Below are 47,240 nucleotides of genomic sequence, written 5' to 3'. Positions count from 1 at the left end.
ACGCCTCTAGTATATCGAGGTTTTTTATTAACAGAAAGCGTTTGCATTCTAAAATTGGATACAAAGCTCCTGTTACATTTGAAAATGAATTTCATGCCTATTCGTGAGTATATTTTTACTTAGGAACTTCAGTTGTACTCGCAGTGGGTGATGTAACACCAGCACAACTCTATGCATTTGAACAATCAAGTGGTACTGTCCCTGTGGGATGGAATGTATCCTTAACAACTGGCAATGCTTATACGGTAAAATTCCATCAAGATAAAATCATCATAGGCGGGGGATTCACTCAGGTCAATGGAGTTACGATGAATCGACTTGCCGTCTTAAACAACACCAATGGTGCGATCATAAATGGTTTTTCAGATCTCAATGCTAGTGATGAAATTGACTCTTCTATCATTGTGAATAATCAACTGATCTTCTTCGGAAAGTTCACCGTTGTCTCTGGTAGGGAAAGGAATTTTGCGGCCGCTATCGACTTAGACAACTATTCTCTTACTGATTTTAATCCCAATTTCAGTCAGGAAGGGAGTGTTGATACCAATAAATCTTGTTTGACTTCTGACAATCGTTTGGTTGTACCTGGGTATTTTACCTCCGCCAATGGAGTGAAACGACAAAATTTAGCAGAAATTAGTCGAATCACAGGAAAGGTGACTGATTGGAACCCCAAAGTTGATTTTGCGATCTTAAAAATTAAATCCTTTGGTTCCAAAATTTATATCACAGGATCTTTTACTACGTATAATGATGAACCAAAAACACAAGGGGTTGTCTCTATCAACCAAACTGACTTGAGTTTGTCGAGTGATCGATTTGATATGACACCAAACCCATATATCGAAGACCTTTATGTAGGTGAATCCAAGGTTTTTATGGGTGGATCGTTTGATTTTGCGCAAGGTGTTTCCCGTTACAATATGGTGGCATTTGATAAGGAGTCTGGATCTGTAGATACTGGTTGGAATGCATCCGTGACAAGTGGATCGGTAAGTTCGATTTTGGAAAACAATGGATTTTTGTATGTAGGAGGAGGGTTTGGTACGATCGGTGGTGCCGCTTCCAATTACATCCATCGAATCAATGCTTCCAATGGTCAATCCTCAGGTGTTTATTACCCAAGTTTACCTGATAACTCGGTTTCCACACAAGCACTCTGGAACAATCGATTGTACTTTGGTGGAACCTTTACCAATTTTGGACCTTATTTCGCTAGTTATGACCTAACATCTCCCACTCTTGAAACGACAGCACTCACATTCAATGCAGCAGTGCAAGATATGTTGATTATGGAAAACGGAAAAGCCTTTGTTCGTGGAACCTTTACGACAATCTCAGGAACACCTCGAAACCAATTTGCCGTTTTGGATTTGGTAAATGAAACAATCACGGGATTTGAACCCTTACGAAATGGCAACATCAATGGGTTTTCAAAAAATGGGAATGACGTCATTTTGTTTGGAGAATTCTCTCAATTGAATCGAAGGGTCAGAGGTGGGTTTGAAATTTTCTCCGATTCTCTTTTTTGATTCCACTTAGTTTTGAATTGCAAAAAATCTGAATGGATTCACAATCATACCCTTTGGGTTAGGTAAATCTTTATGGACAAAGTTTTTGCAACATGGGCCGAAATACTCGATTGGGTCATTTTTATTGGAACTTCTATTGCACTTGTTTTTTGGATTTTTGGTTTTCCTCTTTTTTACCAATCGGAGGGTCCGGTTCTATCCATCTTTACTGCCATCTCACTCTTAACGATCGTTAGTTTGCGAATTGCCACAAAACATTTCCACCTTTGGCCATTCACAGCCAATTTGGCTTTCCTTATGATAGTGGGTGGAGGGAATATTTCTTCGATACTGATGTTACTTTCTGCACCTGCCGTCCACATCAACCCCAAGTCAACACTTGTGATGACATCGATTTTTACTTCCATTGGACTTATCTTGTTTAGTTTTTATGAAATCCTTTTGTATTTGAGACGGACTCCGGATCGTTTTTGGATATTAGACGATATTTTGATCCACCTAGCGCTTGTTCCAGGAGGACTTAGCTTATTCGGTCATTTATTCCAAAATCCAAGTTATTTGAGTATGTCGATTGATCCAAGAGTAGGTGTCTCTCTTATAGAAATGTTTTTTATGGTTTTACTTTTTTTATCCACTATCCTTGGAAATCCCAACCTTTTCCTTTGGAAATTCCTAAAAGGTGGATTCTCCAACCAATTGGCTTTTGGAGTTCTCTTCACAAATCAATACATTGCTCCGATCGCATATCTTATGTTTGTCGGAAGTGGTGGGAAACTAAATACTTTTGGGCCAGAATTATATATATTTTTTGGTGGTGTGATCGCAACTTTGGGATTTTTATTATTCCAAGCCAAAATACAGGAAAACAAAATCTAAATCAATTGAATCGAACCGATTTTATAAATGGATGGATTTGGATCCAATCGGAGAGTTTTCAAAAACTCGTTTCAGTCCAAACAAAAACAAAAACATAAACATCCACGCGACTGCTCCAGTTACAAGCCTGTCTCCACCGAAAAACCAGTGTAAGTCGTGAGGAATCGGATCGACAAACATTTTTTGCATTTTGACTACATATACCCAACCTGCATGGATTCCAATTGGTAAGTACAGTGACCGAGTGTAAATCCAAGCATAGGATAAAGCATACCCAACAAAAAATAAACCAATCATTTCAGGTAATAATACGAATAAGTCCGTGATGGGACGAATGAAATGTGTGAGTGAAAAAAATAAACTGGTGATGATGGCAGCTTTTTTTTCGCCCCATTCTGAAACAAAGGATTGTAAAAGATACCCTCTGAAAAAAAAGTTCTTCGACAAAACCAATAAAAAATACAACTAACAAAAAATAAGCGCTAAAAAACCAATCATTGTTTGTGAATTCTTTTGGTGCCCAAGTGGAAACTCCAAAAATTACTTTTGTTGTGACGACGAGTGATAAAGAGATAATGCCGACTAAAAATCCTATCAACAATTCATTACGTCTTTTTCCAAATTGTTCCAAACCAAGAGAGGATATTGATTTTTTGTCTATTTTTTTACGAAACCAAATCAAGGAAAAAAAGAGGATGATGGTCGCGGTTCGAGAAAGGATTTTTGTGAAAGTGAATGGTTTTAATTCTACATTTGGATTTTGTGTTTGGAGGTAGTTTTGGAGATTGAACAATAATATGCTAATTGCTAAACTAACGCTGATTATGATGGCAAAAAAAATGGAAAATTTTTTAGATAGAGTCATAGGAACCAATCGTTATCTATTGGGAAAGATGGATTTTCGTATAGCATTGTTTTGTTCTCCAAACAAATTCAGATAAAAAAAAGGGATGTTTTCGATCCACATCTTCTAAAAATCTCTATGAATGGAGTTCAGAATTGTAAGACTAGACATTCGTTGGGATTTCGAATCTGTCAGAACCATCATTTTATGAAATTATTTCCTGTCGTAACCATTCCCTGGATCGTTTCGTTTCTCAGTTTACTTTCTTTTTTCCCAATTTTAATCGCACAAGTGAATCCAGTTGGAGTGGAAGAACATGATTCAGGTAAGGAAATTACAATTGCTGTTGCCGCCAATTTCAAAAACCCATTGGAAGAAATGAAAGTTTTGTTTCAAAAAAAATTCCCACATTGGAAAATCATCACTTTGTATGGTTCCTCTGGTCATTTAACAAACCAAATACGAAATGGTGCGAACGTAAATATTTTTTTATCAGCAGATTTAGACTTTCCGAATTCTTTATACGACGATGGGTTTTCTGATTCTCCACCAGAGGTGTATGCAGAAGGCATTTTGGTTTTGGTGTCCAACAATAGTTTAACTTCCTTCCAAAACATCGAACAAATTCTCGTATCGCCTAATACAAAATACATTGCCATCGCAAATCCAAGAACAGCCCCTTATGGAAAAGTTACTGTAGAATACTTGAAACATCTAGGAATCTTACAATCGATCGAAGCTAAATTGGTGTATGGAGAAAGTGTGACCCAGGTGAATCAATTTGTGTTCGCTTCTGCTGCTGACGTGGGTTTTACTTCTTATTCTTCGGTGAAAGCGAATGAAATGGATTGGAAAGATTGGAAACCATTGGATCCAAAAAAGGTCCCAAGCTTAAGACAAGGGAAACTACTTCTCAAACCACAAGGACCCATCACTGACGAAAAAAAATTGATCATGAAACAACTCTATGAGTTGATTGGTTCCAAAGAATTGGATCCAATACTAAAAAAGTATGGATATAAAATCCCAAATCGAAATTCAAAACGAAAAGATACTGGATCTAAAAGAGGTAAATCATTTTGATTGATACCTTACCCATTTGGTTGACGCTTCAATTGGCTGTTTTGACTACTTTGATTTTGGTTTTCATCACGATTCCTATCGCTTACGGACTTACCTATTCAGATTTTCGATTTCGAACCGTTTTGGAAACGGTTTTGAATTTACCTTTAGTCCTTCCGCCCACAGTAATTGGATTTTATTTGCTCATCCTGTTTAGCCCAAAGCATTTGTTAGGTGAATGGTTGGATGAATTTTTTCAGATACGATTGACCTTTAGTTTTTTGGGAATCCTTTTGGGTTCCATTATATTCAATCTTCCTTTTATGTTACAATCAATCCAGGTTGGATTTTTATCAGTTCCAAAAGCAATGATTGAAACAGGAATTGCGCTGGGAAAATCTAAGTGGACCATACTCTACCGGATCATTTTACCAAATTGTAAATTTTCTATTTTTACAGGGATGGTTCTCAGTTTTACACACACGATAGGTGAATTTGGTGTGGTGTTACTGATTGGAGGAAGCATTCCCGGGAAAACAAAGGTGGCTTCGATTGCTATTTTTGAAGAGGTGGAGGCTATGAATTATTCAAATGCCCACCTCTATTCTTTTATTTTACTCTGTATAAGTTTTATATCGTTATTCATTTTATTCCTATGGAAACGGAATGGATTGTTGTTTTCCCTTGATAGGTCTTCTTAATCCCCACTTGTCATGATCGATATACAAATAGAAAAAACTTTCCCATCGAAAGGAGTTCCACCTGTTCAACTCTCTTTTCAATGTAAAATTCCATTGAAAGAAATAAGTGCTTTTTTTGGAGAATCGGGAGTTGGAAAAAGTTCTCTTTTCAAAATGTTGGCGGGACTCCTCCTTCCGGATCGTGGGAAAATCATTGTTTCAGACGAAGTATGGTTTGATTCAGAAAAACAAATCAACCTTCCCATTGCAAAACGATCCCTCTCGGTCATGTTTCCCGATCACAGTTTGTTTCCTAATATGAATGTAATGGATAACCTTCAATTTTCGATTCCCAATGGAAAAGTTGATGAAACCCTTTTTTTAGAATTGGTAACCATCGCAGAGATCCATTCCATTTTACAAAAATCGATCACAGAACTTTCCAGTGGACAAAAACAGAGAGTGGCAATTGTACGGAGTATTTTACAAAAACCAAGTTTACTCTTGTTAGATGAACCTTTTTCATCTTTGGATGGAAGGCTTCGTGAGAAACTTCTTTTCTTTGTTCGAGACCTTCAAAAAAAATGGGGAATGACTGTACTTTTCATTAGCCATGAAATTCCAGAATTGATCCAAATCGCAAAACAAGTATTTGTTTTAGAAAATGGACAGGTCAATCGTTTTGGAAATCCAATTCAGATCTTTTCCACGAATGGTAAAGGGGAAATAAAGGGAGAAGTAATAGCAATTGATTTGGTGGATAAAGGAAATTCTATTTGGATCCCTAACCAGTTGGTTCACCTTCCTTTCTCTATAAAACAACCAAAAGGAAAAAAGACCCAAATAAATCAAAACCAAGTTGGGGAAATCGTAAAAGGCCAATTCAAACTGGATCAGTAATCGAATTATGGCATTTAACTAGCGTTAGGGACAGGGAGGGCTTGGTCCCTTGGGACGGGAGCGTTAGCGAACCCCGGACTGGCCCGACCCAGATTTGGAAATTTTTTTATGTGAATTTAAATCGGGAACGCCCTATGGATCATGGGATGGGACTAGTTGTTTCGTTTTAATAATTTGAATCCAATGTCTCTTCCTTGTTTTTGAAACATGGCGAGGTTGATCCAAAACAATGCAAACTCTTCCATCAGAAAAAAGCGATCATTGCCACCAACATCATAACATTCAGCAAAACCTAAATCGAGTGCCAATTGTTTTGCGATCGTTTTCCCTCGGGTAGAATCGCCAGCTACAAATAAATCGATAACTTGGTCACCAAACACTGGGTTTGTTAAATGGTTGGCCCCTGTTGTATTAAAACACTTAACAACATCCTTTGTATTTGTATGTTTTAAGATGATTTCGGTTGTGGATTGTTCACTTTGGTTTGGAGATCTTTGTATGGTGTTCATGGTGTCGATGATGACCTTACCTGTTGTATCACCAAGTGACTTTGTGACATGGATGACTTCTTTTGCGGGAGTTGAAAGGACAATCACTTCTGCAAGTTTTGTTGCATCTGCAATTGGATGGACTGTAACAGAAGGTAGTTGTAATAATTCTTTTCCTTTGAATTGGTTTGGATCTCGAACACCGAGCAGTATCTCATGACCTTGTTTTGACCAACCCTCCGCCAAAGCTCCGCCAACATTTCCAGTACCAATGATTGCAATTTTCATGATTTTCCACCTTTCTGATTGATAACTATTTTCATAATCAGTTGAAATCCATTTTGCAATTCCTAAAATTTTCAATTTCAAAAATTTTGATTGATACCATCGTTTTTGGTAATATACTTACGATTAAGTAAGCAGAGAGGGAAAAATGCCAGAATTTAAATACAAAGGGAAATTATACTACAATCCAGTTGAATTCGTTTTGGATTGGATTGGTGGTGCTTGGAAAATGCCCATTCTTTGGCGACTTCGTGAAAAAACACTGCGGTATAGTGAAATCAAGAAAACATTGAGTCATATTTCGGATAAGATGCTTGCGCAATCACTACGTGAGTTAGAAGAAAATGGACTGGTGAATCGGAAAGTTTTTGCAGTGGTGCCACCACACACTGAGTATTCTTTAACGGATTTAGGTAAAAAGACAATCCCCATCATACTTTCGTTACGTGAACTTGGTATCAGTTTTATGAAAACATCTGGAGCTTATACCGAAGATTTGGAATTCTTCCCGAATGCAAAATCAATAAAAAAGAAATGAGAAAACCCACCTCTCTTAAAATTGAAAGAGATGGGCATTTGAATCATAACGATTACTTGTTAAGAGTTTGGACCAAAAGTTTTGCTGCGGCTTCGCCTGAGTTTTGCTGTTGTCCTGTGATCAGGTATCCATCTCTTATTGCATAAGAAGAAAAGGGTTCCGCCACTTTGAATGTTGTGTTTTGCAGTTTTTTTGCTTCCGTTTCAATTCGGTAAGGTTGGATTTTTTGACCCACTGCTTTGTCTGCAAAATCTTCTTCCGCATCGGCAAATCCAGTCCAGGTTTTTCCAGTCACTAATAGTTCTCCATTCGACTTTTTTGTTTCTAAGAGTATGGTTGTAGAATGGCAAACGGCAGCCGCTGGTTTATTGTTTTCATAAAAAGAAACAAATAATTTTTGTAAGCTGTCATTGCCTTTGTAAGTATACATAGGGCCTTGGCCACCTACTAAAAATATCGCATCGTACTCATTTTCCTTTACATCACTTAATTTTTTTGTATTTAGCAAAGATTGCATGAATTCTTTTTTTTGCAAATAACCAAGGGAGATGACATCGTGGGAAGAATATCCACTTGGATCAGTAGGATTGGAATAAGAATCCATTTCTACTTTTCCACCTTGTGTTGATGCCAAATCAATCGAATAACCTGCTTCTTGGAACACTCTCATGGGATGGGTGAGTTCTGCTGCCCAAAATCCAATGGGCCATCCAGTTTGTTTGGATATGCTTGGGCTACTCAAAACCATAAGGATTTTCCCTTTGTTTGGTGCTCCATGGAAATGTACGTATGACTTGGTTTCAACCGGTGAATGGTTTCCTATGCAAAAGGCAAAAGAAAACAAAATCAAAACAAATAATGTGTGTAAGATTAACTTCATTGCAATACTCCTAAAAATCTTTTTTTGCAGAATTCATTTTATCTAAGATTCTGGAGAGACACGTCAATCAAACAAAGATGAATTTTTGATTGTTTGGGAAGTACTGTGTCATATGAAAGTTACTAACGTAAAAGTAATCAAATATAAATATGCGCATATTTTTTTAAGTTTGAATGTGATTTAACTGAATCGAAGGTCAAATCAGTATCGATTTTGTTTTAGTGAATTTCTCAAATTGTTATGTGGTAAAAAAAGAATCATAAGTTTCTCTTAGGTTGACATAAATCGTTAACTGATATTTTAATGGTAATACAATGCATAAAATTTATACATTGATTTCGATCTTTCTTTTGTATTTTTCTTGCCGTAGTTCCGATTTAGAAAATGCATGTGATCCATTTTCAAATTCTTTTTTGAATACAATTGTAGCGAAACTCTTGACGGGAGACAAAAGCCCACACTGCGGTATCGGTTTTGGATTTGGTTCTCCTGATTATTGGATTACTGATTCACAGGTTACTTCAATTCACATAGCACATAACAGAATCTATATTGGTGGCACATTCCAACATGTTGGTCCTAATACTGGGTCCGCTGCAGTCATTGATTCATCTACACAAAAACTTGTATCTAAAAATCTCTGTCCATATCTAGAAGTTGATGGATCTGTATATTCGAGTTTGGATGACGGGAGTGGAGGTTTTTACATTGGGGGAATTTTTACCACTGTCCAAGGATTTTCCATCGAAAACTTAGCTCATATCCTTCCAAACTGCAAAGTAGACCCGAGTTTTAAACCAACACCAGATGGTAATGTGAGGGCAATTGTGAAGAAGGATAATGACCTATATATTGGCGGAGTTTTCAATCAGGTGGGTTCTGTCAGTAGGCCATACGTTGCAAAAATCAATGCTTCCACTGGTGAATTGGATACTTCATGGGTTCCTGGACTTACCAATGGTGCAGTTTGGGCATTAGCACTCTATAATGATCGATTGTATGTTGGTGGCGAATTTTCGTCGTTAGCTGGTGCAGCAAGGCAGTCTTTCGGAGCCATTAATATTGCCGATGCAAGTGTGAATTCGTTTATTCTGAATACTGGCGGCTTAGAAAAAGTTTTAACTCTGTTTTTAAAAAACAACTCACTCTTTGTTGGGGGAGATTTTACAACCTTTGGGGGAAGTGCAAGAGGGGCACTCGCAGAGATTGATGTCCTCAACGAAACCCTAATGCCTTGGAATCCGAATATCAGTGGTGGAGGTTTTCTCTATGATATCTATGCCACTGATACGCAAATCTATGTCGGTGGTTCGTTTTCGACGATCGGTGGGAATGCGAGAAATAATGTCGCTGCCTTTACGATCGGCAATACCACGAGCAATTCTTGGAACCCAAATCTTGATGGAGTAGTCGATGCTATTTACGAAATGAATGGGGTCGTGTATATGGGAGGGTTTTTTTCTAGCATTGGAGGACGAGAGCAGTCGTATGTGGGGGCAGTAGATGCTATCAGCGGTGCTTTTTTTGAAGCCTTCACACCGGTGACTCAAAATCCAATTTTTACCTTTCATAAAATTGGAAACAACTTACTCATGGGAGGGAGTTTTCGCCTTTTTGAAGGACGAAAACGATTGAACGCAGCTTCATTTGATATAACCACAGGTATGGTCACTGATTGGGATCCAAAGCCGGATTCCTTTCCCTCACTCATACGTTCTGATGAACAGTATGTATATCTGGTTGGGAGTTTTAACACCCTGTATGATGGCGTTTCAAGGCCTTATTTCGCACAAACCAAAAAGGATACGGGAGAACCTACAGATTTCTATTTGGATTTCAATAGTGCGATTCTTAATGATCTCATGATTACAAACGATACTTTAATTGCCGCTGGTTCATTCAGTGAAATTGAAGGCATCACCAAACCGAATTTAGCTGCATATTCCTTTTCTAACAATGAGGTACTCAATTGGTCACCTAATCCAAATTCTACTGTCTATGGAATGCGTATGTTTGCTGGTAATCTCTTCGCTGTTGGTAGTTTTGTTTCAATCGGAGGGATAACAACAGGTGGAGTTGCAAAATTCAATCCATTATTGCAAATCGATTCAAATTTTACCTGTACAAATGATGCAACACTTATGTATGATCTTACTGTTTCTGGTAATTCTATGATCGTATCTGGCGATTTTTCATTGTTCAATACAGAATCGCGTAGCCAAACTGCACTCATTGAAGCAAACAATTGTGGGAATTTAGGGCCAACTTATACCATCGATAATGGTGTTTATAATATGGATTCCAATGAAAATGCATTCTTCCTATCGGGTCCATTTACGACAGTTAATGGACTTACTCGAACCAATGTTGTCAAAATTGATAAGGAAACATTTTCCGTTTCCGATTGGAATGTCAAAGTTGATGTTGGATCTGGAACTGCAGATCGTATCATTCTACACCAAGACAAAGTTTTCATTTCAGGTGGTTTCCAAAAAATCAATGGTCGACTGCGTACTGGATTTGCCGTTTTAAACCAAAATTCTGGCCAACTCATCCTATAAAAAACAACTTACTTTTTGCCCACTCTCAATGAGAGTGGCTAATGATGGTTGATGGATCAATTTTAGCTAAGTTTGGAATCAAAAGTTTTCGAGGCAATCAGGAAAAGATCATCAATCATTTGTTAAATGGTGGAAATTCCCTTGTTCTGATGCCGACTGGCATGGGAAAATCGATTTGTTACCAAATTCCGGCCCTCATTTTAGAAGGAACATGTATTGTCATATCTCCTCTGATAGCTTTAATGAAGGACCAAGTGGATTCTCTTTCCAAAAAAGGAATCCAAGCTACTTTTATCAATTCTAGTTTAAGTCGTTCTGAAAGGTTAGAACGTTACAAAGGCCTAAAAGAAAATTTATTCAAACTAGTATATGTATCACCAGAACGATTCCAAAAAAAAGAATTCCTTGAAGTTATTCAATCGATTCCAATTTCTTTACTTGCCATTGACGAAGCACATTGCATCAGCCAGTGGGGACATGACTTTCGTCCAGATTATAAAAAAATTCGTTGGTTTCGGGAATTATTACGTTTTCCGCGCACCATTGCGTTAACAGCAACAGCCTCTTTACGAGTACAGTCCGATATCATCACCCAAATGGGATTAGATTCAGAAGAGATCAAGGTTTTTGACGATGGACTCTTTCGACCAAATTTATTTTTAACCGTTGAACAGTTTTATGATGAAGAGTCCAAATACAAACAATTGCTCGAAGAATTAAAAACAAAAGTTGGAGTTTCCATTGTTTACTTTAGTTTGATCCAGGATTTGGAATCCTTTAGCAATTGGTTGGATACCAAACAAATCAAACACTTAGTATACCATGGCAAAAGGTCAAACCAAGATCGAAAGAATACCTTGTCGCGTTTTTTAAAGGCAGAGGAAGTCATTTTACTTTCTACCAATGCATTTGGTATGGGAGTTGATAAAGCCAATGTGAGAAATGTTTTTCATATGCAAATCCCAGGGAGTATTGAGGCCTATTACCAAGAAATTGGAAGAGCGGGAAGGGATGGGGAACCTTCTTATTGTAAACTATATTATTCAGAAGATGATTTGGCAATCCAGATGGATTTTATCGACTGGCAAAACCCAGACATTTCATACTTAAAAAAACTTTACCAACTGATTTCTCAAAAACAAAACCAATTGTCGGCACTGGATTATGATTCCATACAATCCCATATGACATTCAAAAATAGGTCAGACCACCGCGTTCAAACTGCCATCAATCTTCTTTCAAGTGTTGGTCTGATCTCAGGGGATTTGGAACGGGGAACCATCCAATTGGAAAAAGAATGGGACGATTCATTCTTTTCCAAACAAGAGTTAGAATCAAAAAAGAAAGAAGGTGGAAAACGCCTTTACCAAATGCTTCAGTATACCAAAACAAATGATTGTCGAAGGAAATTTATCCACCAATACTTTGATTCACCCTTTGTTTCTTGTGGGAATTGTGATTATTGTGTAAATCTAGTGCCAAACGTAAATTAGGCGGCTTTAAATGTTTCGAACACTGTTTTGTTTGGTTGGTAATAATACCTTGTTTTTTCTCTCGATAAATTTTGAATTGAAGTTTGGATGTATTCTTCTTTGGTGATACCCATAGGAATCAATCGAAATAAATCACGAAATTTCAAAGTGGGAGGCACATTAAATTCCCAACAGATTTCTTCTTCGATTGCAAGCAAACTTTCCAATAATTCTTTGTTTTGGGGATAAGTTTCCATTTCTGCAAATTTGGATGCATCAAAGTATTCTTCTAAAAGTGATTCTACGTAATCCATAATTGACCTCTTCTGTAATCCAGATTACCTGGTGCCTCGGACAAATTGGATAGGTTAGGGAAAAAATTCCAAAAAAAATGATAGAATTTTTTAGTTCTCCAATGCATGATTTCCAACAAATTCTCACAAACTAGGTATTTCCATGGTCTTCATTCGTTTCATAGGATTTGTATTTCTAATCCAATTGGCGTTATTTTCCAATTGTTCATCACCTCCAACCCAAATCACAGAAACTCCTATCGTAGAAAAAGAGAAAGTAAACGAAAGGAATTGGTCTATAAGCCCAAAGTGTTGTACGCTTTCCGCTAGGTTTTTAGGAGTAGTGGTTCTCGATCAAATCTGTGTGAGTGAAACTGAAACAAAGTTAAAATTACATACAACAGATTGGAAACGAGTCTGTGTGTTAAAAGAAGGGATGGTGTTTCGCGATGAAAGTGGAAATCAGTACCCATTTTTAAAAGCAGAAGGTGTCGACCTATGTCCAAAACGAACGAAAATGAAAGACCAAGATTTCTATTTGGTATTTACAAGTTTTTCTCCTAATGCCATTTCCTTTGATTTAATCGAAGATAAAAATGCGAAACATGCACACAAACCTTGGGTTTTTGAAAAGGTGGATGTTTCGAATTGTGAATGGAAATAAATTTGATCCAATCACTTAAATCCTTCTGTGTTTAGAAAAAGGATTGGACCAAGGATTTATGATTTTTTTGACCAAGCGGAACACCAACCTTGATTGGATACAACTCCCGCAGATAAGATATTACATTTGCCCCAACCATCATTTAATTTTGTAAACTGAGCACAGTGTAAACAAATTTGATTTTTCGACTGAGGTAATTTTCTATCTGGGAACAACGTAAAGTCGGTGTCATTTGCATTCTGGTGGAAACCTAATGCCTGTGCTGTGGGATCATTCTCTGCTACTGGCGTTGTACCTTCTGGTAAAGGAAAAGAGGGATTTTCTTTTTTCTTTTCTTTTCCTAAAAGGACACTCTCCCCCAGAACAAGGGAGAGTGTAGTAGAAAGAACAATCGATTTCAAAAGAAATTGTTTGCGATTGTATTGTTTCATTTTTTATTTTACGTCAAATCGATCCAACATCATCACTTTGTTCCATGCCGAAACAAAGTCTTTTACAAACTTTTCTTTTGCATCATCTGCGGCATATACTTCAGCTACTGCTCTTAATTCGGAATGAGATCCAAAGATCAAATCAACAGAAGTTGCAGTCCATCGTTTGTTGCCTGTTTTGCGGTCTAGACCTTCGTAAATTCCTTCTGTTTGTGAAGATTTTTGCCATTTTGTAGACATATCCAAAAGGTTTACGAAAAAGTCATTGGATAACACACCTGGTTTGGTAGTAAGAATTCCATGTTTTGACTTTCCCGAGTTTGCATCCAAAGTTCGCATTCCACCGAGTAAAACTGTCATTTCTGGAATAGAAAGTGACAACATATTCGCTCGGTCGACTAACATTTCGGTAGGTGACATGTAGTTTCCAGGTCCGTAGTAGTTACGGAAGGCATCCGCTTTTGGTTCCAATACAGAAAAAGAATATTCATCCGTTTGTTCGATGGTGGCATCAGTCCTTCCTGGTGTAAATGGAACTGTTATCTTAACTCCAGCTTTTTTTGCTGCTTCTTCTACGGCAGCGTTTCCTGCAAGGACGATGAGATCTGCAAGGGATATCTTACTCCCAGATTTGTTGAATTCATCTTGGATTTGTTCCAATTTCTTCAAAACCTTTGTGAGCTCTTCTGGATCATTGACTGGCCAATTTTTTTGGGGAGCGAGTCTTATGCGAGCTCCGTTCGCACCGCCTCTCATATCCGTGCTTCGGAAACTAGCGGCAGATGCCCAAGCTGTTCTCACAAGTTGTGGTATGGTAAGCCCGGACTTAAGAATTTTGCCTTTGAGGGCTTCCACTTCTCTTGCACCAACTAACTTATGTGTTACGGCAGGAACAGGGTCTTGCCAAATCAATGGTTCTTTAGGTAAATCTTTCCCGATATAACGAGTGAGAGGTCCCATATCTCTGTGGGTTAGTTTAAACCAAGCTTTTGCGAAAGCCAGTTCGAATTCTTTCGGGTTTTCTTGGAATCGTTTAGCGATCACTTTATAACTTGGATCAAATTTTAATGCCAAGTCAGTTGTGAACATGATAGGAGCGTGGCGTAACGATTTGTCATGTGCATCTGGAACCATATTCGCACCGGCTCCATCTTTTGGAATCCATTGGATAGCACCTGCAGGACTTTTTGTTTGCACCCACTCGAAACCAAAAAGGTTATTGAGGTATTGTGTTGTCCACTTTGTTGGGTTCGCAGTCCAAGCACCTTCTAATCCACTTGTGATAGTGTCTTCTGCATTGCCTTTTTTGTAATTATTTTTCCAACCAAATCCTTGTTCTTCGATCCCTGCTGCTGCTGGTTCTTTTCCGACATGTTTCGATGGGTCTGCTTTACCATGTGCTTTTCCAAATGTATGTCCACCAGCAATGAGTGCTACCGTTTCTTCATCGTTCATAGCCATACGACCAAAGGTTTCACGAATGTCTTTAGCGGCTGCTAGTGGGTCTGGATTTCCATTTGGTCCTTCTGGGTTCACGTAAATTAATCCCATTTGTACGGCAGCGAGTGGATTTTTTAATTCTCGATTGCCTTTATACCTTTCATCTTCTAAGAATTTTTTTTCAGGTCCCCAGTACACTAAGTCTGCTTCCCAATCATCAGTCCTTCCACCAGCAAAACCATAGGTTTTAAATCCCATGGATTCTAGAGCAACGTTACCCGTTAACACCATGAGGTCAGCCCAAGAGATTTTTTTACCGTATTTCTTTTTAATCGGCCATAACAATCTACGAGCTTTGTCGAGGTTGGCATTGTCTGGCCAACTGTTGAGTGGCTCAAAACGTTGTTGGCCACCACCAGCACCTCCACGTCCATCGAAGATCCGATAGGTTCCCGCACTATGCCATGCCATACGGATGAAAAAAGGCCCGTAATGGCCATAATCAGCTGGCCACCAATCTTGCGAGGTCGTCATAACTGTTTTGATTTCTTGTTTCAGGGTTTGGATGTCCAAATCCTTAAATTCTTTGGCGTAGTTGAATTGGCGTCCCAGAGGGTTTGATTCGGATGCATGTTGTCGGAGTGGAGCCAAGTCCAAACGTTCTGGCCACCAAAATTGGTTGGGTATATTTTGACGGTCCATCCCAGTGGTTTCCTTGGTATCAGCGGCGCCAACAGGCCCAAGCACCAATACAAGGAGGGCGATTGTGAAACGGGTTCTATTTCTCATACTGACCTTCTCTTTCTAGATTTAGTTTAAATTTAGATTTAGTCCAAATGAAAAGGCAAGCAAAATTTTTAGATTCAATCTAAATTTCCGTCGGGCATAGCTTTCTTGAAGAGAAATGTCAACTGGATAGGAAAATTTTTCTGAATTCAATTCTCCAATGGATTTTGAGAAGGTCTCGTCATTGGATGCGTTTGGATGTGTTTGGATGGAAATTTGCTATGGGAGATAAGTATGCACTAAGAGCAAATGATCTGCGAGGGAAAATTTTCTCTTACGGGAAGGATTCATTGGGTAAAAATTTTTTTGGAACGTAAAATTTCAGTGAATAGAATTTTTTCATCTATATCGGAATGGATACCGGCCCGAAATGGTTCCCCCGACGATTCGTACGATATGCGGTAGAATTGATCCGAAAGGGAAAAAATCCATTCGGAATCAAAATGAACCCTCACGGTATTGGTGCTGTTGTTGTTAATTTCTCCTTCCAAACCTTTGCAATTTGGTATAATGTTTCCTTTCGTTCCGTTTGCATTCGGTTTAAATTTCCCACGAGGACGGAAGTTCTTGGGTTTTTGGAAAAAAGTTCTTTGTGTTTTTCGATAAACGACCAATACAATCCATCTACTGCTTGTTCCCATTCTCCCTTGGGAAAGTTCCCCATTTTTTGGTAATAGTTGGATCCGCAAAAATAAGGTTTCGTTGCAAAAATTCCACCGTCACTGTAAATCGCCATCCCATATACATTTGGTCCCATTACCCAATCAGAAGAATCGATAAACATTTCCATAAACCATCGATAGGCTTCTTTAGGTGAAATTTCTAAAAGTAACATAAGAGAACCTACAACCATCAACCGTTCGATGTGATGTGCATAACCATACCTTTGGCATTTATGTATTACGTGGTCAAGTGGGGGGATACCAGTTGTACCATTATACCAGTGTTTGGTGATATGTCTGGTATGAGAAAAATAATTCTTATTCGTTTGTTCCTCATCAAAGTTTTGATAAATTCCCCTAATAAATTCTCGCCAACCAATGATTTGGCGGAGGAATCCTTCTAATGAGGCGATCGGAATATTGTTTTTGTTTGCAAAATGAATTGTTGTATCAATGACTTCCTCCGGAGTTAGTAGTCCAGTATTTAAAAATGGTGTGAGAACTGAATGTTGTAAAAAGGGGTATTCCAAAGAAAAAGCGTCTTCATAAGGACCAAATTGATCCAATCTCTCTCTAACGAAATGATTTAACCATTGTTTTGCTCCGTTTCTCGTTGTCGGTAACCAAAAAAGTTTTGTATTCCCTGGATGATTGGGAAACTGAGACTCCACCAGAGAAAAAACTTCAAGTTCTTCTTTAGAAAATTTTATTTTCGGAATTTCTGGAGCTTTGTATGACTTTGGTAATTTCTTTCTGTTTTCTGAATCAAAACTCCATTTTCCTCCGGTTGGTTGCCCATCCACATCGATTAAAATATTTTGTTTTTTACGTTGTGATTCATAAAATGTTTTCATAAAAGGTTTACGAACCGACTTTAAGTAAAATTTAAATTCAGACCTTTTGGTTAAAAACATGGGAGACTTATGTTCTATCCATTGGTATTTATTTTTATCCAGTAGATCTTTCATTCTTAATTCAAAAAAATGATCTTCGATTTCAAAAAAATGGACTTCAGAAATAGAATTTGCGCTTAAAAATCTAAGAAACTTTGTTTCATATGTTTCGGAATGATCTCCAAATTTTTCATAATGAACGGTAAATCCAAAAGTTTCTAATTCATTTGCATAAGCTCGCATTGCCAAAAAGAAAAAGAGAATTTTTTGTTTGTGGAATTGGAAGTAGGTACATAGCTCTTTTTCTTCTCGCATAAACACGATGTATTCAGACCGTTTTTCTTTTGTTATCTTTTTTGAGAGATCAAAGAGTTGGTTCCCAAGAATGAGTAGGGCTTTTTTCATTTGTTCAGTTTTTAGACAAAATTTTCACCAACGGTAATGCCAATCACACTAGGAAAAGTAGTATTCGAATGAAAAAAATTAAGTTATAGTGTCTCTATGAGTTTTCATATTATACTCGGCAGAAGAACTTACCAATTCAAAGACCTCAAAGATGTAATGGCGAAAGCAACTCCACTGCGCTCCGGAGATTTGTTGGCCGGAATTGCTGCAAAAAGTCAAGAAGAACGTATCGCCGCCCAAATGGTACTCGCTGATATTTACCTTTCTGAATTTTTGAATACTGAATTAATACCAGCAAACATAGATGAGGTGACAAAACTTATATTTGACTCTCATGACAAAGAAAAATTTAAAACCATTTCACATTTAACTGTTGGTGGATTTCGAGATTTTTTACTTTCTGAGCATACCGATGGAATCCTTTTAGAATCTATTCGTATGGCCCTCACAGCAGAAATGGTGGCAGCAGTTTCCAAATTAATGTCAAACCAAGATTTAATTCTTGTGAGTCAAAAAATTCGAGTTGTTTCAAAATTTAGGAACACTATAGGTTTGCCTGGTCGATTATCCGTACGATTGCAGCCAAACCATCCAACGGATGATCCAAAAGGGATCGCTGCCAGTATTTTGGATGGATTACTCCTTGGGAGTGGTGATGCAGTGATTGGAATTAATCCGGCCACAGATCATGTTCCTACTTGTATTTCCTTATTGGAGATGTTGGATCAAATCATTCAAACCTACAAAATCCCTACCCAATCATGTATCCTAACACACGTTACTACTTCCATCGAAGTAATGAAAAAAGGAGCACCATTGGATTTGGTATTTCAATCCATTGGAGGTACTGAGGCATTAAATAAAAGTTTTGGTATTAACTTAGATTTACTCGCGGAAGCACACGATATGGCACTATCTTTAAAACGAGGAAATATCGGTCAAAATGTGATGTATTTTGAAACTGGTCAAGGGAGTGCTTTGTCTGCAGGTGCTCACCATGGAGTTGACCAACAAACATTGGAGGTACGAGCGTATGCAGTTGCCAGAAAGTTTTCTCCATTACTAGTGAATACGGTCGTTGGATTTATTGGACCTGAATATTTATACAATGGAAAACAAATCATTCGTGCTGGTTTAGAGGACCATTTTTGTGGAAAATTAATGGGATTACCAATGGGGGTTGATATTTGTTACACCAATCATGCTGATGCTGATCAAGATGATATGGATACTTTACTCACTCTGCTTGGTGTCGCGGGATGTAATTTTATAATGGGAATTCCAGGTGCCGATGATGTAATGTTATCTTACCAAAGTACATCCTTTCACGATGCTTTATATTTAAGGCAAGTTTTGGGTTTAAAACCGACACCTGAGTTTGAACAATGGTTGGTTGACTACGGTATTTTTTCTAACGGTCAAAAATTTTTACCGGTGGAAAATCAAATTGTTTCTATGTTTGAAAATGAAATGAGGTTTTAAATTTAATGTCAAGTTTGGAGAAATGGAAACAATTCACTCAAGCAAGGATTGGTTTAAATCGGTCAGGTGGTTCAATTTCCACCAATGAAATGTTAAAGTTTCGTTTAGACCATGCCAAGGCAAAGGATGCTGTTTTACTTGAGCCGAATTGGGAATTGATCGAAGAACAAACAAATCAACTTTCTTCAAAATATGGAATCAAAAACATTTTTGTAAAAAGTAAAGTATCTTCCAAACAAGAATATTTATTAAGGCCAGATTTGGGACGAAGTCTTTTAGAAGGATCAAATGTAGATTTAATACCAACACAAAACGGATCTGATTTAAGCATTGTGTGCATTGATGGATTGTCAGCTGAAGCGATCGATGAAAACTTAATACCTTTTTTAGAACTTTTGTTTGCAGAAATTCAAAAAACAAAATTGAATCTTTCTCCACTCGTCATCGCAAAATGGGGTAGGGTTGCCCTTGGTGATGAAATTGCTGAAAGATTACGTGCAAAAATTTGTCTTGTAATCATTGGGGAAAGACCAGGACTCAGCGCTGCCGATAGTTTAGGAATTTATTTAACTTATGAGCCGAAATTGGGTAATACGGATGAAAGTCGGAATTGTATCTCAAATGTGAGACCTATGGGCCTTCCCATTCCTCTTGCAGTGAAAAAAACAATGTATCTGATTCAGGAATCTTTGGCACAGAAAAAATCTGGTGTCCTTTTAAAAGACCAAATGCCAAACGAAACCCATTCCCTATCACAGGAAAAAGTAATCCCTGAGAATTGAAGTTAAAGGATAAGTGATTTAATGTAGTTTTTAAAGGAAATCTAATCGATTTTAAAAACACTGAATTGACAAAACTTAGGCATCTAGTTCTCTGAATACCATTCCGGGAGGAATGAGGTGCAATTCCTCAACTGACGGTGCAACCGTAAATTTCATTCCTTCATCTTTGGTTTGAAAAAGTCGGATCTTCCCACAAATGATTCGCCCGTACACGATCATTCGTTCTTTCATAGAAAGGGTCCCGGACAATTTAGCCGGATCACCATTGTACCATTGATGTGATTCAAACAAATTAGGAGTCGCATCATGAAAGAGATTGTAAATTCACAAGACGTTCCAAATCCAAATGAAAATCAAAATTTGAATAGGAAACACGAAGATAAAATTTGTCCTCATTGTTTGCGAATATTCGAATGCAAAGTTGGTTCCATCCAACTTTGCCAATGTACAAATGTTCAGTTGACGAAAGCTGAAACTGAATATTTGGCAATACAATATAACGACTGTTTGTGTTTCCAGTGTATGGAAGTTTTGGCCTTCGAATACAGAATGACTCGTAGGCTTTTGGATCTACCATGGCAACTATAATTAAATAATTTTAATTAATTCAGGAAAGCTAATGGAAGATTTCCAATTTAATTATAGAGAATTAAAAAAATCCCACATAACATCGTTGGCAATGATTGCTTTTGAAGGTGGCCCTCCGCCTAACAAAATAGAGGGTTTTTTCCCACCGGGCCAAGAATGTCCTCCGTCTTCCGTAACACAAAGTTTCACTTTGACGCCACCTTTGCATTCAGAATATTCTTCACATTTGACTTCTTCTGTATTGAGAACTATGTTTGGTTTCGGATTACATCCATTGAACTCTACCCATTTGGATATCGTTTTTGGAACCGAAACAAAATCTGTAATGAGAGTCCTGTCAGTAAAACTGGAACCTGCTCCACCATAAAATAAAACTTTGTCATCGTTTTTTGCATGGATATGAAAAATCGAAATTGGTTTCGTTGGCCGGCAATCAATGGTATTATCAGTTCCTGCAACGGCAGTAATGGCTAAAAATTCGTCTGTCATTGAACAGGCAAGTTGGTATGACATCATTGCGCCATTTGACATACCCGTTGAAAAGATTTTTTTGGAATCAACCTTTAATGTTTGTTTTACATGAACTAAAATGGCTTTGACAAAACCTATATCATCACTATTTATTTTTTTTGCCTCTCCACAACAATTCCCTGCATTCCAAGTTGCGATCTTTCCTGATTGGTATACACTATAACCATTGGGAAAAATGACAATATGTCCAAGTTCCTCGGACTTCGTAATTTGATGGTAATATTCTTCATTTGATTGGATTTCCATATCCCCACCACCACCATGAAACACGAATAAGAGGGGGACTAACTTGTCGCCTGAGTAAGATTTGGGAACATGGATTTTATAATAACGAATTTGATCTTTGTGGTTTAAAGAAAATACATAATCACCTGGAAGTGTGATGGGACTTGCTAAATCGGTAGATGATTTAGGAGCAGGTAACTCCTTCATTTTCTTCTGGAATTTTTCTTTTAAGTTAGATCGTATGTATCCCCTTTCGCAAGATCCAAAAACGAAAATACAAAAACAAATCCAAAGGTAAATAGAGATAGGTTGTTTCACCGTTCCTTCCTGATTGCCAAGAAACCAAAGACAATCCTTTGGAAAGATAGAATCAAAAATAAAGAGAAAAACAAGGAAAAAAGGTTGTTACTTTACTGAAACCTTCGTTGTGATTTCATCTTTAATTGCCATTAACAATTCCAATGAGTGAATTCTTTTTTTGATTTCGTAAATGGAAGAGACAACCATAATTTCGTTAATATTTAGCCCATCTGTTAAATCTTTGATTTTGGAGATGATGGTTTCTTGTGTACCAACTGCAGAAATTGATAACATTTGTTGGGCCATTTGTTTTTCAGCTTCTGACCAAAGAGAATCCATATTGGATACCGGTGGAGGGAAAGGGGTTCGTTTGTTTCTTAAAATTCCAAGGAAGGACTGTTCAACACTTGTGAATAAAAATTTTGCTTCTTCTTCCGTATCAGCGGCAACGACATTCATTGCCATCATTACATACGGTTTGCCCAAGTATTGAGAAGGTCTAAATTGTTTTTGGTAAATTGTAACGGCATCCTTCAGATGAGTGGGAGCAAAATGTGAAGCAAACGCAAATGGTAATCCGAGTAATGCAGCCAGTTGGGCGCCAAACAAACTTGAACCTAATATCCAAACAGGCACATTGGTTCCAAATCCAGGGATAGCATTTACTTTTCCTTCTTCACGATCAGAGGATAAGTATTCGAGTAATTCTTTCACATCTTCTGGAAAATGTTGAGAAGCCATGGGATCTCTGCGTAATGCTCGTAAGGTGAGTTGGTCAGTTCCAGGTGCTCTCCCCAATCCTAAATCAATTCGATTTGGGTATAAACTTTCTAAAGTTCCAAATTGTTCTGCGATGACTAGCGGAGAATGGTTGGGTAACATGATTCCACCAGCTCCCACTCGAATTCTTTTTGTATGACTAGCAATATGACCGATGACTACTGAAGTGGCTGCACTGGCAATCGAAGGGAAATTATGATGTTCAGCGATCCAAATTCGATTGTATCCCAATGATTCAGAAGCTTTTGCAATCTGGACACTGTTTTGGATTGCATCCCGTGGAGTTTCCCCTTGGTTGATAAAAACTAAATCTAAGATTGAAAATTCCATGTGCAATTACACGATTTCAGATCGTGATCATTTCTGTAAATGGCGAAATCTTTCAAATTTAAAAGTAAGTTTAGAATCGGATACGCCTGTTATGTGACAAAAATCAAGTTTTCAAAAAAATAGTATAAAAAATGAAATCGATTTGATGCTTCTCTTTGTCTAAGCAAACATAGTTTTTTGAAAGAGTTATTTCATAAAAAAAATGAAAATCCACATAACAAAAGGAAAAATTCCAAAAGAATTAAAATATGTGGCAAAAGACCTTTACATCTATGAATCAAATCATCAGAAAAAGGAAACCCTTTCTTTTTTTGCAGATGGTATTCCTGGACTTGCGTTTTTTCATTCACGTTCACCTGTTCGAGTCATCGTTGGAAATCTTTCAAAAGAAATGGAACCTGTTTTTATCTATGGGCAAACTTTAGAACCAATTCAGATTGAAATAGAAGGTCCATTTTTTTTTATGATGGTGCAACTTTTTCCTAGTTTCATTGGAGCAACATTTGGAATCCCGATAAGAGAACTTACGAATTCATGTTGGACCATTCCAAAATCAGAATGGCAAAGTGAATCTTATTTTGAAATCTCAATTCACAAACATTCAACTGAGATAGCAAAGGATGCAATCTTTCGATTTTTATTAAACAAATCTATAAATTTTACCCCTGACATCACATTACAAACATGTATGGAAACAATATTGAACTCAAATGGGAATTGTGAGATCAAAAGGATTGCAAGTTCGCTTGGAATGTCGGAACGGACTTTGCAACGGAAATTCCAACAATATGTAGGTTTAACACCAAAACAATTTGCGACGATCATTCGTTTTCAAACAAGCTTACAAGAATTAAAAGATGAAGAAAATACAAAATTAACTGAGATCGCCTATGATAATGGTTACTCTGACCAATCTCATTTTATCAGACAGTTTAAATCATTTACGAAAGAAAAACCATTTCAATTCAGAGAAAAAAAAGAATCAATGTCGGGTTTGTCCAATTTTTAATTTTATATCTTTGTTAAGCTAATGGCATGAAACCATTAACATTAATATTAGGATCTAGTGGAAAAACTGGATCTAGAATCGTAAATAAACTCAACCAATTAAGATATCCATTGCGATTGGGAGGAAGAAAGACTATACCCGCATTTGATTGGGAAAAATCAGAAGGATGGGATGAGGTGATTCAAGGTATCGACCAAATTTATATTTCTTACCAACCTGATTTGGCGCATCCAAATTCAATCCATCATATACAGAAATTAATCGAACTTTCTAAAAAAAACAATGTAAAAAGATTAGTTTTACTATCAGGTAGAGGTGAACCAGAAGCCTTCGCCTGTGAAAAGTTAGTTGAGAACTCAGGGTTGGAGTGGACCATCTTACGATCTAGTTGGTTTTCTCAAAATTTTAGTGAAGGGATGTTCCTTGGTCAGATATTAGAAAGAAAAGTAATTTTCCCAAAACTAAAATCTACGGAACCGTTCGTCGATTTGGAAGATTTAACTGATCTTGCCGTTGATGCTTTGGTGAAAAATGTTCATATTGGAAAAAAATATGAGTTAACTGGACCAACACTACTAAGTTTCCAAGATGCGTTTGGTCAAATTGCAAAGGAATTGAATGAGACCATATCTTACGAAGAAATTCCATTGGATGCATACGTCACTATGTTAAATGAATATGGTTTGGACCAAGAAACCATTTGGCTCATTCGCTATTTGTTTGAAACTGTTTTAGATGGAAGGAATGAATCTGTAGTGGACGATTTTGAGAAAGTGATGGGTAAAAAACCGAAAGATTTTACGAATTATGTGAAGGAGACAGCAAAATCGGGTATTTGGGATGTCGTAAAAACATAAATTATCACACCCAATGAATTAAAACCACCTTAACAAAGGAAATTGAGTTTAGGTGGTTCAGTGTATCTTCTATTGTATCTCTTTTATTTTTGTATTGGTAATGTTTTTGATACAAACTCTTTTACAGTTCATTCGGATAACCTCCGTAAGTCATTTTTCCAATCATATAAATGGGACTTTTCCCTTCGGATATTACCCTTTGGTTTAATTTCGATTGGAGTTCTAACAAAGTTGATAATGGATAGGTTGTGTTTTCTTTGTTTACGATCAGAGCGTAATGATAAGACGAAGATTCGTTCTCATCTGGATCCAAATCATCCCAGAGGTATTTCGTCTGCATATAACGAACACCAGCTGAAGTATTTACGGGTGCATTATTCCAAAAATTTCGGAATGCTCTTCGTATAGCCTCATTTGTTAAATTGTTTTGGCTCCAACTAGCACAAACAATCCCACAATATTCTTTTGGATAATTTCCATTTTTGGTGATCCAAAGTGGGGCACCATTCCCTGTGTGCCATGAATTTTGATTGAAGAGGTTTCTCGAGAATAAGTCTTGGTGGTAATCAACCAAAACATAAATTCGTTTTGAAGTGGCTTTTTTAATTTGTGTTACCACTTCATTTAAATAAGATTCATCAAAGGTATCAACTTCTGGATGGACACCTTCCCACGCAATCGTATAACGAATCATATTCGATCCAGTTGTTTTTGAGAGGCCCTTGAATGCCTCTTCCGCATCGTTTGCATTCCGGAATGCTTTAAATCCATGTTCTGCTAATTTTACATTCCCAGAAACATTAAAACCGCGAAAGGATACTTCACGTCCTAGTCCGTCGATCCAAATGGCATCAATCCAATCCCCGTAGGATTTATTTGTTACAGAAAGTTCTCTTTCTTCGGAAGAGTCGATGTAATTGAAGTCATGCAATAGGGAAGAAGAAACATTCAAATTTCTAATTCCATTCGTCACTGCTGGGTCAACTTGTGTGACATTTGATGATTGTAATAAGGGAAGTAGATTTTTAATCCCCTCCTCTTTGGGCGCACAATACAAATGTAAGGTGACTAGTATCAAACTAGTAAATTGTTTTTTATATGAACGTGGTTCGTTTGGGTGTTCCATAGTTTCCTCGGGCTCGCATTTCACGATTCTGGACAGTTCCATACTATTAGCCGACATGTGTTGATTAAAAAATGACACACTAATACCATCATTTTTTCCAAACCAAAAAGACAGTTTGCGAAGAATCGGCAAATAATCCCAATATCTGAACACTGCTCAAATAATACCCGACTGCTGTCGATTATTTAATTGCCATATTTTTAACATCGTTTAGACTTATCCTCCAGAATTGGCCCAAGGGATTCCTTCGGATGGATTCATGCGAAAAAAAGTTAGATTGAGAAATTTAGATTCGGAGAGAGTATATGAATTCCAAAATGATTCCTTGGGTTCGCGTGAGTGTATCCATTGTATCCTGCCTTTTTTTGTTGGTTTGTTCCGACAAAAAATCATCACAATCCAATTCCGCCTTACTCAGTTTAGTTGGCGCAAATGAAACACAAACAACGAATGAAAATGGTTCGGATCTGTTATCTAATGGGGGAATGGGTCGTGTTGTAGCGCCAAGTCTTGGTTCGTCGCCATATTTAATTGGTGTAGGAATTGCCGATATCACTGGACCTGCGGCAGAAGTTGGGATGATGGGATTTGCAGAAACTGCTCAAAAGACAGAAGGGATTTATATGCGCCTTTGGTCGAGAGCTTATATCATCGGTGATGTTTCTAAACGTGTGGTCTTTGTAAGTGCTGATTTAGGTATGATATTTCAGTCTATCAAACAAGCTGTTAGTAAAAAGATAGCAACGGATTCAGAACTTGCTCCATTTTATTCGGAAGCAAATGTTTTGTTATCAGCTACACACACTCATAGTGGTCCTGGTGGGTATTCACATTATTTTTTATACAATGCAACCACTTCAGGTTTCATAAAAGAAAACTTTGATGTGATTGTGAACGGAATTTATAAATCAATCAAATTGGCCCATCAAAATTTAGTGCCAGGTAATGTGTATATCAATCAAGGGGAACTAACAGATGCTAGTAAAAATCGTTCCGTTGTAGCTTATGATAAAAACCCAATTAGTGAACGAAATTTTTATGCTTCCAACGTTGACCAAACGATGACAGTTTTAAAATTGGTTGCTGCCGATGGTAGAGAACTTGGTATGGTGAACTGGTTTGCAGTACATCCAACCAACGTGGGTCCTACAAACAAACTCATAGGTGGAGACAATAAGGGTTTGGCTTCTTATTTATTTGAAAAAAACAAAGGAACAAATTATTCTGCAAATCAAACTTTTGTAGCAGCTTTTGCTCAGTCCAATTCGGGAGATGTAACTCCGAATTTATGGGGTCCTGCGGATGGTGTGAATGATTATGCCAGACAAAATATCATAGCAGACAAACAATACCAGAAGGCAATGAGTCTTTACCAATCAGCGAATACCCAAGTTTCGGGATCTGTTGACTTTCGACACACGTATGTTAATTTCTCAAATTTATATGTAAGCAGTGTGGGAACCACCACTTGCCCTGCTGGTATGGGAGCTTCATTTTCAGCGGGTAGTGTTGAAGATAATGCTGTATCAGTTGATTTTTTTGATGAAGGAACTACTGTTGATTCACTCGATTGGAATTCAAATGCTGCAGATGCATTTAAGGCAAGTTTCCTTGGTGGTGTACTTGGTGTTTTATGGCCAAGTTCTGTTAGTGAGTCGTATAAACTTTGTCATGCGGAGAAACCGGTTCTCATTCCTACTGGAGTAGCTAGTTTTGATGGGAACCCTTGGACACCACCAATCATCCCACTCCAAATTATAAAAATTGGAAATTTATCGATTTTAGCGATCCCTGCTGAAGTATCGACAATGGCAGGGAGAAGGATTCGTTCCCTCGTGAATAATATTTTGGAAAATGATTACACCGTTGTTGCGGCACTTTCTAATTCTTATACATCCTATCTCACAACAAGAGAAGAGTATTCTTCTCAACAATATGAAGGAGCATCTACTCAATTTGGTCCCCATACATTGAAAGCTTATGAACAAGAATTCGGGAAACTTGCAAACGCATTACGATATGGGACAACGGTTCCAAGTGGACCTACACCTCCTGATCTCACAAATTTCCAAGTTACATTTCAAACTGGAGTCGTATTTGATGACGTACCACTTTTTAAAAGTTTTGGAAATGTTTTTACTCAACCGGCTTCGACATATGCAAGTGGTGCAAAAGTAACGGCTGTTTTTTGGGGCGCTCATCCTAAAAACAATATGTTAATTGGTAGTAGCTTTGTTGATATTGAACGTCAAAATGGTTCTAGTTGGACTGTTGTGGCACGTGACAATGATCCATCCACAACTTATAAATGGCAAAGAGATGGGATCGCATATTCGAAAATCACAACAACATGGGATACAAAGTCGTATCCAAAAGGTACCTACCGTATTCGACATCGTGGCCATTGGAAATCTGGATGGACTGGAGCCATAACCGCCTACCAAGGGGTCACAAACAACTTTACGATCCAATAATCATCTGAACATTCACCTCGCCTGGCCCGAGAAGGGTCAGGTATTTTTATTTGCAACGGGATTGACTGGGTGAGATTCCCTAAGATGCTCGTACTATGGATAAATTGGTAGACGCATCCCTCTCTCCTGACCTTGCATCAAGGCCGTTTAAATTCACAAGTAAACAAGGTAGGAACCGCCGCGCCCAACTTCTATCGATTGCGTTTGAACTCTTACGAGAAAAAAATCCAGAAGAAATTAGTTTTGCTGATATTTGTAAAAAAGCAAAAATTCCAAGGCCATCAGCGTATCATTTTTTCCCAAATGTAGAAGCGATCTTTCATGGAATTCGTTTGTTACATTCAGAAGGTGTCGTTGAAAAACTGATCGCATTAAAAAATGAAACGTTTCAAACATGGAAAGAATACATCGAAAAATCCATTGACGTAGCTGTAGAAGTGACCAATTCTGAAATTGCATTCCCAAGACTCATTTATGGTTATCGAATGAGTAATCCCGAAATGAGACTCGTTGGGCAAGAGTTGGATGCAAAATTGGCGAATCTCACCAAAGAAGGGTTAGTTCAAAAATTCCAATTGGATAATTTAGATACCTTAGACCAAGTATTTGGTGTTGCGATCTCGATTGCCGATTCACTTTTGAAATTATCCTATCGAACCTATGGTGATTTTACCCCTTGGATGGTAGCTGAGGCAAAAAAAGCAACGATATCGTATCTACTCAATTATTTCCCAGAAGTATGCAAAGTAAAACAGTAGTTAGATTTTCATTCCATTGTAAGCGTATTCTGTTACAGTTTGGATAAATTTTTCCATTTCATTTATATCATTTTTCATTTGAAGTCTACCTTCTAAAAACAACATGGCAATGCCATGGATCATTGCCCATGATGCCAAAGTTTTTTCTCTGGTTTGGCCTTTCTCAAGATAACCTAAGTTTTGGCCCATTCTAATAATCTCATGTAACTGACGATAGGTTCTTCTAGATACCGATGACAAAGTAGGATGTAAATTTGTCTCAACTCCCATTCCACCAAACATAATTCTTGCGAACTGTCGATTGTTCATGATGAATTGGAAGTAGGTCCAACCTAGGGCTCTGTAACGTCCTTTAAAATCTTTTTCAGTTTTTTCTAATTCGATCTGATAGGTTTCAAAGTATTTTTGAAAACCAATTTCTGCAATTGCAGAAAATAACGCGTGTTTGTTTTCGAAATGATGGTAACTTGCAACATGACTCACACCTGCTTTTGCTGCCACCTTTCTCAGTGATATTTCTTCGAGTGAAGTTGTTTCTAATAACTCAACTCCTGCTTGGATCAAAGTCTCACGAACATTAACGCTGTTTAATTTGTTCGGACGGCCGACCCGAGGAGTTTTTTTGGGTTTCCCTTTCGATTTTTTTGCCACCATTTCAGGCCATTTTGATTCCTTTTTGGTTATTTGAATAGCAGATATTTACCGTTGGTAAATTATTGCTTGTTTCTGAATTGAAATATATTACCAATGGTAAATTATTTCATATTTGAAGGAATTTACATGAACCAAGCATTTACCCCCATCCAACTTGGAAAACTGACCTTACCCAATCGATTTCTTATGGGTTCGATGCATTTAGGTGTGGAAGGCGAAACAGGTGTTGCAAACCGAATGGCAACTTTTTATGGCAAACGGTTTGAAGGGGGAGTTGGAATGATTGTGACAGGTGGGATCAGTGTCAACGAAGAAGGAAAAGGATCCAAGTCATTCTTTCAATTTTTAGATCCAAATCATGCAAATGAATTAAAATTAATGAACGAGGCACTCTCTGGGAAAGGGATTATGTGTGCCCAGTTATTCCATGCTGGGCGTTATGCCTTTGATAGAAATTGTGTGGCTCCTTCGGCAATACGAGCACCAATCAATCGTTATGTTCCAAAAGAGTTGTCTGAAGAGGAATGTTGGAAGACGATAGAGGATTTTGGTCGATCGGCAAAAATTGCATACGAAGTAGGTTTTGGGGCAGTAGAAATCATGGGGAGCGAAGGGTATCTACTCAACCAATTTTTCTCACCCGTAACGAATCACCGAAATGACTATTTTGGTGGAGATGCCAAACGCCGTATGAATTTTTCCATCGAAGTGTTACGAGCTGTTAAAAAAAATCTGCCGGAAGGATTTCCAATTGTGTTTAGAATGTCTGGAATCGATTTGATACCTGGTAATCCAAGTTTTGAAGAAGTGGTTGGATTATCAAATGCCTTACGCGATGAAAACGTAACGGCGCTTAACATTGGTATTGGGTGGCATGAATCAAGAGTTCCAACGATTAGCCAGTTGGTTCCTAGAGGTGCGTGGGTTCCCATTGCTCGTCGTATCAAAGAACAAACACCAGGTGTTCCTATTATTGCATCCAACCGAGTGAATGATGTCTCAACGATTCATCAAATTTTTTCAGAACAAAGTGTTGATATAATTTCGATGGCTCGTCCTTTCCTTGCCGATCCTTACATCATTCATAAATTACAAACAAATCAATCTAATCGAATCAATACTTGTGTGGCTTGTAACCAAGCTTGCCTTGATCATGCCTTCCAAGAAAAACATGTTTCTTGTATTGTGAATCCAATGGCGATGAATGAAGAAAAGTATGTGGTGCATAAAACAGATAAACCTAAAAATGTATTGGTCATAGGTACAGGTCCTGCTGGACTTGAGGCCGCACGTGCTTCCAAAGAACTGGGACATGATGTTACCATTTTTGAAAAACGTGATCAAATCGGTGGCCAATTCCAATTGGCATCCCACATTCCAGGAAAATCCGAATTTAATGAAACCATTCGGTATTATAAAAATGAACTAAAAGAGATTGGAGTGAAAATCCAATTGAACCAAGAGGCTACGATACAAAGTATCCAATCTCAAAATCCAGATGTTGTGATTTTTGCAAGTGGAGTGGTTCCAAGGGCGTTTCAATTAAAAGGATTAGAACTATTACCGCATGGAAGTTATGCGGAGTATCTGACAGGAAAATTTGTTCCTGGGAACAGAGTCGCTGTGATTGGAGGAGGGGGAATTGGTGTTGATGTAGCTCACCGATTGACTGAAGATCATGATCCTACATTGGAATCGTACAATAAAAAATACAATATCGCATCCTTTACGAATGCAATTGTACAAAAAGAGACAGTAACTCGAAAGGTAGCAGTATTTCGAAGGAATGGAAAACATGGAGCGGGACTTGGTCCAACAACATTTTGGGCACTCAAACAAGAGTTAGAATCTGTAGGGGTTGAATTTTACCAAGGACTAAGTTACAAGGAAGTTACCAAGGAAGGACTTATCGTAGTTTTTAAAAATGGAGATGAGTTTTTGTATCCTTGTGATTCTATTATTCTCTGTGTTGGGCAAGAAAAAGAAGATTCTTTATATGAAGAATACTCGAAAAAATTTCCAAATCAAAGGGCAATTCTAATTGGAGGAGCCAAAGACGCTCGAAACATTGACGCCAAACGAGCATTTTACGAAGGAATAGAAGCAGCATACAGTATTTAAGGAGTAGAATATGATCGCTAATAATTATTTTTCAGATGATAAGGATTTACAGTTAATTTTTACCCAATTGATTGATTGGGAAACAATCGTGAGAGAAACAGAAGGGGAAAACTTTTTTGATCACAAAATTTATAGTGATACTAAAAACAATCGTTATGAGATGGCCCCATCTTCTTTAGAAGAAGCAATTGAGTTGTATACTTCCAGTTTGGATGCAATGGGAGATTTTTTTGGTAAAGATGTATCACAGAAATCGCAGATCATGGACCGTAATGAACTCAAATATGAGAATGGAAAAGTAATTTTTCCTAAGGAAACGATTGAAATTTATGAGAAATTTCGAAGTACCGGGCTTATGGGTTATTCATTGCCAAGAGAAGCAGGTGGCTTAAATTTTCCTGCTACTGTGGGTGCTTTTTATGCAATGATAATGGCAAGAGCTGATGTTGCATTTTGTATGACAACAACACTTCTTAATTTGGCTCAGATTGTATCTAGATTTGGAACGAAAGAACAAATTGAAACTTATGCGACAAAAGCGGCAACAGGTGAATCTTTATTTGCAATGTCTCTCACCGAACCTGACTTTGGTTCTGATTTGAATAGTGTGAGAACTGTCGCTGTTAAACAAGAAGATGGATCATATCGACTAACAGGTACAAAACGTTTTATATCACAAGGTTGTGGTCTCGGAGAATATCCTGCTCTCCTGTTGACTTTGGCAAGAACAGGTAAACCAGACGGTGGAGCGAGAGGCCTTTCTGTATTTTTAGTGAAGAGTACAGATATCACAGTCGCAGGCATCGAAAAAAAGATGGGACTTCACGGTTCTCCCACTTGCGAAATTGTTTATGACAATAGTTACGGAGAAATATTAGGTGAAGAGGGACTTGGGCTTACTCGTTATACAGCAGGAATGACAAATTTTATGAGGCTTGTGAGTGCCTCTGGAGGTTGTGGTGGTGGGACCGCAGCATATTATGAATCTCTAAAATATGCAAAAGAAAGGAACCAATTTGGAAAACCGATTATTGAGATTCCAGCTGTTTATGAAATGGTGAATAAAATCAAACGTGAGACCAATGCGATGAGGTTACTAACTTTAGAAACCGCTCGTGTGATTGATATGTACCAACACCATCAAATTCGAATGGAAAAGGAAGGAAAAGCCGACCGGGATATTCGAAAAGATGAAAAAGTAAAATATTGGTCCACTCTTGCGTCCAACCTAACTCCCATTGCAAAATATTATAGTTCAGAAGAAGGGCATAAATGTACTAGCATCGCTGTACAGGTATTTGGTGGAGCGGGTTATACTGAAGATTATGATATCTCTAGAATGTTTCGTGATTCAAGAATCAATACCATTTATGAAGGAACTTCACAAATTCATGTCCGAATTTCGACAGGAGCGATCCTAGCTGGAATGGCGGGGGATGGAAATTTTAGAAAGTATCTCAATTCTTTGAAAGAAGAAATTCCAAAGCCTTCCACGTTTTTACTCGAACAAGAAATGTTGTTGGAGAAATCGATTCTAGAAATGCGAAAAATTGAATCCGAAACAAGGAAAGAAACTGTTGCAGAAAATTTAATGATCCAGATGGCTCGTTATCTTTGTACTTTATTATATGAAAAGGCAATTCCAAAGATAATGGACCAAAGTGAAAGGGAGACCTGGGAAAAAGATTGCCGTTCCTATGCCATCGATAGTGCAGCTACGGCTCAATCTTCATTGTATCGCATACAATATTTTGAATAAGATGATTGATTCCAAATGGAGATGAAAACTCCAATGGCAACATAAAAAAATTCCTAGATAATGTATGTTTAGTTTAACATTTGTTACGTTGAATTTGTTGCATGAGATTTGGGACACGGGCAAATGAGACAGAAAAATAGAACGTATGAAGGCCTTTCAGATTTTAAAAACTGGAATGAATCTAAAATTTTCCTTACATAAAAATGTTTGAAGGTCTTGACTCGGAAAAGAATTTGTCTCAGAATAGAGGGGAGGTTTTTCTATGAAAAAAATTCTATTGATTTTAACAGTTGTAACGTTCGTTATACCAACCATTTTATTCGCTCATGACAAAGAAGGGCATGGCAAAAAGTCTATGGCACTCGGACATTTTAATAAAATGGATGCTGATGGAGACAAAAAAGTAACAAAAGAAGAATGGCAAAAATTCCATGATGCCCATTTCCTCGAGCTGGATAAAGATGGCGATGGTTCCGTTTCCTTCGATGAAATGAAAGAGAAACATCTAGAAAAAAAGGATAAAATGAAGGAAAAAGCCAAAGAAAACGGGAAACAAGGGAAAAAGAAAAACAAGGAAACAGATACAGAATAAGGTTTCCAATCAGGAACCTTTTTTATCGTCTTTTCTGTCTTGTTCATATGGAATTGAAATGGAAAAGGTTCTCTTTTGACTTAATTTTACGAATGGAATAAACTTTTTGAAACCTTTCTTTCGGTTGACCTTCTTATGATATAAGAGTGTCATTTAAGTAGTCAAAACGAATGAAAGCCAAAAAAGCGAAACTAACAAAACAGAAACCATCACCCAAAAAAAAGAAACAGATCGCAAAGAAAAAACAGAAAACTCAAAAAGAGAAAAAGAAAAATTTAAAAACATCACCATCTCAATCGATTGTTTCCCAAAAAGTTTCGGAACGAGAAACCAGTTCGGATGTCAAAGAACTCCTCGATACCGTTCATGAATATTCCATCGGCCATGAAATTGCAAATTCAGTAACACATGGGATTGGAGGTGGTTTGAGCATTGCCGGACTCTCAATTCTAGTCACAATGGCTGTTCTTTATGGTGATATATGGCATATTGTAAGTTCAGCGATTTATGGTGCTACGCTTATCATTTTATATTTAGCCTCTACTCTTTACCACGCAATCTACCACACGGCAACGAAAAAGATTTTTAAAATCATTGATCATGCATCCATTTATCTTTTGATCGCGGGAACTTACACTCCTTTTACGCTTGTTAGTTTGCGTGAGAATTCTGAGTGGGGGTGGTACCTATTTGCAATTATATGGATTTTAGCTTTTTTGGGTGTTGGATTACTTTTACTATTCCCAGGAAAGTTTAGTGGGATCCGTGTGGCTGTGTACATCATTATGGGTTGGTTAGCCATTTTTGTTGCAAACGACATTCGAGGAGCAATTGGTACCGCTGGGATGTCTTGGCTTGTCGCTGGTGGGCTTAGTTATACATTCGGTGTCATTTTTTACTTATGGGATCGACTCCCTTTAAACCACGCGATTTGGCATTTATTTGTTTTATGTGGAAGCATTTGTCATTTTTTCGCGATCCTTTTTTATGTGATCCCTTCACACACGAAATGAAAATATTGTTTGTCAAAAAAATTACAGCAAATAAACTTTTCCTCCTTATGAACCTTTTTTAGGTACCTAAGTAGGAGAATATATGAGAACATTGGTCACCTTTAGTTTTGCCTTGTTGGTGTTATTTTCATCAACGGCTGTGTTTGCGGATGATTGTTTTTTGTGTGGGAGTGGTAGCACAAACGGATGCCAACAATGCCGAGGAAAGGACAGAAAGGCCTGCGAGGAAAAAGGTTGTAAAATTTCGGGAACTTCTTCTTGTTCTACGGCTGCCAATGTCAAAGTTTGCAAAGTGGACAAATCGTACGAAGACCTTACCATTCTCGGAACTAAAAAACAAAAGTTTCAATTCCATTCTACATTGAACTAATCGAATGGTCTAGTACCCACTGTCATATTTCACAGTGGGTATTTTTACTTCAACTTTCCTTTGTGACATCAATCACAACATTTCCTTTTTTATGACCCGCCTCCACATAACGATGGGCTTCTATCATTTCTTCTAAAGGATAACTTCGATCAATATTCACTTTGTATTTTCCTAAATTGACCAAACTAACTAAGTATTTTAAATTTTCTAATGTCTCTTCGATCGGTCCAAAATGGATTTTCAAATTTTTAAAGAGTTTGAGTCGTAGTGCTTGAAACATTTGCCCAAACGTTGCTCCTACTAGAACTAGATTTCCTTCTTTCTTTAAATACATTAAATTTGTTTCGATTTCTGTTTTCCCAACACATTCAAAAAATACATCATATAAATTTTTATTTGTTTCAGAAACAAAAGATTCATAATCAAAGGTTTCGTCTGCACCTAGAGATTTCACCAAGTCAAAGTTAGCTTTGCTACATACAGCAGTGACATGTGCTCCTAAATGTTTTGCCAATTGGATGGCAGAGGAACCTACAGAACTGGAAGCTCCATAGATAACGATGTTTTGGTTGTTCTGGATCTGGCAACGATTGATGAAATCAATTGCCGTGAGCCCTCCAAAAGAAATTCCTGCCCCTTCGGCAAATGACATTTTTTCTGGAAGTTTTGTGATAAGTGAGTTTTCGTTCACAATGGTATACTCAGCATAGGCACCCATTTTGATTCCTTTTGAACCAAGTACTCTGTCACCGATTTGAAAGGCAGTGACTCCTTCTCCGATAGTGTCAACCACTCCGGAATAACTCAGTCCTAAAACAGGATTTTTTGGTTTGAACAATCCAAAATACAAACGAGCGATTTGTGGGTCTGGTTTTCTGACTCGCCAGTCTCCCGAATTCACAGCGGTTTTCACAATGCGAATTCGAATTTGTTTCGCTTTTGGGATAGGAATTTCCCATTCTTCTAATTTTAATACTTCTGGTGGTCCATAATTTCTATACGTGATGACTTTCAAAGAGGGTTCTCCTGAATCAGAAAAATACTTACAGTGTAAGTCTGTCAATGAAATTTATTTCTTGGTAAACCGGAAATTTGAATGGAAGAGTAGCGGTTTTTATGATAGATCTAATCTAAACATTCGTTTCGTTAGAAGGAAATCGTTCGTATTGGTTACCAAAAAAAAGGATCAAAAAAAGAGGAAAACTCTTTCAAAGGATTTGCTCATCCAAACAGCCATTCAGTATGCAAATCGAAACGGTATCGACGCTCTATCAATGAGAAATTTGGCAAACTCATTGGGAGTGGAAGCGATGTCATTGTACAATCATATACAAAACAAAGAGGAACTTTTAGATGGAATGGTTGAAGATTGTGTAAAACATTTTTATAAACCAAAACAAGAAAAGGATTGGAAAAAAGAGTTCAAAAAACGAGCAAACTCAGTCAGGGAAGTTCTTTTGAATTTCCCTTGGTTGACAGTCTTACTTGTTGCAAGGGTGAATATTGGTGAACACATGTTAAAGTATTTTGATCAAAGTTTAGCATGTTTGGTTGGAGTAGGGTTTACCTACAAACAAGCGGACCATATCATCAATGCAGTCGACAGTCATATTTATGGTTTCACATTACAGGAATTAAATTTTCCATTTTCGCCCGATGAATACGCTTCGAAGGCAAAAGAATACCTTCCTATGATCAATGCGGAGCATTTACCTTATTTTTTTCATTTATCAATGGAAGTTGCGAATGGAAAATACGATGGAATCCATCATTTTGAATTTGGTTTGGATTTAATCCTAAATGGACTGAATCCAAACCCTAAAAAAAGAAACTGAACTTAAATAGCAAACACCGTTTGGAAGGTGAAAAAACTTGCATTCGGTTTGTAGTCATACCTTCGGTATGGATCTGTTTCATAAGGATTATTTTTTTGATTCCTTATCGCATCTCCCGCATACAATGAACTTGCTCCAAACCAAAAGGATACATTTTCCCATGGCGTGATGATATAAATCAAATTGATTTCTGTTGCTACATGTTTTCCAAGTTTAGGACGATTTGGATTATATGCTTCTGTATTAAAAAAGTCTTCTGTGGAAGCAGTTTCGCCTGTTGCTTTACTTCCGGTCACATAATTGTTGTTATCATAGTAACCGTCTTGTAGTTTCACTTTATAGTACCAGTGTGGGTTGATGATAAAAGTTCCCCATTTTGAAGATTCATATTTGATATGTAAGGAATAATCTTTGATATTTTGCCAATATACTAAACCAGAGTTTCCGTTTCCAGCAAATGGGATGGCTCCTCCAGCCATCCTTCTTGTGGCAAATATAGGGTTGTAGGTGGCCACACTTCCATCATTTCGATTCGGGTCCCCCGATGCTTGTACGTACTGGATACCAATTCGGAATTCTTTGACTGGTGTATAACCTAACTGAGCTGCTACGATGTTTGCTTTGTAACGGACGGGTTCGGAGTGGGGAGGTGGTTCCCCTGTGATTCGATTGGTTTTTAATGCTCCGTTTTGGTTGATCCAATCGGGAGATACTCTTTCCCCAGTAAATCCTGTTTGCCAAGCAGCTTCTACCATCCAATCGATTCCAGTTTCTTTTGGCAACGCGTTACTTTTTGTTCTGTTTGTAAGTCGAAAACCAGATGTATTCAATTGGTCCGGGTCTCGGTAATAGATATCGGAACCGTAAGGTGTTGTATTTGTTGCTTTTTGACGTTGTTTGTACAAGGTAAAATTATAAACTTCAATTCCCAACCATTCCCATGGTTTGATACCATAATGGGCTCCGTAGTAGGATGCATTTCCTGGTCCACCTAACCTAGTTGAGTTGTTTGATATGATACTATTCGCATTATTTTCAGAACTTACAATCGCACCAAAGACATCAAAACTTTGTTTCTGGATTGTAATTGTAGCACGGACAGCATCAAAAGAGTTTCCATTTAAACTATCATTCCTTGCTCCTACGATCCTACCATCGCCAAAGTCTAAAATTTGACGACCAGTCCTCACCCGAAACATTTGATTTGTTGTTTTTAAATCCAAAAAAGCTTCGCGAAACCCAGTATAGTTATTAAGAGGGACTTCTCTTTGCCTTGATGTATCAATCGTTGTTCCTCCATTGGAAATCACACCGAATCGTTGATCGGAAGGTCCAGATATCACTTCACCACCCCACAATCGAACATCTTGGAATGTAAGTTTAAAGGTGATGTTAGGTGATACATCGCCGACGAGATAAAATTGAGTTTGGTTACTCACTGTATTCCGGATATCGGAAGTAGAACGATCGAAGTCCGTGTTGTAAAGAGAGTCCGCTTTTGGTCGAATTCCAAATCCCACTCGGAACCTATCGGCAAACCATAAACTTTTATTTTCTTGGATCGCTTTTTTTTGTTTGTTGGTGATTTGAAAACTTTTGAAATATTCGCCTGGTAAATTGCCTTTCATGGGACTTATATATTCCGTTGTTTCTTCAGGAGGTGGCGTCTCTTTTGGCACCTCGGCAGCCGGAGGTGCACTCGGGGTCACTTGGGCCGGAGGAGGAGTTTGTGTAGGCTCTGGAACAACTTCTTTTTTTACGGGAGTGATGAACTGAGCTTGTATGTTCCCGGCTGAAATGATGAATAGGATTGGAATAAGTAAAAATCCAATTTTTGTTTGGTGGTAAACTCTGTACATTTGGTACTCCCTAATTTTTGCCAGTGGATTGGAATGGACTTAGGTTTCTATCGATAAATCTTCGATTGCGTAAGACACCTAAATTTTGGATTGGTATTTGTACAATTTCTTGTGAAAATTGCCTACTATTTTTTTTGGTTTCGGTACTGAGTTAGGTTCAATGTAAACCCCGAAATTCTGACTGATTTTGCCGAATGGGATCTTAATATTTGGTTTACTTAGCGTTACAAAGGAAAAAACATTTCCCTAACCTTTGTATGCATTCGCAATTTTCGGAACATCTTCTACCTCTGCTTCAAAAAATAACAACAGAGAGCGAATGGGTCTGGCTTCAGTCCATTTCTCATATGGACACCAAGGAACTCATGACTGCTTTTGTAAAAGCACCACGATTTTTATCCAAAACTTTAATCCAATTTCCATCAAAGTCCGAAATCTTGATTCCATCCACACCTGGTTTTCAAGTAAAGAATTGGGATTTAGTTCGTTTAAGCCGTGTTTGGTTTTTGTCTCATTTTGTTTCATTACCTAAAGATGAATTCGTAAAAACAATAGAAACCTTATTTGATACTGCTGAATTAAATGAATTGATTGCGCTTTATTCCGCATTACCATTGTTACCATATCCAAATCTTTGGCTTGCAAGGGCAACTGATGCTGTTCGCTCAAATATGGGTTCTGTATTTGATGCAATCGCAATTTCTAATCCATATCCTTTCCATCATTTCCCGGAACTTGCATGGAATCAATTGGTTCTAAAAACAATTTTTAACGAAAAACCAATTTCGTTGATTTATGGATTAGGAAATCGAAGGAATCAAGAATTAAGTTTGAGTATCATTGATTATGCCAAGGAGAGATGGGCTGCCTCACGTATGGTCCAGTTTCAGGTTTGGTACTTAGTATCTCCCTTTTTAAGAACGGAAGATTTATCCTTGGTAGAAAAATTGTTAAAATCTAAACATGAAGAGGAAGTGATTGCCGCCTCCCTTCTCCTTTTTGAGTCCAATCATAATGAAGCAAAAGATTTGCTTAGAAAATATCCAAAATACGAAATAGAAATTCAAAAAGGGAACCTAAATTGGTCTAATCTTTACGTTTAACTATCTTTATGTGTGAAAACAAAAAACATTCAGAAAATCCATCACATTTTGGATCTCCAACCGATTCAAAGCAAGAGCAAACTCATATTGATTTAAAATGGGATGAATACAAAGAAAAAATCCGAGGATTTAAATTTTTTGATCCACACATCCATATGGTTTCTCGAACTACAGATGATTATCAAAATATGGCCCAAGCTGGTATTGTGGCAGTCATTGAACCAGCTTTTTGGGTTGGGCAACCAAGGACTGGTCTTTCTACTTTTAAAGATTATTATAGTAGCCTGGTTGGTTGGGAAAGATTTCGATCTTCACAATTTGGGATCAAACATTACTGCACTATTGGGCTCAATTCAAGGGAAGCAAATAACGAACGTTTAGCGGATGAAGTAATGGAAATTTTACCCCTTTATATTTACAAAGAGGGGGTTGTGGGGGTAGGGGAAATTGGTTTTGATGACCAAACTGAATTGGAAGAAAAATATTACCGCCTACAATTAGAATTGGCAAAGGAAGCAAAATTACCAGTTCAAATTCATACTCCTCACAGAGACAAAAAACGAGGAACGGAAAGGAGTATGTCCATTGCAATTGAACATGGATTGGATCCATCTTGGGTGATCGTTGATCACAATAATGAAGAGACCGTAAAGTCAGTGTTAGACCAAGGTTTTTATGCCGCCTTCACCATTTATCCTTTTACAAAAATGGGAAACACGCGAATGGTTTCCATCGTTGAGGAATACGGATCTGAACGAATCATGATTAATTCTAGTGCTGATTGGGGAATTTCTGATCCACTTGCCATTCCAAAAACAGCAGCACTAATGTTGGAACGAGGTGTTTCCAAGGAGACCATTCAAAAAGTTACCTATGATAACGCCATCGAAGCATTTTCCAAAAGTGGCCAGTTAAATGTTGCAGATTTTGAAGTAGGATTGTCATCTGATCCAACGGATAAATTTTACGGAAATACAGTGTTACGTGGTGGCCAAATACCCAAACAAAATCAAAATTCATTATTCATCGAATAAATGTTGATTAGGCCCACCTTACAATTATTAAGACCTGCAAATCTTGTTACAGCTATAGCTGATATTCTTGCGGGAATGTGCATTGTTTCTTTTCAATGGTCTGGTTTTTCTTACATATATTTAATGATTGCAAGTGTTTCTTTGTATGCTGGTGGCGTTGTTCTCAATGATTATTTCGATCGAGAGATCGATGCAAAAGAAAGACCTGAAAGGCCAATTCCCAGTGGAAAAGTTTCTAAAGAATTTGCACTGTTAATGGGAACCATCTTACTTTTAATTGGTGTATCTTTTTCTTTTTTGTACAGTTGGAATAGTTTTTTGGTGTCGCTACTCATTTGTTTTTTTGTAATATTGTATGATTGTTATGCGAAACATCATTTTGTTTTTGGCCCACTTGTGATGGGAGTTTGTCGTGGGTTGAATTTGTTGTTAGGTATGACTTCGGTTTCCCAAATTCCGGAATTAGGTTTCTATCTATTCATTTTACCTGTAATATATATTGCAGGCATCACTTTGGTCAGTCAAAACGAAGTTTTGGGTGGGGGAAAATCTAAATTTATCATCGCAATTGTTTTGTTTGGTTTCGTATTCACTGTTCAGTTATTCCTTTCTTATCTGAACGGGAATTTACTGATCACATCTCCATTTGTTTTGATTCATTCTTTTTTATTACTTCCTCCCCTATTCAAAACAATCCAAAATCCAATACCAGAACACGTCCGCAAGACTGTGAAAATGGGTGTTTTGTCTTTGATTGTACTCAATGTAAGTTTTGCTGCTTGTTTTGGAATGGCATTTGTCGCGATACTTATCTTTGCTCTTTTACCAATGTCTCTTGGACTAGCAAGAGGATTCGCAGTTACCTAAATCCATGAATGAACAATTTCCGAACAAAATTGTTTCCGAATTCCAAGTATCCTTTCGGTATGAAGTTTATTTCACGAAACATTTGTTTGATTCTGCAAATTCATGTTTGAGGGATTTTCTTTATAGCGAAGGAAATTTGAGGTCAGATAAAAAAGTTTTGATCGTAATCGACTCAGAAGTTTTGCATCATCACCCAAGTTTAATTTCCGAAATCAAAACTTATTTTCAAAATAGAATTCCAAGTTTACAACTTATGGAACCAATACTAAAGATTGTAGGTGGAGAAGAATGTAAAAATGAAACCATCCATTGGGAAACTATTGTTTCAGCCATTCATACGTATGGTATTGATCGACATTCGTATGTGATTGGAATTGGAGGTGGTGCCATTTTGGATTTGGTCGGTTATGCGGCGGCAGTATCTCATAGAGGGATACGTTTGATTCGTATCCCAACAACCGTTTTATCCCAGAATGATTCTGGAGTGGGAGTAAAAAATAGTATTAATTATTTTGGAAAAAAAAACTTTTTAGGAACCTTTGCACCTCCTGTTGCCGTGTTTAATGACTCTCATTTTTTGACCAGTTTAAACGATAGAGATTGGCGGTCCGGAGTTGCAGAAGCCATTAAAGTAGCATTGATTAAAGATAAAACATTTTTTGAATGGCTCGAAGCCAATTCAGATGCTTGCACCAAACGAGATTTAAATGTAATGCAGTCGCTAATCTACCAATGCGCAAATTTACACATGTCACATATTTCAAAGGGGGATCCATTTGAATTTGGTTCTTCTCGCCCACTTGATTTTGGACATTGGTTTGCCCATAAACTAGAATACCTATCCAATTTTTCGATTCGCCATGGGGAAGCAGTGGCATGTGGAATAGCACTTGATTCTATTTATTCACATTTGATCGGTTTAATCAACAAAGAAGATGTAATTAGGATCATTCAATTACTTCAATCATTTGGATTTTCTTTTGATGATCCTAAGTTATTCCAAATAGGGTATGAGAATTTAGCAATTGCTTTAGGTGAATTCAGAGAACATCTTGGTGGAAAATTAACACTTTTGATGTTAAATGGGATCGGGTCCTCACAAGAAATTTATGAAGTCAATGAAAAACATTTAGAAACGGCTTTTTTAAGATTACTTGAAATCAAATGAAAACTAAATTTGGCCACCTAACATATTGCACCAATATTCATCCAGGTGAGTCATGGGTTGATCACTTTCGTGAACTACAAACACATCTTCCTCTAGTCAAAAAAGAAATTTCTCCTGATAAACCAATGGGTATTGGACTTAGACTTTCCAATGAAGCATCTCTTACTTTAATCAAGGAAAATAATCTTTTAGAATTTCAAAATTGGTTGAAGAAAGAATCATTATATGTGATTGCCATCAATGGATTCCCTTTTGGTGGGTTTCACTCGGAAGTGGTCAAAGAAGATGTCTACAAACCAGATTGGTCTGATAAACGTAGGATTGAGTATACCCTTCGTTTATTTTCCATACTAAAGGTATTGTTACCAGCTAACGAAGAAGGTGGTGTATCAACCCCACCTCTGTCTTATTTTTATTTCGACACAAATGAGAATGATCGAACGACAAGGCGAAAAAATTCAACAAAATATATCATCAAAACATTGGTTGCATTAATTCGAATCCATAACGATACAGGCAAAACCTTACATTTGGATATTGAACCTGAACCTGATGGATTGCTTGGAGATTTTAAGGATTGGGTGACATGGTATACATCTGATCTTCTCCCCAATGCAATTCCATCCTTAATGGATGAGTTTGGTTATAATTTCCAGTTGGCTGAAGAACTCACGCGTAAACATATTAGACTTTGCCTCGATGTTTGCCATTTAGCAGTGACGTATGAAGTGAATCCGAATTTGATTTCAGAATTAAGGCGACTTAGAATCCAAGTAGGGCGTATCCAAGTGAGTTCTGCATTAAAGGTAAAATTTCCGGAGAATGTCGAAGGAGTATTACAATCCTTAAAACCGTTTGATGAAAAAAAATACCTTCATCAAGTTGTTGTGATTACCAATAAAGGTGAAAAAAAATTTTATCGAGACTTAAACCTGGCTATCGAGAAGGGTGCAGAGGCTTTTGAAGAATGGAGGATACACTACCATGTTCCTATTTTTTTGGAATCTTATGAAACATTTTTATCAACTCAGGAAGAATTAAAAATGATATTAGCCGAGCAGAAAAGGGAAAGTTTTAGTCAAATTTTAGAAGTAGAAACATACACTTGGAATGTTTTACCACAGAAATTACAATTGCCCATTGGCAAATCCATCGTACGTGAGTTGCAATGGCTAAGATCATTTTTAGATTCGAATTCACAAATATAAGTTATGAAATCAGCAAAATATAAATTCCAAAAAACAGTTGTGATCAATGTCGTAGGATTATCCCAATCAATCCTTTCTGATTACACTCCGTTTTTGAAAGCCTATTTAGAAAAAAGAAATACTGTTTGCATTAAACCAATGTTACCTGCCGTTACGACAAGCGTACAAAGTACATACCTAACAGGAAAATGGCCCAATCAACATGGCATCGTAGGGAATGGTTGGTATGATCGTGTTGACTCAGAAATCAAATTTTGGAAACAATCAAATCACTTAGTAAATGGAGAGAAAATTTGGGAAAGGGCGAAAAAGATTGATCCAAGTTTTACATGCGCAAAAATGTTTTGGTGGTACAATATGTACTCATCTGCAGACTATTCTGTCACTCCAAGGCCTCAATATCATGCTGACGGTGTCAAAGCTCCCGATTGTTATTCGAATCCTCCCGAACTCCGAGAAGAACTTCAAAAAAAACTGGGACAGTTTCCTTTGTTTCATTTTTGGGGACCAAATGCGAATATCAAGTCAACCAAATGGATTAAAGATGCAACTTTATATGTAGATCAAAAATACAATCCAACACTTAGTTTGGTTTATTTACCACATCTCGATTATGGACTACAAAAATATGGAAATGATACTTTAAAACTAAAAAAAGAACTTTTGGAGTTGGACCAAGTTGTAAAAGAATTAATCACACACTATGAAGATCAAAAAACAAAAGTTGTGATTTTATCAGAGTATGGAATTTCAAAAGTGACAACACCAATTCACATCAACCGTATATTACGTGAAAACCATTTCTTAGAAGTAAGGAAAGAAAGGTGGTATGAACATTTGGATCCAGGGGCATCCAAAGCATTTTCAGTTTCTGATCACCAATTGGCTCATATTTATTGTCATGATGATTCTGTTGTCCAAAGCGTTAAAAAGATCGCAAAACAAATCCCAGGTGTAGATTTGGTATTAGACAAAAAAGAACAGAAACGGTTTCAGTTAAATCATAATCGCTCGGGAGATTTAGTTTTAGTCGCAAAAGATGGATTTTGGTTTTCTTATTACTACTGGTTGGACGATAAATGTGCTCCAGATTATGCACGTTTGGTGGAAATCCACAGAAAACCTGGTTATGATCCGGCTGAGTTGTTTTTAGATCCCAAAAAGAAAATGGCAAAACTTAGGGTAATGATGACTCTGTTACGTAAAAAACTAGGCTTTCGGTATTTGATGGATTTTATCCCGTTAGATGCAACGCTTGTACAAGGGTCCCATGGCAGGGTTCCCGAAAACCAAGATTTTTACCCCATATTGTCTACGGAAATCCCACTTCCCAAGAAAGAAATTTCTGCTATAAAAGTGTACGATTTCATCTGGGATCAGATGACCGCTAAGATTTAAATGTTTGACTCGTACCCTTAGAAATCGTTCTTTTTAAAACAGTGTCCGCAGAAGATATCAAAATTGTAACATATTCCAAAGGGGCAGCCATTGTTGTCCAAAATTCCATTAATACAGGAAATTTTTTCATTGTAAAGTCGGGGCGCGTTGCCGTCGATTCAGAGCATATCATTGTCGATCACGAACTTGCTTTTTATGAGGCAGGGGATAGTTTTGGATTGGTTTCTGCTCTCACCGAACATCGATTTCTTGTTACTTTGTTTGCTGATACTGATGTGGAACTTGTGCAAATTCCCATTCGTCTTTTAGGTTCTTACCTAAAAGAACGAAAAGAGTTGGCCATGAAAATCTTGGGTCTTTATTCGAGAGAATTAAGAACACTACAAAAACATCTTTCCAAAGCCAACAAACCAGCTGATAGAGATTACCATCCAGAAAGATTGGTACAGAATGCACGTACATACCTTACTTGGCAAAAACCAAGTTTGGCGGCTTATTCGATCCAAGCATTTTTGAAGTGGTCAAAAGAAAACAACTCAAATGAAAATGTTCCCGAAGCCTTAGAATTATTTAAATCAGTTGCCTCAACCTATAAACCCTTCCCTTGGGAGAATATGCAATCTACCTTGGAAGCAGGAGAAATCCTATTTGTTGAAAGTGAAAAAAGTAATGAGATCTATGTTGTTTTAGAAGGAAATGTCAAACTTTTTGGAATCGTCCGTGGTTTTGAATACGTCATCGATGTATTAGGACCAGGTGAAATTTTTGGTGAAATGTCTCTTATTGACAATGCCCCCAGAATGGCCTCTGCCATCACTGAAACGAAAACTAAAATTCTGCGAGTCACACCTGAAAATTTATTCGAATCTGTTGGACCTTCGTTATTACAAAAAATCTTTGAAAGTATTGCGAGAAGGATTTGGTTTTCTCACCAGAGACTTGTCATATTAAGATTGAAAACTCCTGTCACAAGGTTATATGCATATTTGTACAATTCAATCCGAGACCAAGACATTCGTTTGGGGAGAAATTTGGACGTTAGTTTATCTACCCCTCATACCATTTATATCCAAATGGATGAACTTTGTAATATGTGTGGGATCATCAAACTCAAACAAGAAAGTATCGATGAATTCAAAGCAGACACAAACCTAGTCATCGAACCAAATCGAATCACGATCAAAAGTCGGAAACGGTTGGAGGAAAAACTCGGTCACTTTAAATCCAAAGAAGGGCAAATTGTTGCTTAATCTTTTCTAAAATGAGTATGAAGTTTTCCAAAATTGTGATTTAGTTCGGTGATGAAAAAGTTTTTCGTTTATTCC

At 37.5% G+C, this 47,240-nt stretch carries 43 protein-coding genes and 1 pseudogene (1 of these 44 only partly in view); 31 read left to right on the top strand and 13 right to left on the bottom strand.

Going from position 1 to position 47,240, the window contains the following annotated elements; all coding sequences use genetic code 11:
• The first annotated feature begins 143 nt into the window (after nucleotides 1-143).
• Both LEP1GSC202_RS17965 and LEP1GSC202_RS17960 read left to right on the top strand, forming a co-directional pair.
• Nucleotides 144-1,532: a hypothetical protein gene (locus LEP1GSC202_RS17965; protein ID WP_015679110.1), complete on the top strand. Its 1,389-nt coding sequence runs from the start codon at nucleotides 144-146 to the stop codon at nucleotides 1,530-1,532.
• A gap of 72 nt (nucleotides 1,533-1,604) precedes the next feature.
• Complete coding sequence (locus tag LEP1GSC202_RS17960; protein WP_015679179.1) at nucleotides 1,605-2,408, top strand: hypothetical protein; 804 nt, start codon at nucleotides 1,605-1,607, stop codon at nucleotides 2,406-2,408.
• A gap of 21 nt (nucleotides 2,409-2,429) precedes the next feature.
• Here the strand turns inward: LEP1GSC202_RS17960 and LEP1GSC202_RS17955 are convergent, their stop codons facing one another.
• Complete coding sequence (locus tag LEP1GSC202_RS17955; protein ID WP_167321740.1) at nucleotides 2,430-2,855, bottom strand: CPBP family intramembrane glutamic endopeptidase; 426 nt, start codon at nucleotides 2,853-2,855, stop codon at nucleotides 2,430-2,432.
• Nucleotides 2,856-2,911: 56 nt separating this feature from the next.
• On the opposite strand from LEP1GSC202_RS17955, the gene LEP1GSC202_RS17950 reads away from it, so the two are divergent.
• From LEP1GSC202_RS17950 to LEP1GSC202_RS17935, 4 genes are all read left to right on the top strand, one after another.
• Nucleotides 2,912-3,184 carry a hypothetical protein gene (locus LEP1GSC202_RS17950; RefSeq protein ID WP_156825427.1) on the top strand — a complete coding sequence of 91 codons (273 nt, stop codon included), beginning with the start codon at nucleotides 2,912-2,914 and terminating at the stop codon, nucleotides 3,182-3,184.
• A 275-nt stretch (nucleotides 3,185-3,459) separates the two neighbouring features.
• Entirely contained in the window at nucleotides 3,460-4,335 is an 876-nt protein-coding gene (modA, locus tag LEP1GSC202_RS17945) for a molybdate ABC transporter substrate-binding protein (RefSeq protein ID WP_015679157.1), read from the top strand.
• The gene (gene modB / locus LEP1GSC202_RS17940; protein WP_015679143.1) at nucleotides 4,332-5,015 is read left to right on the top strand and encodes a molybdate ABC transporter permease subunit; all 684 of its coding nucleotides are present in this window, start codon (nucleotides 4,332-4,334) and stop codon (nucleotides 5,013-5,015) included. The genes modA and modB overlap by 4 nt, the downstream gene beginning before the upstream one ends.
• 93 nt (nucleotides 5,016-5,108) lie before the next feature.
• Nucleotides 5,109-5,894: an ATP-binding cassette domain-containing protein gene (locus tag LEP1GSC202_RS17935; protein ID WP_167321738.1), complete on the top strand. Its 786-nt coding sequence runs from the start codon at nucleotides 5,109-5,111 to the stop codon at nucleotides 5,892-5,894.
• 152 nt (nucleotides 5,895-6,046) lie between these two features.
• Here the strand turns inward: LEP1GSC202_RS17935 and LEP1GSC202_RS17930 are convergent, their stop codons facing one another.
• Nucleotides 6,047-6,751, bottom strand: coding sequence for an NADPH-dependent F420 reductase (locus LEP1GSC202_RS17930; protein ID WP_015679093.1), 705 nt, complete (start codon nucleotides 6,749-6,751; stop codon nucleotides 6,047-6,049).
• Between the two features lie 64 nt (nucleotides 6,752-6,815).
• Here LEP1GSC202_RS17930 and LEP1GSC202_RS17925 point away from each other — a divergent pair, with 64 nt between their 5' ends.
• On the top strand, nucleotides 6,816-7,205 hold the full coding sequence (locus LEP1GSC202_RS17925; RefSeq protein WP_015679112.1) for a winged helix-turn-helix transcriptional regulator: 390 nt from the start codon (nucleotides 6,816-6,818) through the stop codon (nucleotides 7,203-7,205).
• A 52-nt stretch (nucleotides 7,206-7,257) separates the two neighbouring features.
• On the opposite strand, the gene LEP1GSC202_RS17920 is transcribed toward LEP1GSC202_RS17925, so the two are convergent.
• Complete coding sequence (locus LEP1GSC202_RS17920; RefSeq protein WP_015679188.1) at nucleotides 7,258-8,085, bottom strand: type 1 glutamine amidotransferase domain-containing protein; 828 nt, start codon at nucleotides 8,083-8,085, stop codon at nucleotides 7,258-7,260.
• A gap of 314 nt (nucleotides 8,086-8,399) precedes the next feature.
• Between LEP1GSC202_RS17920 and LEP1GSC202_RS17915 the strand changes: the two genes are divergently transcribed.
• Both LEP1GSC202_RS17915 and LEP1GSC202_RS17910 read left to right on the top strand, forming a co-directional pair.
• Nucleotides 8,400-10,646 carry a hypothetical protein gene (locus LEP1GSC202_RS17915; RefSeq protein ID WP_015679106.1) on the top strand — a complete coding sequence of 749 codons (2,247 nt, stop codon included), beginning with the start codon at nucleotides 8,400-8,402 and terminating at the stop codon, nucleotides 10,644-10,646.
• 44 nt (nucleotides 10,647-10,690) lie between these two features.
• On the top strand, nucleotides 10,691-12,139 hold the full coding sequence (locus LEP1GSC202_RS17910; RefSeq protein ID WP_015679120.1) for a RecQ family ATP-dependent DNA helicase: 1,449 nt from the start codon (nucleotides 10,691-10,693) through the stop codon (nucleotides 12,137-12,139).
• On the opposite strand, the gene LEP1GSC202_RS17905 is transcribed toward LEP1GSC202_RS17910, so the two are convergent.
• The gene (locus tag LEP1GSC202_RS17905) at nucleotides 12,136-12,432 is read right to left on the bottom strand and encodes a hypothetical protein (RefSeq protein ID WP_015679159.1); all 297 of its coding nucleotides are present in this window, start codon (nucleotides 12,430-12,432) and stop codon (nucleotides 12,136-12,138) included. The two genes, LEP1GSC202_RS17910 and LEP1GSC202_RS17905, sit on opposite strands and share 4 nt — an antisense overlap.
• 142 nt (nucleotides 12,433-12,574) lie before the next feature.
• Between LEP1GSC202_RS17905 and LEP1GSC202_RS20290 the strand changes: the two genes are divergently transcribed.
• Nucleotides 12,575-13,075 (top strand): hypothetical protein, encoded by a 501-nt coding sequence (locus LEP1GSC202_RS20290; protein ID WP_015679121.1) that lies wholly within the window; start codon nucleotides 12,575-12,577, stop codon nucleotides 13,073-13,075.
• Nucleotides 13,076-13,131: 56 nt separating this feature from the next.
• On the opposite strand, the gene LEP1GSC202_RS17895 is transcribed toward LEP1GSC202_RS20290, so the two are convergent.
• The 3 genes from LEP1GSC202_RS17895 to LEP1GSC202_RS17885 all read right to left on the bottom strand — a co-directional run bounded on the left by LEP1GSC202_RS17895 (nucleotide 13,132) and on the right by LEP1GSC202_RS17885 (nucleotide 17,692).
• Nucleotides 13,132-13,506 carry a high-potential iron-sulfur protein gene (locus LEP1GSC202_RS17895; protein ID WP_015679125.1) on the bottom strand — a complete coding sequence of 125 codons (375 nt, stop codon included), beginning with the start codon at nucleotides 13,504-13,506 and terminating at the stop codon, nucleotides 13,132-13,134.
• A gap of 3 nt (nucleotides 13,507-13,509) precedes the next feature.
• Nucleotides 13,510-15,735, bottom strand: coding sequence for a catalase/peroxidase HPI (gene katG, locus LEP1GSC202_RS17890; RefSeq protein WP_015679089.1), 2,226 nt, complete (start codon nucleotides 15,733-15,735; stop codon nucleotides 13,510-13,512).
• Between the two features lie 448 nt (nucleotides 15,736-16,183).
• A complete protein-coding gene (locus LEP1GSC202_RS17885) occupies nucleotides 16,184-17,692 on the bottom strand; it encodes a cryptochrome/photolyase family protein (protein WP_015679119.1) in 1,509 nt (502 codons plus the stop codon).
• A 96-nt stretch (nucleotides 17,693-17,788) separates the two neighbouring features.
• On the opposite strand from LEP1GSC202_RS17885, the gene LEP1GSC202_RS17880 reads away from it, so the two are divergent.
• From LEP1GSC202_RS17880 to LEP1GSC202_RS19770, 3 genes are all read left to right on the top strand, one after another.
• Entirely contained in the window at nucleotides 17,789-19,174 is a 1,386-nt protein-coding gene (locus LEP1GSC202_RS17880) for an ethanolamine ammonia-lyase subunit EutB (protein ID WP_015679138.1), read from the top strand.
• 5 nt (nucleotides 19,175-19,179) lie between these two features.
• On the top strand, nucleotides 19,180-19,956 hold the full coding sequence (gene eutC / locus LEP1GSC202_RS17875; protein WP_015679158.1) for an ethanolamine ammonia-lyase subunit EutC: 777 nt from the start codon (nucleotides 19,180-19,182) through the stop codon (nucleotides 19,954-19,956).
• A 306-nt stretch (nucleotides 19,957-20,262) separates the two neighbouring features.
• Nucleotides 20,263-20,544, top strand: coding sequence for a cysteine-rich CWC family protein (locus LEP1GSC202_RS19770; protein WP_083930049.1), 282 nt, complete (start codon nucleotides 20,263-20,265; stop codon nucleotides 20,542-20,544).
• Nucleotides 20,545-20,595: 51 nt separating this feature from the next.
• Here LEP1GSC202_RS19770 and LEP1GSC202_RS17860 read toward each other — a convergent pair whose 3' ends face one another.
• Together LEP1GSC202_RS17860 and LEP1GSC202_RS17855 are read right to left on the bottom strand one after the other, a co-directional pair.
• Nucleotides 20,596-21,507: a CE1 family esterase gene (locus tag LEP1GSC202_RS17860; RefSeq protein ID WP_015679170.1), complete on the bottom strand. Its 912-nt coding sequence runs from the start codon at nucleotides 21,505-21,507 to the stop codon at nucleotides 20,596-20,598.
• 198 nt (nucleotides 21,508-21,705) lie between these two features.
• Complete coding sequence (locus tag LEP1GSC202_RS17855) at nucleotides 21,706-22,710, bottom strand: LLM class flavin-dependent oxidoreductase (protein WP_015679150.1); 1,005 nt, start codon at nucleotides 22,708-22,710, stop codon at nucleotides 21,706-21,708.
• A gap of 202 nt (nucleotides 22,711-22,912) precedes the next feature.
• On the opposite strand from LEP1GSC202_RS17855, the gene LEP1GSC202_RS17850 reads away from it, so the two are divergent.
• Together LEP1GSC202_RS17850 and LEP1GSC202_RS17845 are read left to right on the top strand one after the other, a co-directional pair.
• Entirely contained in the window at nucleotides 22,913-23,719 is an 807-nt protein-coding gene (locus LEP1GSC202_RS17850) for an AraC family transcriptional regulator (protein ID WP_015679167.1), read from the top strand.
• A 26-nt stretch (nucleotides 23,720-23,745) separates the two neighbouring features.
• Entirely contained in the window at nucleotides 23,746-24,576 is an 831-nt protein-coding gene (locus tag LEP1GSC202_RS17845; protein ID WP_015679151.1) for an NAD(P)H-binding protein, read from the top strand.
• Between the two features lie 319 nt (nucleotides 24,577-24,895).
• Here LEP1GSC202_RS17845 and LEP1GSC202_RS17840 read toward each other — a convergent pair.
• Nucleotides 24,896-25,702, bottom strand: a pseudogene (locus tag LEP1GSC202_RS17840) (cellulase family glycosylhydrolase); the annotation flags it as partial.
• A 305-nt stretch (nucleotides 25,703-26,007) separates the two neighbouring features.
• On the opposite strand from LEP1GSC202_RS17840, the gene LEP1GSC202_RS17835 reads away from it, so the two are divergent.
• Together LEP1GSC202_RS17835 and LEP1GSC202_RS17830 are read left to right on the top strand one after the other, a co-directional pair.
• A complete protein-coding gene (locus LEP1GSC202_RS17835; protein ID WP_015679128.1) occupies nucleotides 26,008-28,176 on the top strand; it encodes a neutral/alkaline ceramidase in 2,169 nt (722 codons plus the stop codon).
• 95 nt (nucleotides 28,177-28,271) lie between these two features.
• Entirely contained in the window at nucleotides 28,272-28,934 is a 663-nt protein-coding gene (locus tag LEP1GSC202_RS17830; protein ID WP_015679099.1) for a TetR/AcrR family transcriptional regulator, read from the top strand.
• Here LEP1GSC202_RS17830 and LEP1GSC202_RS17825 read toward each other — a convergent pair whose 3' ends face one another.
• Nucleotides 28,935-29,588 (bottom strand): TetR/AcrR family transcriptional regulator, encoded by a 654-nt coding sequence (locus LEP1GSC202_RS17825; RefSeq protein ID WP_015679109.1) that lies wholly within the window; start codon nucleotides 29,586-29,588, stop codon nucleotides 28,935-28,937. It abuts the gene before it with no gap.
• 120 nt (nucleotides 29,589-29,708) lie between these two features.
• Between LEP1GSC202_RS17825 and LEP1GSC202_RS17820 the strand changes: the two genes are divergently transcribed.
• The 5 genes from LEP1GSC202_RS17820 to LEP1GSC202_RS17800 all read left to right on the top strand — a co-directional run bounded on the left by LEP1GSC202_RS17820 (nucleotide 29,709) and on the right by LEP1GSC202_RS17800 (nucleotide 35,443).
• The gene (locus LEP1GSC202_RS17820) at nucleotides 29,709-31,709 is read left to right on the top strand and encodes an oxidoreductase (RefSeq protein WP_208597424.1); all 2,001 of its coding nucleotides are present in this window, start codon (nucleotides 29,709-29,711) and stop codon (nucleotides 31,707-31,709) included.
• 10 nt (nucleotides 31,710-31,719) lie between these two features.
• Nucleotides 31,720-33,468, top strand: coding sequence for an acyl-CoA dehydrogenase family protein (locus LEP1GSC202_RS17815; RefSeq protein WP_015679184.1), 1,749 nt, complete (start codon nucleotides 31,720-31,722; stop codon nucleotides 33,466-33,468).
• Nucleotides 33,469-33,730: 262 nt separating this feature from the next.
• Complete coding sequence (locus LEP1GSC202_RS17810; protein ID WP_015679185.1) at nucleotides 33,731-34,060, top strand: EF-hand domain-containing protein; 330 nt, start codon at nucleotides 33,731-33,733, stop codon at nucleotides 34,058-34,060.
• A gap of 170 nt (nucleotides 34,061-34,230) precedes the next feature.
• The gene (gene trhA, locus LEP1GSC202_RS17805; protein ID WP_015679091.1) at nucleotides 34,231-35,073 is read left to right on the top strand and encodes a PAQR family membrane homeostasis protein TrhA; all 843 of its coding nucleotides are present in this window, start codon (nucleotides 34,231-34,233) and stop codon (nucleotides 35,071-35,073) included.
• Between the two features lie 82 nt (nucleotides 35,074-35,155).
• Nucleotides 35,156-35,443, top strand: a complete 288-nt coding sequence (locus tag LEP1GSC202_RS17800) for a hypothetical protein (RefSeq protein WP_015679144.1) — start codon at nucleotides 35,156-35,158, stop codon at nucleotides 35,441-35,443.
• 49 nt (nucleotides 35,444-35,492) lie between these two features.
• On the opposite strand, the gene LEP1GSC202_RS17795 is transcribed toward LEP1GSC202_RS17800, so the two are convergent.
• The gene (locus LEP1GSC202_RS17795; RefSeq protein ID WP_015679126.1) at nucleotides 35,493-36,458 is read right to left on the bottom strand and encodes an NAD(P)-dependent alcohol dehydrogenase; all 966 of its coding nucleotides are present in this window, start codon (nucleotides 36,456-36,458) and stop codon (nucleotides 35,493-35,495) included.
• On the opposite strand from LEP1GSC202_RS17795, the gene LEP1GSC202_RS17790 reads away from it, so the two are divergent.
• Nucleotides 36,448-37,278 (top strand): TetR/AcrR family transcriptional regulator, encoded by an 831-nt coding sequence (locus LEP1GSC202_RS17790; protein ID WP_208597423.1) that lies wholly within the window; start codon nucleotides 36,448-36,450, stop codon nucleotides 37,276-37,278. The genes LEP1GSC202_RS17795 and LEP1GSC202_RS17790 overlap by 11 nt on opposite strands.
• A gap of 2 nt (nucleotides 37,279-37,280) precedes the next feature.
• Here LEP1GSC202_RS17790 and LEP1GSC202_RS17785 read toward each other — a convergent pair whose 3' ends face one another.
• On the bottom strand, nucleotides 37,281-39,137 hold the full coding sequence (locus LEP1GSC202_RS17785) for an alginate export family protein (RefSeq protein ID WP_015679176.1): 1,857 nt from the start codon (nucleotides 39,135-39,137) through the stop codon (nucleotides 37,281-37,283).
• A gap of 347 nt (nucleotides 39,138-39,484) precedes the next feature.
• Between LEP1GSC202_RS17785 and LEP1GSC202_RS17780 the strand changes: the two genes are divergently transcribed.
• The 8 genes in view from LEP1GSC202_RS17780 to LEP1GSC202_RS17745 are tightly spaced (at most 51 nt apart) and all read left to right on the top strand, a layout consistent with a single transcriptional unit that may run on beyond the window.
• Nucleotides 39,485-40,240, top strand: a complete 756-nt coding sequence (locus LEP1GSC202_RS17780) for an EboA domain-containing protein (protein ID WP_244147771.1) — start codon at nucleotides 39,485-39,487, stop codon at nucleotides 40,238-40,240.
• 8 nt (nucleotides 40,241-40,248) lie between these two features.
• On the top strand, nucleotides 40,249-41,274 hold the full coding sequence (locus LEP1GSC202_RS17775) for a TatD family hydrolase (RefSeq protein WP_015679186.1): 1,026 nt from the start codon (nucleotides 40,249-40,251) through the stop codon (nucleotides 41,272-41,274).
• Nucleotides 41,275-42,141 (top strand): UbiA-like protein EboC, encoded by an 867-nt coding sequence (gene eboC, locus LEP1GSC202_RS17770; protein WP_015679123.1) that lies wholly within the window; start codon nucleotides 41,275-41,277, stop codon nucleotides 42,139-42,141.
• Nucleotides 42,142-42,145: 4 nt separating this feature from the next.
• A complete protein-coding gene (locus LEP1GSC202_RS17765; RefSeq protein WP_015679141.1) occupies nucleotides 42,146-43,309 on the top strand; it encodes a 3-dehydroquinate synthase in 1,164 nt (387 codons plus the stop codon).
• Nucleotides 43,306-44,517, top strand: coding sequence for a metabolite traffic protein EboE (eboE, locus tag LEP1GSC202_RS17760; protein WP_015679149.1), 1,212 nt, complete (start codon nucleotides 43,306-43,308; stop codon nucleotides 44,515-44,517). The genes LEP1GSC202_RS17765 and eboE overlap by 4 nt, the downstream gene beginning before the upstream one ends.
• Nucleotides 44,518-44,520: 3 nt before the next feature.
• Complete coding sequence (locus LEP1GSC202_RS17755) at nucleotides 44,521-45,915, top strand: alkaline phosphatase family protein (RefSeq protein ID WP_015679152.1); 1,395 nt, start codon at nucleotides 44,521-44,523, stop codon at nucleotides 45,913-45,915.
• Between the two features lie 41 nt (nucleotides 45,916-45,956).
• Nucleotides 45,957-47,165, top strand: coding sequence for a Crp/Fnr family transcriptional regulator (locus tag LEP1GSC202_RS17750; protein ID WP_015679148.1), 1,209 nt, complete (start codon nucleotides 45,957-45,959; stop codon nucleotides 47,163-47,165).
• 51 nt (nucleotides 47,166-47,216) lie between these two features.
• Nucleotides 47,217-47,240, top strand: partial view of a DoxX family protein gene (locus LEP1GSC202_RS17745; RefSeq protein ID WP_015679147.1) — the beginning only. 372 nt of this gene lie beyond the right edge of the window; the window shows 24 of its 396 coding nt (coding positions 1-24); the start codon lies at nucleotides 47,217-47,219; its stop codon lies off the right edge, out of view.

This window comes from Leptospira yanagawae serovar Saopaulo str. Sao Paulo = ATCC 700523, assembly GCF_000332475.2.
GTDB classification, from domain to species: domain Bacteria; phylum Spirochaetota; class Leptospiria; order Leptospirales; family Leptospiraceae; genus Leptospira_A; species Leptospira_A yanagawae.
This window is presented reverse-complemented; position numbering and strand designations above follow the sequence as displayed.

What these genes read in the sequence shown, in the direction of transcription:
- LEP1GSC202_RS20290 (WP_015679121.1), top strand. Translation starts at nt 12,575, where the DNA reads ATGGTCTTCATTCGTTTCATAGGATTTGTATTTCTAATCCAATTGGCG.
- eboE (WP_015679149.1), top strand. Translation starts at nt 43,306, where the DNA reads ATGAAAACTAAATTTGGCCACCTAACATATTGCACCAATATTCATCCA.
- LEP1GSC202_RS17895 (WP_015679125.1), bottom strand. Translation starts at nt 13,506, where the DNA reads ATGAAACAATACAATCGCAAACAATTTCTTTTGAAATCGATTGTTCTT.
- LEP1GSC202_RS17920 (WP_015679188.1), bottom strand. Translation starts at nt 8,085, where the DNA reads ATGAAGTTAATCTTACACACATTATTTGTTTTGATTTTGTTTTCTTTT.
- LEP1GSC202_RS17765 (WP_015679141.1), top strand. Translation starts at nt 42,146, where the DNA reads ATGAATGAACAATTTCCGAACAAAATTGTTTCCGAATTCCAAGTATCC.
- LEP1GSC202_RS17800 (WP_015679144.1), top strand. Translation starts at nt 35,156, where the DNA reads ATGAGAACATTGGTCACCTTTAGTTTTGCCTTGTTGGTGTTATTTTCA.
- LEP1GSC202_RS17835 (WP_015679128.1), top strand. Translation starts at nt 26,008, where the DNA reads ATGAATTCCAAAATGATTCCTTGGGTTCGCGTGAGTGTATCCATTGTA.
- LEP1GSC202_RS17925 (WP_015679112.1), top strand. Translation starts at nt 6,816, where the DNA reads ATGCCAGAATTTAAATACAAAGGGAAATTATACTACAATCCAGTTGAA.
- LEP1GSC202_RS17905 (WP_015679159.1), bottom strand. Translation starts at nt 12,432, where the DNA reads ATGGATTACGTAGAATCACTTTTAGAAGAATACTTTGATGCATCCAAA.
- LEP1GSC202_RS17915 (WP_015679106.1), top strand. Translation starts at nt 8,400, where the DNA reads ATGCATAAAATTTATACATTGATTTCGATCTTTCTTTTGTATTTTTCT.
- LEP1GSC202_RS17775 (WP_015679186.1), top strand. Translation starts at nt 40,249, where the DNA reads ATGTGTGAAAACAAAAAACATTCAGAAAATCCATCACATTTTGGATCT.
- LEP1GSC202_RS17825 (WP_015679109.1), bottom strand. Translation starts at nt 29,588, where the DNA reads ATGGTGGCAAAAAAATCGAAAGGGAAACCCAAAAAAACTCCTCGGGTC.
- LEP1GSC202_RS17885 (WP_015679119.1), bottom strand. Translation starts at nt 17,692, where the DNA reads ATGAAAAAAGCCCTACTCATTCTTGGGAACCAACTCTTTGATCTCTCA.
- modA (WP_015679157.1), top strand. Translation starts at nt 3,460, where the DNA reads ATGAAATTATTTCCTGTCGTAACCATTCCCTGGATCGTTTCGTTTCTC.
- LEP1GSC202_RS17855 (WP_015679150.1), bottom strand. Translation starts at nt 22,710, where the DNA reads ATGGAATTTTCAATCTTAGATTTAGTTTTTATCAACCAAGGGGAAACT.
- trhA (WP_015679091.1), top strand. Translation starts at nt 34,231, where the DNA reads ATGAAAGCCAAAAAAGCGAAACTAACAAAACAGAAACCATCACCCAAA.
- eutC (WP_015679158.1), top strand. Translation starts at nt 19,180, where the DNA reads ATGTCAAGTTTGGAGAAATGGAAACAATTCACTCAAGCAAGGATTGGT.
- LEP1GSC202_RS17910 (WP_015679120.1), top strand. Translation starts at nt 10,691, where the DNA reads ATGGTTGATGGATCAATTTTAGCTAAGTTTGGAATCAAAAGTTTTCGA.
- LEP1GSC202_RS17830 (WP_015679099.1), top strand. Translation starts at nt 28,272, where the DNA reads ATGGATAAATTGGTAGACGCATCCCTCTCTCCTGACCTTGCATCAAGG.
- LEP1GSC202_RS19770 (WP_083930049.1), top strand. Translation starts at nt 20,263, where the DNA reads ATGAAAGAGATTGTAAATTCACAAGACGTTCCAAATCCAAATGAAAAT.
- LEP1GSC202_RS17850 (WP_015679167.1), top strand. Translation starts at nt 22,913, where the DNA reads ATGAAAATCCACATAACAAAAGGAAAAATTCCAAAAGAATTAAAATAT.
- LEP1GSC202_RS17845 (WP_015679151.1), top strand. Translation starts at nt 23,746, where the DNA reads ATGAAACCATTAACATTAATATTAGGATCTAGTGGAAAAACTGGATCT.
- LEP1GSC202_RS17755 (WP_015679152.1), top strand. Translation starts at nt 44,521, where the DNA reads ATGAAATCAGCAAAATATAAATTCCAAAAAACAGTTGTGATCAATGTC.
- LEP1GSC202_RS17810 (WP_015679185.1), top strand. Translation starts at nt 33,731, where the DNA reads ATGAAAAAAATTCTATTGATTTTAACAGTTGTAACGTTCGTTATACCA.
- LEP1GSC202_RS17960 (WP_015679179.1), top strand. Translation starts at nt 1,605, where the DNA reads ATGGACAAAGTTTTTGCAACATGGGCCGAAATACTCGATTGGGTCATT.
- LEP1GSC202_RS17790 (WP_208597423.1), top strand. Translation starts at nt 36,448, where the DNA reads ATGACTTTCAAAGAGGGTTCTCCTGAATCAGAAAAATACTTACAGTGT.
- LEP1GSC202_RS17860 (WP_015679170.1), bottom strand. Translation starts at nt 21,507, where the DNA reads ATGAAGGAGTTACCTGCTCCTAAATCATCTACCGATTTAGCAAGTCCC.
- LEP1GSC202_RS17880 (WP_015679138.1), top strand. Translation starts at nt 17,789, where the DNA reads ATGAGTTTTCATATTATACTCGGCAGAAGAACTTACCAATTCAAAGAC.
- LEP1GSC202_RS17785 (WP_015679176.1), bottom strand. Translation starts at nt 39,137, where the DNA reads ATGTACAGAGTTTACCACCAAACAAAAATTGGATTTTTACTTATTCCA.
- katG (WP_015679089.1), bottom strand. Translation starts at nt 15,735, where the DNA reads ATGAGAAATAGAACCCGTTTCACAATCGCCCTCCTTGTATTGGTGCTT.
- eboC (WP_015679123.1), top strand. Translation starts at nt 41,275, where the DNA reads ATGTTGATTAGGCCCACCTTACAATTATTAAGACCTGCAAATCTTGTT.
- LEP1GSC202_RS17815 (WP_015679184.1), top strand. Translation starts at nt 31,720, where the DNA reads ATGATCGCTAATAATTATTTTTCAGATGATAAGGATTTACAGTTAATT.
- LEP1GSC202_RS17780 (WP_244147771.1), top strand. Translation starts at nt 39,485, where the DNA reads ATGGACACCAAGGAACTCATGACTGCTTTTGTAAAAGCACCACGATTT.